The 57,671-nt window shown below is 60.6% G+C and carries 47 protein-coding genes and 1 pseudogene (1 of these 48 only partly in view); 31 read left to right on the top strand and 17 right to left on the bottom strand.

Annotation, left to right across the window (positions count from 1 at the left end):
- Positions 1 to 1,041 precede the first annotated feature (1,041 nt).
- From AC2D8U_RS18425 to AC2D8U_RS18390, 8 genes and pseudogenes are all read right to left on the bottom strand, one after another.
- Positions 1,042 to 1,542, bottom strand: a complete 501-nt coding sequence (locus AC2D8U_RS18425; protein WP_484620542.1) for a DUF3299 domain-containing protein — start codon at positions 1,540 to 1,542, stop codon at positions 1,042 to 1,044.
- Positions 1,543 to 1,551: 9 nt separating this feature from the next.
- Entirely contained in the window at positions 1,552 to 2,802 is a 1,251-nt protein-coding gene (locus tag AC2D8U_RS18420; RefSeq protein ID WP_484620541.1) for an ABC transporter permease, read from the bottom strand.
- Complete coding sequence (locus tag AC2D8U_RS18415; protein ID WP_484620540.1) at positions 2,796 to 3,485, bottom strand: ABC transporter ATP-binding protein; 690 nt, start codon at positions 3,483 to 3,485, stop codon at positions 2,796 to 2,798. Before AC2D8U_RS18415 ends, AC2D8U_RS18420 begins: the two co-directional genes overlap by 7 nt.
- A gap of 37 nt (positions 3,486 to 3,522) precedes the next feature.
- Positions 3,523 to 4,167 carry a ZrgA family zinc uptake protein gene (locus AC2D8U_RS18410; RefSeq protein WP_484620539.1) on the bottom strand — a complete coding sequence of 215 codons (645 nt, stop codon included), beginning with the start codon at positions 4,165 to 4,167 and terminating at the stop codon, positions 3,523 to 3,525.
- 38 nt (positions 4,168 to 4,205) lie between these two features.
- Positions 4,206 to 4,496 carry a hypothetical protein gene (locus tag AC2D8U_RS18405; RefSeq protein ID WP_484620538.1) on the bottom strand — a complete coding sequence of 97 codons (291 nt, stop codon included), beginning with the start codon at positions 4,494 to 4,496 and terminating at the stop codon, positions 4,206 to 4,208.
- Between the two features lie 4 nt (positions 4,497 to 4,500).
- A complete protein-coding gene (bcp, locus tag AC2D8U_RS18400; protein ID WP_484620596.1) occupies positions 4,501 to 4,950 on the bottom strand; it encodes a thioredoxin-dependent thiol peroxidase in 450 nt (149 codons plus the stop codon).
- Positions 4,939 to 5,394 (bottom strand): annotated as a pseudogene (gene bcp, locus AC2D8U_RS18395) (thioredoxin-dependent thiol peroxidase); the annotation flags it as partial. The pseudogene bcp (AC2D8U_RS18395) and the gene bcp (AC2D8U_RS18400), both read right to left, overlap by 12 nt.
- Before the next feature lie 10 nt (positions 5,395 to 5,404).
- Positions 5,405 to 5,941, bottom strand: coding sequence for a glycine cleavage system transcriptional repressor (locus tag AC2D8U_RS18390; RefSeq protein WP_484620537.1), 537 nt, complete (start codon positions 5,939 to 5,941; stop codon positions 5,405 to 5,407).
- A 183-nt stretch (positions 5,942 to 6,124) separates the two neighbouring features.
- On the opposite strand from AC2D8U_RS18390, the gene dapA reads away from it, so the two are divergent.
- The 4 genes from dapA to AC2D8U_RS18370 all read left to right on the top strand — a co-directional run bounded on the left by dapA (position 6,125) and on the right by AC2D8U_RS18370 (position 12,502).
- Positions 6,125 to 7,003 carry a 4-hydroxy-tetrahydrodipicolinate synthase gene (dapA, locus tag AC2D8U_RS18385; protein ID WP_484620536.1) on the top strand — a complete coding sequence of 293 codons (879 nt, stop codon included), beginning with the start codon at positions 6,125 to 6,127 and terminating at the stop codon, positions 7,001 to 7,003.
- Between the two features lie 9 nt (positions 7,004 to 7,012).
- A complete protein-coding gene (gene bamC / locus AC2D8U_RS18380) occupies positions 7,013 to 8,095 on the top strand; it encodes an outer membrane protein assembly factor BamC (protein ID WP_484620535.1) in 1,083 nt (360 codons plus the stop codon).
- Between the two features lie 250 nt (positions 8,096 to 8,345).
- A complete protein-coding gene (locus tag AC2D8U_RS18375; protein WP_484620534.1) occupies positions 8,346 to 9,410 on the top strand; it encodes an efflux RND transporter periplasmic adaptor subunit in 1,065 nt (354 codons plus the stop codon).
- Positions 9,410 to 12,502 (top strand): efflux RND transporter permease subunit, encoded by a 3,093-nt coding sequence (locus AC2D8U_RS18370; RefSeq protein ID WP_484620533.1) that lies wholly within the window; start codon positions 9,410 to 9,412, stop codon positions 12,500 to 12,502. Before AC2D8U_RS18375 ends, AC2D8U_RS18370 begins: the two co-directional genes overlap by 1 nt.
- An 85-nt stretch (positions 12,503 to 12,587) precedes the next feature.
- On the opposite strand, the gene AC2D8U_RS18365 is transcribed toward AC2D8U_RS18370, so the two are convergent.
- Positions 12,588 to 12,947 (bottom strand): RidA family protein, encoded by a 360-nt coding sequence (locus tag AC2D8U_RS18365; RefSeq protein ID WP_484620532.1) that lies wholly within the window; start codon positions 12,945 to 12,947, stop codon positions 12,588 to 12,590.
- 289 nt (positions 12,948 to 13,236) lie between these two features.
- Here AC2D8U_RS18365 and AC2D8U_RS18360 point away from each other — a divergent pair, with 289 nt between their 5' ends.
- From AC2D8U_RS18360 to AC2D8U_RS18345, 4 genes are all read left to right on the top strand, one after another.
- Positions 13,237 to 14,316 carry an efflux RND transporter periplasmic adaptor subunit gene (locus tag AC2D8U_RS18360; protein WP_484620531.1) on the top strand — a complete coding sequence of 360 codons (1,080 nt, stop codon included), beginning with the start codon at positions 13,237 to 13,239 and terminating at the stop codon, positions 14,314 to 14,316.
- A complete protein-coding gene (locus tag AC2D8U_RS18355) occupies positions 14,313 to 17,459 on the top strand; it encodes an efflux RND transporter permease subunit (protein WP_484620530.1) in 3,147 nt (1,048 codons plus the stop codon). Before AC2D8U_RS18360 ends, AC2D8U_RS18355 begins: the two co-directional genes overlap by 4 nt.
- 198 nt (positions 17,460 to 17,657) lie before the next feature.
- On the top strand, positions 17,658 to 18,728 hold the full coding sequence (locus AC2D8U_RS18350; protein ID WP_484620529.1) for an efflux RND transporter periplasmic adaptor subunit: 1,071 nt from the start codon (positions 17,658 to 17,660) through the stop codon (positions 18,726 to 18,728).
- On the top strand, positions 18,728 to 21,850 hold the full coding sequence (locus tag AC2D8U_RS18345) for an efflux RND transporter permease subunit (protein WP_484620528.1): 3,123 nt from the start codon (positions 18,728 to 18,730) through the stop codon (positions 21,848 to 21,850). Before AC2D8U_RS18350 ends, AC2D8U_RS18345 begins: the two co-directional genes overlap by 1 nt.
- Positions 21,851 to 21,937: 87 nt before the next feature.
- Here the strand turns inward: AC2D8U_RS18345 and AC2D8U_RS18340 are convergent, their stop codons facing one another.
- From AC2D8U_RS18340 to AC2D8U_RS18325, 4 genes are all read right to left on the bottom strand, one after another.
- Complete coding sequence (locus AC2D8U_RS18340) at positions 21,938 to 22,138, bottom strand: hypothetical protein (protein ID WP_484620527.1); 201 nt, start codon at positions 22,136 to 22,138, stop codon at positions 21,938 to 21,940.
- 153 nt (positions 22,139 to 22,291) lie between these two features.
- The gene (locus AC2D8U_RS18335; protein ID WP_484620526.1) at positions 22,292 to 22,513 is read right to left on the bottom strand and encodes a DUF2897 family protein; all 222 of its coding nucleotides are present in this window, start codon (positions 22,511 to 22,513) and stop codon (positions 22,292 to 22,294) included.
- A gap of 69 nt (positions 22,514 to 22,582) precedes the next feature.
- Positions 22,583 to 23,488, bottom strand: a complete 906-nt coding sequence (locus AC2D8U_RS18330) for an alpha/beta hydrolase (RefSeq protein ID WP_484620525.1) — start codon at positions 23,486 to 23,488, stop codon at positions 22,583 to 22,585.
- A gap of 47 nt (positions 23,489 to 23,535) precedes the next feature.
- Positions 23,536 to 23,964 (bottom strand): 4'-phosphopantetheinyl transferase family protein, encoded by a 429-nt coding sequence (locus AC2D8U_RS18325; protein ID WP_484620524.1) that lies wholly within the window; start codon positions 23,962 to 23,964, stop codon positions 23,536 to 23,538.
- Positions 23,965 to 24,247: 283 nt separating this feature from the next.
- Between AC2D8U_RS18325 and AC2D8U_RS18320 the strand changes: the two genes are divergently transcribed.
- The 19 genes from AC2D8U_RS18320 to AC2D8U_RS18230 are packed head-to-tail and all read left to right on the top strand — an operon-like array spanning position 24,248 to position 41,711.
- Positions 24,248 to 24,955: a beta-ketoacyl synthase chain length factor gene (locus tag AC2D8U_RS18320; RefSeq protein ID WP_484620523.1), complete on the top strand. Its 708-nt coding sequence runs from the start codon at positions 24,248 to 24,250 to the stop codon at positions 24,953 to 24,955.
- Positions 24,952 to 25,785 carry a lysophospholipid acyltransferase family protein gene (locus AC2D8U_RS18315; protein ID WP_484620522.1) on the top strand — a complete coding sequence of 278 codons (834 nt, stop codon included), beginning with the start codon at positions 24,952 to 24,954 and terminating at the stop codon, positions 25,783 to 25,785. The genes AC2D8U_RS18320 and AC2D8U_RS18315 overlap by 4 nt, the downstream gene beginning before the upstream one ends.
- The gene (locus AC2D8U_RS18310; RefSeq protein WP_484620521.1) at positions 25,712 to 25,978 is read left to right on the top strand and encodes a phosphopantetheine-binding protein; all 267 of its coding nucleotides are present in this window, start codon (positions 25,712 to 25,714) and stop codon (positions 25,976 to 25,978) included. The genes AC2D8U_RS18315 and AC2D8U_RS18310 overlap by 74 nt, the downstream gene beginning before the upstream one ends.
- A gap of 3 nt (positions 25,979 to 25,981) precedes the next feature.
- Positions 25,982 to 26,230, top strand: coding sequence for an acyl carrier protein (locus AC2D8U_RS18305; protein WP_484620520.1), 249 nt, complete (start codon positions 25,982 to 25,984; stop codon positions 26,228 to 26,230).
- Entirely contained in the window at positions 26,230 to 26,769 is a 540-nt protein-coding gene (locus AC2D8U_RS18300) for a COG4648 family protein (RefSeq protein ID WP_484620519.1), read from the top strand. The genes AC2D8U_RS18305 and AC2D8U_RS18300 overlap by 1 nt, the downstream gene beginning before the upstream one ends.
- 4 nt (positions 26,770 to 26,773) lie before the next feature.
- Positions 26,774 to 28,069: an AMP-binding protein gene (locus tag AC2D8U_RS18295; RefSeq protein ID WP_484620518.1), complete on the top strand. Its 1,296-nt coding sequence runs from the start codon at positions 26,774 to 26,776 to the stop codon at positions 28,067 to 28,069.
- The gene (locus AC2D8U_RS18290; RefSeq protein ID WP_484620517.1) at positions 28,062 to 28,418 is read left to right on the top strand and encodes an ApeI family dehydratase; all 357 of its coding nucleotides are present in this window, start codon (positions 28,062 to 28,064) and stop codon (positions 28,416 to 28,418) included. The genes AC2D8U_RS18295 and AC2D8U_RS18290 overlap by 8 nt, the downstream gene beginning before the upstream one ends.
- Positions 28,415 to 30,106, top strand: a complete 1,692-nt coding sequence (locus AC2D8U_RS18285) for a glycosyltransferase family 2 protein (protein WP_484620516.1) — start codon at positions 28,415 to 28,417, stop codon at positions 30,104 to 30,106. The genes AC2D8U_RS18290 and AC2D8U_RS18285 overlap by 4 nt, the downstream gene beginning before the upstream one ends.
- Positions 30,106 to 31,671: an HAL/PAL/TAL family ammonia-lyase gene (locus AC2D8U_RS18280; protein WP_484620515.1), complete on the top strand. Its 1,566-nt coding sequence runs from the start codon at positions 30,106 to 30,108 to the stop codon at positions 31,669 to 31,671. Before AC2D8U_RS18285 ends, AC2D8U_RS18280 begins: the two co-directional genes overlap by 1 nt.
- The gene (locus tag AC2D8U_RS18275) at positions 31,662 to 32,081 is read left to right on the top strand and encodes an acyl-CoA thioesterase (protein ID WP_484620514.1); all 420 of its coding nucleotides are present in this window, start codon (positions 31,662 to 31,664) and stop codon (positions 32,079 to 32,081) included. Before AC2D8U_RS18280 ends, AC2D8U_RS18275 begins: the two co-directional genes overlap by 10 nt.
- A complete protein-coding gene (locus AC2D8U_RS18270) occupies positions 32,069 to 32,680 on the top strand; it encodes an outer membrane lipoprotein carrier protein LolA (protein ID WP_484620513.1) in 612 nt (203 codons plus the stop codon). Before AC2D8U_RS18275 ends, AC2D8U_RS18270 begins: the two co-directional genes overlap by 13 nt.
- Positions 32,673 to 34,976 (top strand): MMPL family transporter, encoded by a 2,304-nt coding sequence (locus tag AC2D8U_RS18265; RefSeq protein WP_484620512.1) that lies wholly within the window; start codon positions 32,673 to 32,675, stop codon positions 34,974 to 34,976. Before AC2D8U_RS18270 ends, AC2D8U_RS18265 begins: the two co-directional genes overlap by 8 nt.
- On the top strand, positions 34,960 to 36,195 hold the full coding sequence (locus tag AC2D8U_RS18260; protein ID WP_484620511.1) for an NAD(P)/FAD-dependent oxidoreductase: 1,236 nt from the start codon (positions 34,960 to 34,962) through the stop codon (positions 36,193 to 36,195). Before AC2D8U_RS18265 ends, AC2D8U_RS18260 begins: the two co-directional genes overlap by 17 nt.
- Positions 36,183 to 36,749, top strand: a complete 567-nt coding sequence (locus tag AC2D8U_RS18255) for a DUF3261 domain-containing protein (RefSeq protein ID WP_484620510.1) — start codon at positions 36,183 to 36,185, stop codon at positions 36,747 to 36,749. Before AC2D8U_RS18260 ends, AC2D8U_RS18255 begins: the two co-directional genes overlap by 13 nt.
- Positions 36,746 to 37,939 (top strand): beta-ketoacyl-ACP synthase, encoded by a 1,194-nt coding sequence (locus tag AC2D8U_RS18250; RefSeq protein WP_484620509.1) that lies wholly within the window; start codon positions 36,746 to 36,748, stop codon positions 37,937 to 37,939. Before AC2D8U_RS18255 ends, AC2D8U_RS18250 begins: the two co-directional genes overlap by 4 nt.
- Positions 37,936 to 38,382, top strand: coding sequence for a hotdog family protein (locus AC2D8U_RS18245; RefSeq protein WP_484620508.1), 447 nt, complete (start codon positions 37,936 to 37,938; stop codon positions 38,380 to 38,382). Before AC2D8U_RS18250 ends, AC2D8U_RS18245 begins: the two co-directional genes overlap by 4 nt.
- A 2-nt stretch (positions 38,383 to 38,384) precedes the next feature.
- Positions 38,385 to 39,110: a 3-oxoacyl-ACP reductase FabG gene (gene fabG, locus AC2D8U_RS18240; protein ID WP_484620507.1), complete on the top strand. Its 726-nt coding sequence runs from the start codon at positions 38,385 to 38,387 to the stop codon at positions 39,108 to 39,110.
- Positions 39,107 to 40,339 carry a beta-ketoacyl-ACP synthase gene (locus AC2D8U_RS18235; protein ID WP_484620506.1) on the top strand — a complete coding sequence of 411 codons (1,233 nt, stop codon included), beginning with the start codon at positions 39,107 to 39,109 and terminating at the stop codon, positions 40,337 to 40,339. Before fabG ends, AC2D8U_RS18235 begins: the two co-directional genes overlap by 4 nt.
- Positions 40,340 to 40,346: 7 nt before the next feature.
- Positions 40,347 to 41,711, top strand: a complete 1,365-nt coding sequence (locus AC2D8U_RS18230; RefSeq protein ID WP_484620505.1) for a lipid biosynthesis B12-binding/radical SAM protein — start codon at positions 40,347 to 40,349, stop codon at positions 41,709 to 41,711.
- A 44-nt stretch (positions 41,712 to 41,755) separates the two neighbouring features.
- Here the strand turns inward: AC2D8U_RS18230 and AC2D8U_RS18225 are convergent, their stop codons facing one another.
- The 3 genes from AC2D8U_RS18225 to AC2D8U_RS18215 form a co-directional block, all read right to left on the bottom strand.
- On the bottom strand, positions 41,756 to 44,614 hold the full coding sequence (locus tag AC2D8U_RS18225; protein ID WP_484620504.1) for a VWA domain-containing protein: 2,859 nt from the start codon (positions 44,612 to 44,614) through the stop codon (positions 41,756 to 41,758).
- 1,083 nt (positions 44,615 to 45,697) lie between these two features.
- A complete protein-coding gene (locus AC2D8U_RS18220; RefSeq protein ID WP_484620503.1) occupies positions 45,698 to 46,129 on the bottom strand; it encodes an excinuclease ABC subunit A in 432 nt (143 codons plus the stop codon).
- A gap of 436 nt (positions 46,130 to 46,565) precedes the next feature.
- Positions 46,566 to 46,955 carry a hypothetical protein gene (locus tag AC2D8U_RS18215; RefSeq protein WP_484620502.1) on the bottom strand — a complete coding sequence of 130 codons (390 nt, stop codon included), beginning with the start codon at positions 46,953 to 46,955 and terminating at the stop codon, positions 46,566 to 46,568.
- A 276-nt stretch (positions 46,956 to 47,231) separates the two neighbouring features.
- Here AC2D8U_RS18215 and recC point away from each other — a divergent pair, with 276 nt between their 5' ends.
- The 3 genes from recC to recD are packed head-to-tail and all read left to right on the top strand — an operon-like array spanning position 47,232 to position 56,420.
- Positions 47,232 to 50,642, top strand: coding sequence for an exodeoxyribonuclease V subunit gamma (gene recC / locus AC2D8U_RS18210; RefSeq protein ID WP_484620501.1), 3,411 nt, complete (start codon positions 47,232 to 47,234; stop codon positions 50,640 to 50,642).
- 5 nt (positions 50,643 to 50,647) lie between these two features.
- Positions 50,648 to 54,382, top strand: a complete 3,735-nt coding sequence (recB, locus tag AC2D8U_RS18205) for an exodeoxyribonuclease V subunit beta (protein ID WP_484620500.1) — start codon at positions 50,648 to 50,650, stop codon at positions 54,380 to 54,382.
- The gene (gene recD / locus AC2D8U_RS18200; protein WP_484620499.1) at positions 54,372 to 56,420 is read left to right on the top strand and encodes an exodeoxyribonuclease V subunit alpha; all 2,049 of its coding nucleotides are present in this window, start codon (positions 54,372 to 54,374) and stop codon (positions 56,418 to 56,420) included. The genes recB and recD overlap by 11 nt, the downstream gene beginning before the upstream one ends.
- 1 nt (position 56,421) lies before the next feature.
- Here recD and AC2D8U_RS18195 read toward each other — a convergent pair whose 3' ends face one another.
- The gene (locus AC2D8U_RS18195) at positions 56,422 to 56,808 is read right to left on the bottom strand and encodes an MAPEG family protein (protein ID WP_484620498.1); all 387 of its coding nucleotides are present in this window, start codon (positions 56,806 to 56,808) and stop codon (positions 56,422 to 56,424) included.
- Between the two features lie 597 nt (positions 56,809 to 57,405).
- Here AC2D8U_RS18195 and AC2D8U_RS18190 point away from each other — a divergent pair.
- On the top strand, positions 57,406 to 57,671 hold the start of the coding sequence (locus tag AC2D8U_RS18190) for a polyprenyl-phosphate transporter (RefSeq protein ID WP_484620497.1). It continues 670 nt past the right edge of the window; 266 of the gene's 936 nt are visible here — the first part of the coding sequence; the start codon lies at positions 57,406 to 57,408; its stop codon lies off the right edge, out of view.

Raw genomic sequence — 57,671 nt, 5'->3', positions numbered from 1 at the left:
GAAAAAAGAGAAGGGGGATCACATCGCTCGGTAGGGCAGGCGGTGAGTGGATTGGATACATGTTTGCAACAACTGGGGGCGGTGCTGCGACGGCACATGGGACAGGTGGGTTGCAAGAATGTAAATGCGGTCAGGTGGACGGATGAACAAAGGGCAAGGCATGACCAGGGAAATTCCTCCTCTGTCGAGCGTGGAAGCCTGAGTGCCGGGAACATAGGGGGGCTGCGGAGTACTCGAAGTCAGCACCAAGGTGACTGGGATCCTGATTTTCGGTGGCCGTTTGCGGCCCAAAGGGTCCATCATTTTCTATGCAATGGATGGCTGCGACATGGCTATGAACTGGTTCCCCAACCTGGGTTGTCGCGCTGGCGACGGCAGCCAGGTTTTTTGAAGAGAGGGGGGCTTCGCCCGGCTGCGCGCTCCGCCACAATCCCCTTGGCCTTCACTGCGGCGGCGCCTGACGAGTCTTTTTATTAGATTGAGCGGTCGTCAAAAAAAGCTTGTGGTCCAACCCTCGGAGTGGGGGCCCTCCTCAAAGTCGGCGAAGAAACGGGTGGGGCAGCAGGCTCGGGGGAAGGTTTCGCCCATGCCGACTGTAGGTTGAAGTTGAGCCCAAGCGAAGCGCAACCTTGTTGAACACGCCAGCGGAGGGCTGGTTTCGCCACGGAGCAGTCATTGAGCACCTGTACGCATTACCCAGACGTAGGTTAGATTAGGCGCGCACCAAAGTGGCCAAAACGAAAAGGGGTGATCCGCCGTAATCTGACATAGCGGCATCGCTATTGGCACGGGCTCATCGGTCCGATCCGAGATCTCAATGTCAGATTACGCGAAAAGAGCGCTCGCTAATCTAACCTACCCCAAACATTGTTATTCAAGTTCAATGGCCTGTTTTGGCGCCCAACCGGCCCTTTGCTCTGGCTCTTCTTAGAACCTAGCAGCGCAGCGATCCTAGAACCTAGCTAGGGTGCCAAAGCAGCCATAGCAAAAAGCGGTGCCCCTGGGCACCGCTTTGTCTCTTCACGTTGAGTCTGAGTTGTCTCAGCCTTCGTCGTAGGGGTTCACCAGGCTGGCTTCCATGGAGTAGCCGGCGGCGAACTCCTCGACGTTAAAGGTGGCGGTGGCGACCTTGCCGGTCACCCAGACCGCGTCCCAGATGATGTCGATGGGAATGCCCTGGGGGTAGTTGACGTACACCAGCTGGTTGGTCGGTGGCGGCGGTACGTGGACGCAGGCGCCGAAGTAGGGTACCAGCAGGAACTCGGTGACCTTGGTTTCATCCCCCTCCAGCGGCACGATAAAGCCGGGTAATTTGATGATCTGACCATCCAGTTCGGGGACGACCTGGCCGATGGGCTGGACCCAGTCTGCCGGGCCGCTTTCATCGGCAAAGGGGTCGCCCATATGGGGGTTGGCCGGAGCCAACATCTGGGCCTGTTCATCGGCGGGGCGCAGATCCTCCCATTGGAGGACCCGGATCTCGGCACTGGCCATCGCCGGTAGCAGCAGGCCAATGGCCGCCAAGGTGTGTAACCACTTCATTTTCTTTCCTTACAGTCGTTGCGTCAGGCCATCGGCCAGGGTGGTGCGGTAGGCGCGCCAGGCGGGGATCACTCCGGCCAGAGAGCCGGCGATCTGAACCGAGAGCATCATCCAGGCCACGGTGCCGGTGGGCAGGCCCACCTTCAATACCAGGCCGTATTGTGCCAGTGCATAGGGGGCCAATGCCAGGATCACGCCCTGGGCCAGCAGGTAGCCCAGCAGGGTACCGATCAGGGCCAGTGCCGCCGCCTCGACCCACAGCAGCAGGAAGATATGGCGGGGACCGGCCCCCATGGCGCGGAGGATGGCCATCTCCCGTCGGCGTTCCCCCAGGCTGGCGAGCAGAGTGGTGAGCATGCCGGTCAGGCCGACGGCGACGACGAAACCGGCGACGATGGCCAGGGCCTTCTCGGCCTGATCCAGCAGGGTCCACAACTCGGCCAGGGCCATGCCGGGGAGCACGGCGGAGAGGGGTTCGCTGCGGTGGGTATTGATGGCCCGTTGGACGTTGAGCAGTTGGAACTTGCTCTCCAGTCCCAGCAGGAAGGCGGTGATGGTCTTGGGGGTGAGATCGAACTGGTCGAGTTGGTCGATGTCGACGCCATGGGTACGGGTGCCGCCCTGCCAGCCCAGGTGGATCGCCTCGATAGCCTCCAGGGAGACGTGCAGGCTGCGATCCACCGGGGTGCCGGTGGCGGCCAGGATCCCGACCACGGTGAAGGGCATATCGTCATGCTGGGAGAAGCTGGTGGAGCCACCGGCTCCGTGGGCCAGGACGATCTCCTGGCCCAACTCATAGTTCAGCTTGCGGGCGACTTCGGCCCCCAGGACCACCTCAAACAGGCCGTCGAACTCACGGCCCTCGGAGAGGGACAGTGACTGGCGCTGACCAAACTGGTAGTGACGGAAGTAGTCGTCGTTGGTGCCCACGACCCGGTAGCCCCGGTGGGAGTCCCCCAGGGCCAGCGGAATGGTCCAGGCGACGCCCCGGGCCTGGGACAGGGTGCTGTAGGTGTCGTAGCCGATGTTGTTGGTGGCGTTGCCCAGGCGAAAGACGGAGTAGAGCAGCAGGTTGATGTTGCCGCTGCGGGCGCCGACCACCAGATCGGTCCCCGAGATGGTGTTGGCAAAGCTCTGCTTGGCTTGACTGCGGACCAGCTCTACGCCGATGAAGAGGGCGACGGAGATGGCGATCACGGTCAGGGTGAGGGTGACGCTGGTGAGGCGGTTGCGCATGCTGCGCAGGATCAGGCTCAGCATGGCAGTACCTCGGTTCCCTGCTCGCCGACGTGCAGCAGGTATTCACTGTCCACCACTCGGGCCAGATCGGGATCATGGCTGACCAGCAGCAGGGCAGAGCCACTGTCCCGGCAACAGCTGGCCAGCAGATCCATAAAGCGGTCGCGGGCTTGTGGATCCAGCGCCGAGGTGGGCTCGTCCGCCAGGATCAATGCCGGTGCACCGATCAGGGCGCGGGCCACGGCGACCCGTTGTTGCTGGCCGACGGACAGTTCGGTGACGGGGCGCTCGAGCAGTTCGGCACCCAGCTCCATGGCCTCGAGCAGGCGCAGGATCTCGCCTTGGGGATCCGTTACCCGCTGGCGTCGCTGTGGGGCAAACTTGAGGGGCAGCAGGATATTGTCTCGAACGTTGAGGTAGGGCAGCAGGTTAAATTGCTGGAAGACGATCCCCATGGCGTCGGCGCGCAGGTGATCGCGCTTGGCGGCGCTGAGGCTGGACAGCTCCTGGCCCAGCAGTTGCAATGAGCCGCTGTCGGGCGCGAGCACCCCGCTGATCAGATTGAGCAGGGTGGATTTGCCGCTGCCCGAGGCGCCGCGCAGCATGGCACGCTCGCCAGCGGCCAGGGCCAGCTTGGGCACGGTGAGCGTTCGCTCACCGCCGGGCCAGCGATAGGCCAGATTATTTATGATCAGTTGTTGCATTGGTACTTGTCTGGTTACTTGCATAAAAGGGGGGCGCTTACCAGGTCATGGTGGCGCTGTTCGGGGACAGGTTGGCCCCGCCACTGCCGGTCGCCGTGAGCCGTTGGGTGCTCAGGCGATGGATCTCTGGGTAGTGCTTGAACAGATCCACTCGCAGCCGGTTGAGGGCGTCGGGGGCTTGGCATTGCCAGCGCCAGTGCGCTTCCAGCTCCATATGGCCCACATGGCCAGGCTGATCCAGGCCGTCGGGAGGCAGGATCTCGACGTCCGTTGGCTGACAAGCGGCCTGCTGGTTGAGGACAAAGAAGCGGTGGCCTGCGGTCAACTGGCCGAGGACACGGCGCACCAAGGCTTCCTCCTCGGCGTTGGCGGGGGCCCGCTCAAAGCCCCACAGGGCGTCCGTGTCCAGGGTGAGGCTGATCTGCAGAGCATCTCCGTCCTGGATCAGGGCCAGTTGACCCTCACCGTGGGCGTGGGCGCCATGGCCGGCACCCGGCTCGTGGTCATGGCCGTGGTCATGGCCGTGGTCCTGGCTCTGGGCCTGATCCGCCAGGGCGGCCGATCCGTGGGGATGAGCATGGTCATGACCATGATCGTGCGAATGGTCATGATCATGGTCATGGGGGTGGCAGCCGGCCAGCATCAGGGCGGCGGCGATGGCAAAAGCGATGGGTGATCTCATTGGGTAACTCCCGTTGTAAAAAGTAATGTCAGAATTTCTTAACAACGGGAGTGAGGGGGATCGCGATTGCCGAACTGGCGCAGGGCCACATCCGGGGCCTGGTAGGGTAGATGACTGAGTTTTGGGGCCTGTCCGGTTGGGGAGGGCAGCACCCGTTGGGTCAGGCCGGTGGCCTGGTACCAGTGCTCGATCAGTTGAGCCTGGGCGCAGGGCACCCCCTGCTCGTGTTCATGCAGTGCTTCGGCCAGGGCCAGGGTCGTCAGCATGGAGAGACCGACGGACCAGAGCAGCAGGATCAGGGCCAGGGGCCGAAGCAGGGGAAAACGCATGGGGTTAGAGCAGATCCAGCACCGCTTGGTGGTGGTCCTGTGTCTTAAATTTGGTGAGCTTATGAGCCAGGCTGCCATCTCCGTCGATGAGATAACTGAAGCGCGCAATGGCCGGAACCTCTTCGCCTTTGACCTTCTTCAGCTTCCAGGCCCCGTAGGCTTTGGCGACGGCCAGATCCGGATCGGACAACAGGTGAAAGTTGAGCTGATCCCGCTGGGTAAACTTGGCCAGACGCTCGCTCGGATCCGGGCTAATGCCCAGCACCACGACGTCCTTCTCCTCCAGTTGTTGCTGAATGTCCCGCAGCCCCTGAGCCTGCACCGTGCAGCCCGACGTCATCGCCTTGGGGTAGAAATACACAAGCACCCGCTTGCCGGTAAAGTCGCTCAGGGAGACGGTGTCGCCGTCCTGGTTGGTCAGGCTGAAGTCGGGCGCGGGTTTGATGAAGTCCATCACCACCTGGTGGTGATTTTTGGTCTGGAACTGATCAATGAAGCGCTTGATGATGCCATCCGGGCCGATCAGGAAGCTGAGGCGATGAATGCCGTCAAAGTGATTGCCGGCAAACTGCTTGGGTCCCCAGACACCAAAGGCATCGGCGACGGCATGATCCTCGTCGGACAGCAGGTGGAAGTTCAAGGCTTCCTTATCGGCAAATTTCGCCAGTTGGGCCACAGGATCCGGGCTGATCCCCAGTACTACGACGCCTTCATCATCGAGTTCGGCCTTGATGTCCCGCAAGTGTTGCGCCTGCACCGTGCAGCCGGGGGTCATCGCCTTGGGGTAGAAATACACCAGAACCCGTTTGCCGGCAAAATCGCTCAGGTGAACGGTTTCATCATGTTGGTTTTGCAGGGCAAATTCCGGTGCCTTGGCACCCGCTTGCAGGGTATCCATCATAAGGTCCTTACTCTGATTGGTTTTCCATACGTTGAATGGTGCAGTTGAGTCCCATGCTGTCGGCCAGTTCTGTCAGGCTCTTGATCAGGGCATCAAGATCGATCCCGGCGGTCACATTGATGCTGACTTCTACCTGCTGTACGCCGGTTTGCTGTTCACCTTTGTGGGCATGGGAGCGGAAACCGGCGAGATCCAGATCGCGGTCGGCCAGGAACTGGGTGATCTGGCGCATGGTGCCCCGTTTATCCTCGCCTTCAAACTCCACCACCAGGTGGCCCGAAAAGTCGGCGGCCATGTGGGTGGAGGTGCGCTTGCAGATGGTCATCAGCTCCAGGCTGGCGGCGACAACGGGTAACTCATTCTCCAACCGGGTAATGGCACCATAACTGCCCCCGACCAGCATGATCAGGGAAAACTCGTTACCAAAGATGGCCACCCGGCTGTCGAGGATGTCACAATCACAGGCGGCGGTCAGTTTCGCCAGCTCGTTGACGATGCCGGGCCGATCGGTGCCCATCGCGGTGACGGCCAGAAACTGGGTCATAGCGCTCCCTTTTTTCTTGAACGGTTTGGAGTTGGTGTGTTATTCGCCATAAGTGTTTGGCGTCGAACCGGGTTTGTCTGCTTGGGCTGCTATGCTAGCACAACTGAGGATTGATGTAGGCTCCCTTGTCATCCCAGTGTCGCGCCATTACCATAGCTGCCTCACGTCGTAAGGAAAAAACGCATGTTTCGGGGAAGTATTGTGGCGTTGGTAACGCCGATGCAGCAGGACGGGTCGGTGGACTTCGACGCCTTGAGCCGTCTGGTGGAATTTCATATTGAGCAGGGTACCGATGGTATTGTTGCGGTGGGCACGACCGGTGAATCAGCCACCTTGTCCGTTCCGGAACATATTGCCGTGGTAGAAGCTGTGGTTAAGCAAGCGGCTGGCCGCATTCCTGTGATCGCCGGCAGTGGCGCCAATTGCACTGCCGAGGCTATCGAACTGACCAAGGCGCTCGATGCCATTGGGGTTGACGGTATGCTGACCGTGGCACCCTATTACAACAAGCCGTCCCAGAATGGCATGTTGGCGCATTTCAAGGCGATTGCAGCGGCGACCGACAAGCCGCAGCTGCTCTACAATGTCCCGGGCCGTACCTGTTGTGATATTGCCAATGAGACCGTGGTGGAACTAAGCCGGGTAAAAAACATCGTAGGTATTAAGGATGCGACCGGCGATCTGTCTCGGGTAACCCCCCTGCGCCAAGCCTGTGGTGATGACTTTCTTTTGTTATCCGGTGATGACCCTACCGCCATGGCCTTTATGTTGGCTGGCGGTGATGGTGTGATCTCTGTGACCAACAATGTGCGCCCAGCGGCGTTCAAGGGCTTATGCGATGCCGCCCTGTCCGGTGAACTGACAGCGGCACGAGCGCTTGATGCCCAGCTGTGTCCGCTCTATACCGCGCTGTTTGTGGAAGCGAACCCCATCCCGGTAAAGTGGGCCATGGAAGCACTGGAACTGACGTCTCAGACTCACTATCGCCTGCCGTTGACCGGTCCGTCCGACGCAACCAAAACGATTGTTCGCGAGGCAATTGAGGCCTCTGCGGCTGCTTGAGGGAAAAGAATGAAACGGACTGTAGTGGCATTGGCGGTGTTGGCTTTGGCTGGGTGTTCGACCCCGCTGGAGCGTCGCCAGGCCAGTGGTGGCTTTGATTACCTGAACGAGCGGGAAGCTCCGATGCTGGTGGTACCAGAAAACCTGGATACGCCGAGATTCAGCACCGAGTTCAGTATCCCCGCTTTGGGTGAACAGGCTCAACGCGATGTGGTTGGCCAGCGCCTGGATGTCCGTCCACCGCTGCAGGTTTTGCCCCTGGCATCCGGCACCCGTCTGCAAGACGGTACCGACAGCGTCACCATCCTGATCGAAAGTAATGACGATGATGTGGATCTGGCGGTTGAGATCGACAAGACCCTTAAGGATTTTCTCGCCGGTCGCGAGATCACCCTGGTCGATGACGGTAACGGCGTGCTGACAACCGATTGGATTGAGACGGATGAGGTGATCGGTCGCTCCTGGTGGCGCGAGAAGGTCTACCAGGTGCGTCAGCGCTATCAGTTTGAGTCTGTCGTTAAGGATCACGGTCGCACCGGCTCGGTCAGCATCGAGCTGATCGAGCATGAAGAGGGATTGGATGGGATCGATGACTCTATCGTCCTGACGGACGCCGATCGCCGACGTTACGCCATCGATATGCTCAACGGCGCCATTGCCTATATCAACATCGAGCGTCAAAAGGCCAAGGCACTGGCTGATCTGCGCGACGGCCGCGGCTTCAAGATGGAGATGGGCCTGGATCTGGACAGTAACCCAGCTTTTATTGCTGACGCCAAATTTGATCCCGTGTGGGAGCGTATGGGACGGGTGCTTCCGGCTCTGGGTTTCGTAGTACGAGATCTGGATAAGAGCCTGGCGACCTACTACGTCGAGTACGATCCCAGTGGCAGTTTCTGGTCTGCACTCTGGGGCGGTGACGACAACCTGGCCCTGGATGAAGGCAGCTATCAGGTTCGTATCGAGGAGATGGGCGAGCGAACGGCCATTACCTTGATGGACAACGAAGCCCAACCCTTACCTGCAGAAATTGTAACTGAAGTTTACAATGACTTTGAACAGGTCATGAGAAAGGCGGTTAGCGAACTCTAACCAAGTCATTTGATGAAAAGGGCAGCCATTGGCTGCCCTTTTTTGTTACTAAAGCGAATAGGGCTTAGAAAAAAATCCCTTTAATAACAGATGGTAAAAGTTGACGCTCAGTGTCTTGTTTGGCTTCTGTTGCTATTTTGTGGTGTTTGAGTGGTAATTTCGCTCTGTTTGTCATTTGTGACAGTTTCCTACACTTTTTGTCGGCGGTTTCAGGTAGCATTGCGGCAACGAAATTGGAGTGTTGTCCCTCATGTTGAAAAAAGCTCTCTCGGTCGCCCTGCTGGGTGCAGTGGTCGGCGGTTATTTTTGGTTGCAACCTGGCGTGGAAGCCAAGCAGGAAGCCCCCCGTAACCAAACTACAGAAGTGAAAACCCGAGTGGTCGAGGCAACTCAGTTGCCCCGTAACTTGGCGTTGGTCGCGAATCTGGAAGCCTGGCAGGCCGTCACCATCGCACCGGAAGTGGCCGGTCGCTTAGCGGTGTTGGCCGTGGACAGCGGCGATCGAGTCGAGGCCGGGCAACTGCTGGCCAAGCTTGATGATCGTCAGCAGCTGGCGCAGCAGGCCGAGGCTCAGGCGGCGTTACTGGATGCCAAGCGGCAACTGTCCGAGCGCACCCGTCTGTCGCACAGTGGGGCTGTTAGCGCCTCGGATCTTGCCAGTGCAGAGGCCCAGGTGGCGATGGCTCAGGCCCGTCTGGCCATTGCCGATGCCGAGTTGGCCAAACGCACCCTGAAGGCACCGTTTGCCGGTGTTGTCGGGCTGATCAGCCATGCCGCAGGCGCCCAGATCACCGTGGGGGAGACCCTGATGAGCCTGGATCAGCTCGATACTCTGCGGATGGATCTGTCTGTCCCCCAGCGCTTCCTCGGGGCCTTGGCCCCGGGTCAACAGATAGGTATCGGGATCGACACCTATGCCAATGAGGCGTTCAGCGGCGAGTTGGTGGCCATCGACAGTCGGGTGGACAGCAAGAACATGGCGGTGAGCGTTCGTTATGCCCTGGATAACCGGGATCACCGCCTCAAGCCGGGCATGATGGCCCGGGCCGCGCTCGAGATGCCGTCGCTGGAGCGCCCCGTGGTGCCGGTCCAGGCGCTGGAATACTCGGGCTCAGATCGTTACGTCTACATCGTCGATGGCGATAACGTGGCGCACCGCACCCTGGTGCAGATCGGTGATCGCCAGGGCAACCGGGTGACCGTCGAGGCGGGACTCGAAGTCGGTGATCGCATTGTGGTTCAGGGCCTAGTGGCGATCCGTGACGGCGCAACCGTGACGGAAGTTCGTGGCGGTGGCGATGAGGTCGCACGCTAATGTTGCTGTCGGATGTTTCTGTAAAACGGCCGGTGATGGCGATCGTGCTGTCCCTGCTGATGACCCTGTTCGGCCTGGTGGCCTTTGAAAAACTGGCGGTTCGTGAACTGCCGGATGTGGATCTTCCCATCGTTACGGTGCAGGTGCGCTATGTCGGTGCGTCACCGGCGGTGATGGAGTCCCAGATCACTAAGGTGATTGAGGATCAGCTGTCGGGGATCTCGGGTATCGATGAGATCGAGTCCATGAGCCGGACCGGGGTCGCCCGCATTGTGATCAAGTTCGATCTGGACTGGGACATCATGGAGGGGCTGTCCGACGTACGGGATGCGGTGCAAAGCATTCAGTCCCGGCTGCCGGAAGATGCCGATGAGCCCATTGTGGTGAAGGCCAATGTGAGCGGCGATGCGGTGATCCGCCTCTCCTTGCGCAGCTCCGAGATGGATAATGTCGATCTGACCGACTTTGCCGAGCGGGTGCTGGTGGATCGTTTCTCCCTGGTGACTGGCGTTAGCCAGGTGGACCTGTATGGCAACCTGGAGCGGGTGATCTATCTGGAGTTGGATCCGGGGGCCATGGCCGGTCAGGGGATCACGGTTGCCATGGTGGAAACGGCACTGCGCAACCAAAACCTGGAGTTGCCAGCGGGCCAGATGCGCAGCCGGGATCAGGTGATGCCGGTGCGTCTGGAGCGGGTGATGACCAGCGTGGCGGATTTCTCCCGTATTGTGGTCCGTTACAATACCCAGGGCAGCCCTGTTTACCTTGCCGATGTGGCCAAGATCTACGACGGTGCCAAGAGTGAGACCACCTCGTTTAAGAGTAACGGCCTCAATGCCCTGGGCTTTGCCATCGGTGCCCAATCCGATGCCAACCCGGTGAACGTGGCCAAGGGCGTTACCGCCCTGGTCAATCAATTACAGCCGACGCTGCCCGCTGGCATGGAGTTGGAGGTGGCCTACGACAGTACCATCTTCATCGACCGATCCATCGCCGAGGTGTACCAGACCCTGTTTATCACCGCTGGCCTGGTGGTCCTGATCCTCTTTGTTTTCCTGGGCCAGGCGCGCGCCACCCTCATTCCTGCGGTGACTGTGCCCGTCTCCTTGATCTCCGCCTTTATGGTGGCGGCCTTCGCCGGCTTCTCCTTGAACCTGCTGACTCTGATGGCGTTGATCCTGGCCATCGGCCTGGTGGTGGATGATGCCATCGTGGTGGTGGAGAACATCTTTAAGCACCTGGAGCGGGGCGAGACGCCACTGATGGCGGCTTACGAAGGCACTCGCGAGGTGGGCTTTGCGGTGATCGCGACCACCGCCGTCCTGGTGATGATCTTCCTGCCCATCGCTTTTGCCGGTGGCATGGTGGGCCAGTTCTTTACCGAGTTTGCCGTTACCCTGTCCGTTGCGGTGATCTTCTCCTCCATCGTGGCACTGACCCTGACGCCAGTACTGAGCTCTTTCCTGCTCAAGGCCAATGTCAAACCCGGCCGCTTCACCCTCTGGATCAACGCCGGCTTTGGACGCCTGGAAGCGGCGTATAAGCGTGGCTTGCGGTCCATGCTGCGATTCGTCTGGGCCGGTCCGGTGATTATTATCGTGGCCCTGGTAGGTACCGTGGCCATGTTCCCCAACGTCAAGACGGAGATGGCGCCCAAGGAAGATCGGGGTGTGTTGTTTATCTATGTGAAGGGACAGGAGGGTACTGCCTACGATCGCATGGTGAAGAACATGGAAGCGATCGAGGCCAAGTTGCTGCCCCTGATGGAGGACGATGGGCCACTGCAGGCGATGAACTTCTCGACGCCGGCCTTTGGTAACCGGGGTGACTCCACCGGATTCTTCGTGCTTCTGCTCAAGGAGTGGGAGCAGCGGGAGCAGCATTCGGAAGAGATCCTGGCCCAGTTGCGTCGTGACATGCGCGGCTTCTCCGATGTTCGCCTGTTTATCATGGGGCCGGGTTTCCGCGGCGGCTCCGGCGATCCGGTGCAGTTTGTCCTCGGCGGGGCCGATTACCCCGAGCTGGATATGTGGGCGAAGAAGATCATCGATGCGACCCGGGATCGCCCCGAAGTGGCCGATCTGGATACCAACTACAACGAAGACACCCCGGAGCTGCTGGTGCATCCGGATCTTGATGCCGCCGCCAAGGTTGGGATCAGCCCCCGCGAGATCGCCCAGACCCTGGATGCGGTACTCGGTGGGGTGAGCCGGACCACCTATGTGGATCGGGGTGAAGAGTATGATGTGTACCTGCGCGGCGCCCTGGCCCAGTTTAACGATGCCTCGGATCTCTCCTCCATCTACCTGACGACGGCGGATGGCGAGCGGATCAGCATCGCCTCGCTGGCCAGTTTCGAGGAGGTGGGCAGCGCCAACGTCCTGCGCCGTTACCAGCGGACCAAGGCGGTGACCATTGGTGGCCAGATCGGTGAAGGCCACACCTTGGGCGAGGCACTGGAGTTGCTGGAGCAGACCGCCCGGGAGATCCTGCCACCCGGGATCACCATCGATTACTCCGGCGAGTCCAAGAGTTATCGGGAGAATCAGGCGGATACTCTGCTGGTCTTTGGCCTGGCACTGATCGTCGCTTACCTGGTACTGGCGGCGCAGTTTGAGAGTTTTATCAACCCGATGATCATCATGCTGACGGTGCCCCTGGGCATTGCCGGGGCGCTGATCGGCCTGCTGCTGACGGGGGAGAGTCTTAACATCTACTCCCAGATCGGCATGATCATGCTGATCGGCATGGTGACCAAGAACGGCATTCTCATCGTTGAGTTTGCCAACCAGCTCAGGGATAAGGGGTTGGCGTTCGAACAGGCGATCATCGAAGGGGCGGCATCGCGATTGCGTCCCATCCTGATGACGGCGTTCACCACCCTGTTTGGTTCGGTACCCCTGTTACTCGCATCCGGCGCCGGTGCCGAGAGCCGCTACGCCATCGGCGTGGTGATCTTCGCCGGTATGGCCCTGTCGACGGCGGTGACCCTCTTTGTGATCCCGGCGATGTACCGACTCATGGCGAAGAGTACCCATTCGCCCGAGTTCCGGGCCCAACAACTGGAGAAGGAGCTCGCGGCTAAGGCTTAAGTGCGCTCGTAAGAAAAACCCCCGCTTCGGTGCTCAGAAGCGGGGGTTTTTCTATGGGTTGTTAGCAGCGAATAGCTGCTAGCCGTTAGCTGCTTTTTATCACTGCGGCAACCACGGAGATCTCCACCAGCAGTGCCTCCCGGGCCATGGCGGCTTCGACGCAGGCTCGGGCCGGGGCGTGCCCTTCGGGCACCCAGGCATCCCACACGGCGTTCATGGCGGCAAAGTCGTCCATGGTTTTGACGTAGATGGTGGCGGACAGCATGTGCTGGCGATCCGATCCCGCTTCCAGCAACAGGGCATCCACCTTATCCAGCATGGTTTGAGTCTGCTCGGTGATCCCTTGGGTGGCATCGGCACAGACTTGGCCACACAGGTATACCGTGTCGTTATGTTTGACGATTCGGCTCATGCGTTGGCCGGTCTGCAGACGTTCAATGTTCATCTTTACCTCGATTGACAAATTGGGGATATAGCGTGCCTATTCTATGGCTTTTTGGGGCTAAAGCGAGGTCCTTGATACTGCCGTGGTATGGGGGAAATCTCACCTCATTCAGTGCGTTTTGTCTTCGTTTTGCATAACCTGCCGGGGAGGTTTTATGCCAGAGCGAAGGAGAGATCCCGCTTTGTGAGCTCCAGGTGCTCGTGGGCCGAGTAATCCGGCGTAAATGCGGTTGTATCGTGCCCTTTAGACAGTAAACTTGCGTGGCTGCCGTATTGAGCTTGGAAATAGAATGAGAAACAGTTTAATCACCGCACTGGTGATGCTTTTAGTCCTTTCCCTTGGGGTTTGGTACAAAGAAACCAGTGTGAAAAACCGTATTGAGCGGGAAAATCGAGACCGCACAGTCAATGTCATCATCGAAGAGGCGGGTTTCTCCTCGGTGACCCGCCAGGTGGAGGCTTTGGGGGACATTCTTTCTCGCGAGTCGGTGCAGATCTCGCCCAAGCTCACGGACACGGTCCAGGCGCTTCACTTCGAGAACGGTCAACGGGTTAAACAGGGCGATCTGCTGGTCACCCTGGAACAGGGCGTGCAGCAGGCCCGTGTCGCGGAGGCTCGAGCCAAGCTGAGGGAACAGCAGCGCGAGTATTCACGTATCGAAGAGTTGGTCCACTCCCAGACCATCGCACGCAGCCAGTTAGACCGATACGCAACGGCCATCGAAGTGGCTAAGGCCGAGGTCGCTCGCTTCGAGGCCGAGCTGGCTTCCCGATCTATCCATGCCCCCTTCGATGGCCTGCTGGGCTTTCGTGCGGTGAGCCCCGGCGCCCTGGTTACACCCAATACCGTGATCACCACCCTGGATGATCTGCAGACCGTTTACCTCGACTTCAGCATTCCAGAGCGTCATATGGCAAGCATCCGGCCCGGTAAGCCTGTGGTCGGCCAGGTGGCCGCCTACCCGGAGGATCGCTTCTTTGGGAGCGTGATCAGCGTCGATAGCCGGGTGGATCCGGCGACTCGTGCGGTGATGATCCGTGCCGAGGTCAACAACCGGGATCTTAAATTGCGGCCGGGGATGTTGATGACCATGCGTCTGATCACCGATGAGCGGGAAGGGATCGTGGTTCCGGAAGAGGCGATCACTGCTCAACGTCAGGAGCACTTTGTTTACCTGGTGGGGGACGAAAACGTGATTGAGCGTCGTCGCGTCCAACTGGGTTGGCGCAGCCGGGGTAAGGTGGAGATCATTGCCGGACTGTCGCTGGGTGAGCGCGTGGTGGTCCGAGGGATCCAGCGGATCCGGCCTGGGCAGACGGTAGTGCCCCAGATCGCCGAGCGCTTTACCCATATGGGGGCAAGCCGATGATCCTGACGGACATCTCGGTTAAACGACCGGTTTTTGCTTCGGTCCTCAGCCTGCTGTTGATCGCCTTTGGCTTGGTGGCTTTCGGAAAGCTCCCCCTGCGCGAATACCCGAGTATTGATTCACCCGTGGTCAACATCAGTGTTAACTACCGTGGCGCTTCTGCCGCAGTGGTGGACAGTCGTATCACTCAGATGGTGGAGAGCCGGGTCTCCGGGATCGAAGGGATCCGCAATATTAATGCCTACAGCCGGGACGGTCGAAGCTCGGTCAATATCGAATTCTCCGGCAACCGGGATATTGATGTGGCGGCGAATGATGTACGGGACAAGGTGTCCCGCATCGGCCTGCCCAGTGAGGCAGATTCGCCACGGGTGACCAAGGCATCGGGTAACTCCGATGTGATCATGTGGTTGAACCTGACATCCGAGGAGATGGGCAGCCTGGAGCTGACCGATTACGCTAAGCGATTCCTGGTGGATCGTTTTGCCGTGGTGGACGGGGTTGCCGAAGTGCACCTCGCCGGAGCCCGGGATTACGCCGTACGGGTGTGGATCGACAGTGAAAAATTGGCGTCCCGTGGCCTGACCGTCTCGGATATTGAGAATGCCCTGCGCAGCGAAAACGTCGAACTCCCGGCAGGTTCTCTGGAGTCTCAGCATATGCAGTATTCGCTGCGGGTCCAGCGCAGCTACCGATCGGCGGACGATTTCGCTCGAATGGTCATTGGTCAGGGGCGGGATGATTACCTGATCCGCCTGTCCGATGTCGCACGCATCGAGCTTGCGGCGGATGAGGAACGCCGCGAATTCCGTACCAACCAGCAGGATATGATTGGCCTGGGTGTGACCCGTCAGTCGACGGCATCCACCCTGGATGTGGCCGAGCGGATCAATACCCTGGTGGACCAGTTGCGCGATACCCTGCCCGAGGGGATGGCGCTGGAGACCGATTACGATTCCTCGGTCTTCATCAAGTCCTCCATCGACGAGGTGTATGAAACCTTGCTGGTGACCATGGGCCTGGTGGTCCTGGTGATCTACCTGTTCCTGGGCAGCCTGCGGGCGGTGTTGATCCCGGCGATCACGGTACCCGTCTCTTTGATCGCCTCCTTTATGGTGCTCTATGCCCTGGGCTACTCCATTAACTTGATCACCCTGCTGGCGATGATCCTGGCGATCGGCATGGTCGTGGATGACGCCATCGTGATGCTGGAAAACATTCAGCGACGCATCGAAGAGGGCGAGCCGCCTTTGATGGCGGCCTTCCTCGGCGCGCGCCAGGTGGGCTTTGCCATTGTCGCGACGACCCTGGTGCTGGTGGCGGTATTCCTGCCGACCGGCTTTATGGAAGGCGACATGGGCCGCCTGTTCCGTGAGTTCTCTGTGGCCATGAGCGCCGCGGTGATCTTTTCCAGCCTGATCGCCCTGACCCTCAGCCCCATGATGGCCTCCAAGATCCTTAAGGCCAACACCAACACCCCCTGGATGGTGCGTAAGGTGGACAACGGTTTGGAGTTCCTCAAGAGCCGTTACCGTGGCGTGCTGCTGACCTGGAGCAAACACCCGGTTCTGGTTGCCTTGCTGGTGGTAGTGGCCTGTATTGGCAGCGCCTTCTTCGCCAACATGCTGCGCAGCGAATTTGCTCCCCGTGAAGACCGCGGCTCCATAAACGTGTTCCTTAACGGGCCACAGGGAGCGACCTACGAGTATATGAAGCCCTATGTCGATGAGGTTGAGCATCGACTGTTGCCTTACCTGGAAAGCGGTGAAGTGATCAGCCTCTCCATGCGGGCGCCCCGTGGCTGGGGCCGGGTTCAGGACTTTAATAACGGGGTGGCGATCCTGCGTTTAGCGGATTGGTCCGAGCGTCGCAGTGCCTTTGAGATCGCCAATGAGATCCGTGATCTGATGCATGATATCACCGGGGTTCGGGTGCATCCCGGCATGCCCCAGCCCCTGGGCAGGGGAGAAGGGGCTCCGGTGCAGTTTGTGATCGGTGGTGGCAGCTATGAGGAGTTGGCCCAGTGGCGGGATCTGATCATCGAAGAGGCGGAAACCAACCTGGGTCTGCGCAACATTAACCACGATTACCATGAGACCAAGGCGCAGATCCGAGTGGTGATCGATCAGGAGCGAGCCAATGATCTCGGCGTCTCGATCCGGGACATAGGCCGGACCCTGGAAACCATGCTGGGCTCAAGGGTGGTGACCAGCCTTGAACAGCGGGGTGAGGAGTACGACATCATCCTCGAGGGCCTGCGTGATCGGCAGAACACCGCCGAGGATCTGGCCGGGATCTATGTCCGGTCCAGCCGCACCCGGGCCTTGATCCCGCTCTCTAACTTGGTGACCACCGAAGAGTTTGCCGATGCCAACCGCCTGAACCGCTACAAGCGGATGCGGGCAGTGACCATCAGTGCCAACTTGACTGACGGTTACAGCCTGGGCGAGGCATTGGACTATCTCAACGAGCTGGCGCGGGATCTGCTGCCGCAAGATGCGATGATCAGTTATAAGGGTCCCTCTCAGGATTACTATGAATCCGGCTCCTCGGTGTTCTTCGTGTTTGCCCTGGCCATGCTGGTGGTCTTCCTGGTGCTCGCGGGTCAGTTTGAGAGCTATATCCATCCTTTTGTGATCATGCTAACGGTACCGCTGGCGGCCTTTGGTGCCTTGATGGGGCTCTACTTTACCGATCAGAGCATCAACCTCTATTCGCAGATCGGCATGATCATGCTGATTGGTTTGGCGGCCAAAAACGGCATTTTGATCGTCGAGTTTGCCAACCAGCTGCGGGATGACGGGGTGCCATTCGATGACGCCATCATCGAGGCCTCCCTGGCACGCTTGCGGCCCATTATCATGACCGGGATCACCACAGCGGCGGGTGCGATTCCCCTGGTAATGGCCTCCGGTGCCGGGGCTGAGACCCGCTTCGTGATTGGGGTCGTGGTGCTGTTTGGTGTCGTGGTGGCCACCGCCTTTACCCTGCTGGTGATCCCTGTGGTTTATCACCTGTTGGCCAAGCACACCACCAGCCCAGAGTTTGTTTCCCGGGAGCTGGCACAACAGTTGGCCGGAGAGAAGAAGGGTGGCAAGGTTGCCAAGGCTCTGGCGCCGCTGCGGGGCAGTGACGCCGCCTAGCCTCGTCCGCTTTGCTCTCAATAACGCCCCGGCACTGCCCGGGGCGTTTTACGTTAAGGCGCCTGTTCAGCTTGATGAAGCGCACCCGGGAGCTTCGCGATCGGGTCATAGAGTAAATGTAACTTTGTGTTTTTATGGTTGTTTCATTTGTGTTGCTCGGTAGACTTGAGTCAGTCAGAGGCAAGGGATCGCATAAGCATGAAGACAGCGGGAGCATGGATAGTGGGACTACTGGTAGCGGTGGTTCTGATTGGGGCGATCCGGCAGTTGGATCAAGAGGGCGCTTCCCCATTGACGCCGGCAGAGCGGCTGACCAAGGTGGTGGTGGCCGAGGCCGGCTTGGCACAAATGGAGCAGCGGGTGGAAGCCCTGGGGACGGTGCGAGCACGGGAGTCTGTGATGGTGGCAGCCAAGATCACCGAGCGGGTGCAGGCAGTACACTTTGAAGATGGTGATCGTGCCACCCAGGGACAATTACTGATCACCCTGCGTGATGCCGAGCAACAGGCCAAGCTGCAGGCGGCTCGGGCGAACTTGACCGAGCAATTGCGTGAGCATCAAAGGATCGAGGGACTGGTTCGGGATAAGACCATCGCCAGCAATGAGCTGGATAAGCTGCTGACCGACATCGATGTGGCGAAGGCTACCGTCGCCCAGTATCAGGCCGAGCTGGATGCCCGCTATATTCGGGCCCCCTTTGCCGGGTTGCTGGGCTTTCGTCAGGTGAGCCCGGGGGCCTTGGTAACGCCAGGAACGACGCTGACCAGTTTGGATGATCTGGGCGTGGTCAAACTGGACTTTGCCATCCCTGAACGCTATCTGTCGGCCCTGGTGCCAGGCAGCGAGGTGAAGGCGTCAGCGGCGGCTTATCCGGAGCAGATCTTTACCGGTGTGGTTAAAGGGATCGACAGCCGTATCGATCCCCGTAGCCGGTCCGTGGTGGTGCGGGCCCAGTTGGCCAACCCGGATCTCAAACTGCGCCCCGGCATGCTGATGACCCTGAGCCTAAGGATGGATCGCCGTGAGGCCATCGTGGTGGCTGAGGGAGCGCTGGTGCCGAGGCAGAACAAGCAATACCTCTATCTGGTGGATCCCCAGAACCGGGTGGTGCAGCGCGAGGTGGTGCTGGGCCAACGTCGGCGGGGAGAGGTGGAGATCCTCAGCGGATTGGAACCGGGAGAGCGGGTGGTGGTACTGGGGACCCAGAGTGTTCGCCCGGGCCAGACCGTGACGGTGGAAAGTGCTGAGCGCTTTGGGGAGTCTGGCTGATGTTATTGACCGATCTCTCAGTACGCCGCCCCGTGTTTGCTTCGGTGATCAGCCTCTTGCTGATCGCCTTTGGCCTGGTGGCCTTTGATAAACTGCCTTTGCGGGAATATCCCAGCATCGATCCGCCGGTGGTGGAGATCCGGACCAACTACCGGGGCGCCTCGGCAGCGGTGGTGGAAAGCCGGATCACCCGATTGATCGAGGACAGGATCTCGGGTGTTGAGGGGATCCGTGACATCCTCTCCTCCAGCCAGGATGGGCGCTCATCGGTGACCCTGGAGTTCGATATAGGGCGCGACATCGACGCGGCCGCCAACGATGTGCGGGATCAGATCTCACGGATCCTCAATAACCTTCCGGAAGAGGCGGAGCCGCCGGAGGTGAGTAAGGCGTCCGGCAGCTCTGAGGTGATCCTCTGGTTAAACCTGGTGTCGGACCGGGTCGATAGCCTGGTGCTGACGGACTTTGCCCGGCGCTATCTGCAGGATCGCTTCTCCGTGCTTGACGGGGTGGCCAATGTTTACTTGGGCGGGGCCAGGCACTACGCGGTACGGATCTGGCTCGATCGACAAAAACTGGCGGCTCGTGGCCTGTCGGTTGGCGATGTCGAAGCGGCGCTGCGGGCCGACAACGTTGAGCTGCCGGCGGGCTACATCGAATCCCAGGACCGGGTGTTTTCAGTCCGGGTTCAGCGAAGCTTTCGCCAACCTGAGGATTTTGCCCGTCTGGTGGTGGGGGCTGGCGAAGATGGCTATCGGATCCGCTTGAGCGACGTGGCACGGGTAGAGTTGGGGGCCGATGAGGACCGACTGATGTTTCGGGGTAACACCCAGGATATGATCGGGATCGGGATCACCCGGCAATCCACCGCCAATACCCTGGAGGTGGCCAGGACGGTCAATCGCCTGGTGGATCAGATCAACCCGACCCTGCCGGACGGCATGAGGTTAGAGCGATCCTATGACTCCTCGGTCTTTATTCAGGCCTCGGTCGACGAGGTGTATAAGACCCTGTTGATCGCCTTGAGCCTGGTGATCGTGGTGATCTACCTGTTTCTGGGCAGCGTTCGGGCCATGCTTATTCCGGCCCTGACGGTACCCGTCTCTCTGATCGGAACCTTCATCCTGCTCTATGCCCTGGATTACTCCATTAACCTGTTGACCCTGCTGGCGATGATCCTGGCCATTGGCATGGTGGTGGATGACGCCATCGTGATGCTGGAAAACATCCACCGGCGCATCGAGGCGGGCGAACCTCCCCTTAAGGCGGCTTTCCTTGGGGCGCGTCAGGTGGGCTTTGCCATTGTTGCCACGACCCTGGTTTTGGTGGCGGTGTTCCTGCCCATCAGCTTCCTGGAGGGGGATCTGGGCAAGTTGTTTCGTGAGTTCTCCATCGCCATGAGCGCCGCGGTGATCCTCTCCTCCCTGGTGGCGCTGACCTTGAGCCCCATGATGGCGTCCAAGTTGCTGCGTCCCGCAGCGCAGAGCCCCTATCTGGTGCGTAAAGTCGATGCCGGGATGGAGACGCTCAAGGCCGGCTACCTGAGGGTGCTCAAGCAATGGGTACGCCGTCCCGTGATGGTGATCAGCCTGGTGATCCTGGCCTTGGCTGGCAGTGGTTATCTGGCACTGACCCTGCCCAGCGAATTCGCCCCCAGGGAGGACAGGGGCTCGCTGTTCGTTGTGGTGAATGGTCCTGAGGGGGCCAGCTATGAGTACATGCAGAAATACATGCTTGAGATCGAACGGCGGCTATTGCCTCTGGTGGAGGCCGGAGAGGTCAAGCGTCTGTTGGTCCGGGCACCGCGCTCGTTCGGTCGAACCGAGGATTTTTCCGGAGGCATGGCGATCGTCACCCTGGAAGATTGGTCGGTGCGGCGCAGCGCCTTTGAGGTGGTGGCGGATATACGAGCCCGGTTGTCGGATCTGTCCGGTGTGCGGGCCTTTCCCGTTATGCGCCAGGCATTCGGCCGGGGGGTGGGTAAGCCGGTGCAGTTTGTGATCGGGGGGGGCAGTTATGCTCAGTTGGCTCAGTGGCGGGATATCCTGCTGGAGAAGGCGGCGGACAATCCTGGCCTGCTGGCACTGGATCATGACTACAAGGAGACCAAGCCTCAGCTTCGGGTGGTGATCGATCATCAAAGGGCCGCCGATCTGGGGGTCAGCATCCGCAATATCGGTCGGACCCTGGAGTCGATGCTCGGCTCCCGTCTGGTGACCAGCTTTGCCCAACAAGGAGAGGAGTATGATGTCATCGTGGAGGGCGAGCGGGCCAGGCAGAACACCGCAGCCGACCTGCAAAGCCTCTATGTACGCTCCGAATTGACCGGAGAACTCATTCCCCTGGCGAGCCTGGTCAGGGTGGAGGAGTTTGCCGATGCTCCCCGGCTCAATCGATTTAACCGGTTGAGGGCGATCACCCTGGAGGCGAACCTTGCCTCAGGCTATACCCTGGATCAGGCGCTGGAGTTTCTCAACGGGCTGGTCGAACAGCATCTGCCGGAGGAGGTTTCCGTCAGCTATAAGGGAGCATCGCGGGATCATCAGGAGTCCGGTGCTGCCATTGGCTTTATCTTCGCCTTGGCGCTTGTGGTGGTATTCCTGGTGCTTGCTGCCCAGTTCGAAAGCTATATTCATCCCCTTGTGATCATGCTTACGGTCCCCCTGGCCACTTTTGGGGCCCTGCTGGCCTTATGGTTTACCGAGCAGACCCTCAATATCTACTCCCAGATCGGCATCATCATGTTGGTGGGACTGGCGGCCAAGAATGGCATCCTGATCGTTGAGTTTGCCAATCAACTGAGGGATCAGGGCCGATCCTTTGATGCGGCCATTCTGGAGGCCGGTCAGGCCCGTTTGCGGCCGATATTGATGACAGGGATCACGACGGCGGCAGGAGCCATTCCTCTGGTATTGGCCAGTGGCGCCGGTGCCGAGACCCGTTTTGTGATCGGGGTGGTGGTGATGGGAGGGATCCTGGTGGCGACTGCCTTCACCCTGCTGGTGATCCCGGTGATCTACCATCTGCTGGCGCGCCATACCAATAGTCCTGAGTTTGTCGGTCGACAGTTGGACAAAGAGCTGGCTGAAGGCAATACGGTGCTGTTCAAGAAACCCGGCTAAGCCCCGGTTATGAATGCGAGTGTCAGCTTCTCTGGAGACAAGAGGGCCCCGTGAAAACGGGGCCCTGCCGTTTAGGGGAAGAAAAGGCTATTTCGAGGGGAGCAGGGTGTCGCGATCATAGTCACAGTGAAGCAGTTTGCATAACTGGTGGGTACGGCCGTGGTCTTTCATGCTGTGGGTGTCGTGCAGCGGGTCGGACTCCGGGCGGCAATTGGGTTCGAATTGGGAGCCACCGGTTGGGCTTTCGATAATGGTGGCAAACATCTTGATGCGGTGCAGGCAGGTCATAGGCAATCCTTGTAAAGCAGTCGTGACGATATTCGAGGGCCTCAAATATTGATATGCAATACAAATGTAACAAAGGTGCGCTAGGGCTGCCAGTGACTGAGCCAAAAAAACCTTGTTTGTCATAAAGATGAAATAAAGCCCTGTTATGGGCGCTCACCCTTTATCATCCCAATCATCCTTGTCCCAGTCGTCTTTGTCCCACGCTTTCTGCTCCTGTTTACGCTTTTCCACCGTCTCCTTCTCCTTCGGCGTTAACTTGCTCTTGCCAAGGAAGGGGGGCAGTTTCATATGGGCCGTGTGTTTGAGCAGCATGATGTTGCTGACGATCACGCCTAGCACGACGGCGATCAGTAGCCACAGTTCCCACTTTTCCATGATGGACTCCAAAAACCTGTCTTGGGTTGAGTGTACTCCTTCACACTCGTGCCTGTCGCGTTGCGGCACTCATTGAGCGCCTTGGGATCTATCCGTGTTGCGTATTTCTGTGGTGACGGCGATCCCGTCCCCGCTTGGGTAACGATCCAACTGGCTCAGTTGCAGCAGCAGTTGGCGCTGGTGGGCGGGAAACTCGCGGGTAAAGGCGCGGGCATGATCGCAGCCGAACAGCATCCAGAAGCGTTTTGGCGTTTGGGCCGCTCGGTACAGCTCTATCCCCCTCTCCATCGGGATCAGTTGGTCATCAACACAGTGGGTGATGAGCAGAGGGAGGTGTTTGAGTCGGGCAATGTTGTCCACGGGGGCATCGTCATCGCTGATCAGGGTACGGGCCAACAGGGCAGGCAGGCTGGCCAGCCGGTGTCTGGCGATCACGGCATGGGCGAGTTCTGAGTAGCGATCGAAGGAGCTGTCGATGATCATCAGGTCGAAAGCCTCTTCCCATGCCCCGCCTTCTTGCATCAGGCCATGAAGGGCAACGGCCCCCCCCATTGAGGTGGCCATGATCAGGCGACTTTGTTGGTTGCTCAGGGGCACTGCGGCGGCAAAGGCTAGCACGCTGCTCGCATCCTGGGCCAGAGCCTCTCGACTCGGCGTACCTTCGGAGTGGCCATAGCCAGAGTAGTCGAACATCAAGACGTCATAGCCGTGCTCGGTCAGCCAGTCGACCTTTTCCCAAGTCTGGCTTAGGTTACCGGCATTGCCATGGAAATGCAGCAGCAGTCCCCGTCGGGGCAGGGAGGTGTGATGGTACTGCAGGTGCAGTCGATTGCCAGAAGCCGAGTGCAGGAACTGCTCTTCGACTCGGTGGGGAAAGCTGTGCGCGCTCCGACCGATCTGCTTACTGGGTGCATAGAAGGGGTTGGTGCATCCTGTGAGCAGGGCCAGCGTAAGCAGCACAAGGAAGACTGGCATGTCACCTCCGGGCACAATATTGGACCGTTCAGTAGTCCTTTACCGCGTCAGGAGATCCGTAGAGAGATCAGTTTAGCCACAAAATCCGGGTCAAGCCGGTCTGGGTGGCCGGCGATGGCCAGGGTTACCCCCTTGGCGGGCTGCCAGGCACACAGGTTGAGCTCTGGCTCCTGGATAAACCTTAGGGTCATCGAGTGGCGAGCACATTGGCGGCCGAGCCGGGCCAGATCCGTATTGCCCCATTTATACCAGGCCTCATACAGGCACCATCTGTGGTAAAAGTGCCCCCGCGGCCAGTGCAGTTGATCGCTCAGGCGATCCACGTCCCGCCGGGCTTTGTGCTGCTCGACATCGATGCCGATGGGATGATCCCGGCTCAGCGCCAGGGCGAGCCAGTCGCCGCTGTGACTCAGGCTGATCTGCCAAGGAGTGCCGTTGAGTCGGGGCTTTCCGTTCTCCTCACGGTCTATGCGCAAGGGCAGGTCATGCGTTTGCCTTAGCGATGTATATAACGCATTGATTGCGTTCCTTTGTTCCGCTTTGCTCCTTCTTCGGGAGGCCTTCTCCTTGTTGCTGCAGGGTTGTAATTTTTGCAATGCAATTAAGCAATTACCACTTTTTGACCGAATGATAAGGGATCCCGCCATAGAACCGGCGGAGGGCTTTGAAATTGACACGTTGAGGAGTAAACTCGCGGGCAGTTGACGATAACTTTAACATGGACGATTGAACCGTGGCTGTATACAAAGGGATGAAGTGATGTCGGCCTTGTATTCTTTCCCCGTTGCCCAATGGGTCGGCTGGGTCCCTGATACGCAGGAGCTCAGTGCGCTGCCCGCAACGCCGCAGCCTGTCGATGGCCCAATGCCAGGCCTGCCCAATGTGCCAGCGATGGCACGGCGGCGTATGACCCGCCTGTCTAAGATGGCGCTGCAGGTTACCCAGCCATTGGTCCAGGGACATGAGCTGCCAACGGTTTTTGCGTCCCGTCATGGCGAAGTGGCGGGCACGGTGGCCCTGCTTGATGCCGCACTCCAGGGGGAGCCTCTCTCGCCCACCAAGTTCAGTCACTCGGTTCACAATACCGCATCGGGGACCTATGGGATCCAGACGGGCAACCGTGCGCCCTCGACCTCGGTCTCGGCGGGGCTGGACAGCCTGCTTGCAGGCCTGATCGAGGGGCTAGCCCAGTTGACGCCCACCCAGGATGTCCTGGTGGTGTTTGTCGAAGATCCCATTCCTGAACGCTTCGCCGAGTTTGATCATGAGATCAAGGTGCCGGTCGCCTTGGCGCTGCGCCTGTCCCACTCGGCCCAGAGCCTGTTAAGGGTCGAACCCGCGGGCGAGTCCACAGAGCTGGACCCCGTTCCCCTGGCCTGGCACCTGCTCCGCCTGCTGTCCGGCCAGCTTGAAGCCTATGCTCAGCCTCGACCTCAAGGACTGTTGAGGTGGCGGTGGACACCATGATCCAATCCTTATATCAAGGCTATCGTGTCCTGGCGACCGGCCTCTGTTTCGCCCTATTTGGGATCGGCGGCTTGTTGGCAGGCCTCTTACTGTTTCCCGTCCTGGCCCTGTTGCCCGGTAAGCCGATGGCCCGGGAACGCCGGGCTCAGCGCTGTGTCCATCTGATGTTCCGTGGTTTTTTCGCCATGATGAGGGCGTTATGGGTGGCAAAGCTTGAGGTGCGTAATCCCCAGCATCTGCAGGGCCGGGAAGGGGTGATCTTCATCGCCAATCATCCCTGCCTGCTCGATGTGGTCGCCATGATTGCCCTGCTGCCCCACACCAATTGCATCGTCAAACAGGCGCTGCTGCTCAACCCCTTTATGCGCTATGTCATCAAGGCCGCAGGCTACATCAGCAATGATGAACCTGAGGCGGTGATGCAGATCTGCCAACAAAAGCTGGCAAGAGGGGACAACCTGATCGTTTTCCCCGAAGGGACGCGGACGGTGCCGGGCCAACCGCTGAAGATGCAGCGTGGCACGGCCCATATCCTGGCCCATACCCGGTGCCCTGTGGTGCCGGTATTGATCCACTGTACGCCCACCACCTTGACCAAGGGACAGCCCTGGTACAAGGTGGCACCGAGCCGGATCCATCTCACCCTGACGGTGTTGCCGCAATGGACGTATCAGATCGAAGACGGGCCCGGTGCCCGTCAAGTAAGGCAGCTGACGCGTCAGCTGGAGTCAAAATTTATACAAGAGCTTGAGCACTATGAGCCAACAACTGGAAAACGAACTGAAACAACTGATTGTCAGCACTCTGGAGCTGGAAGACATTCAGCCTGAGGAGATTGAGACCGATGCACCACTGTTTGTGGACGGCCTGGGTCTGGACTCCATTGATGCCCTGGAGCTGGGCGTGGCCATCAAGAAGCGTTACGGCGTAAAGCTGGACGCCAACTCCGAAGAGACCCGGGCGCATTTTGCCTCGGTCAGTGCCCTGGCACGTTTTGTTGAATCCCACAAAGAGGAGGCCTGAGCCATGTCCCGTCGTGATGAATTGTTGCAGCAGTTGACCGAGATCATGGTGGAGGAGTTCGAACTGGACGCCGCCGATATCCAACCGGAAGCCAAGTTGTATGAGGAGCTCGATCTGGACAGCATCGATGCGGTGGATCTGGTGATCCGCCTGCAGCAGATCACCGGCGTCAAGATCAAGCCCGAAGAGTTCAAGTCTGTGCGCACGGTCAGCGATGTGCTGGATGCGCTGGAAAACCTGATCCCAGCCTGATGAAACGCTTGCTGACGCCCCTGTGCTCAGCGCTGTTGCTGATCTACCCATTAGTGGTCTATTTCGGCCTGCAGCATGAGGCCAAGGGGGGGGTGGCTTTGCTGCTTGGCATCCTGCTGGCGGTACGGGTGATCACGAGTCAGGGCGCCTCCCGTTGGGGGGCGGCCCTGGGTTTGGTGCTGGTGGGCCTGTTCGCCCTGACCCGGGAGCCGCGCTTCTTGCAATGGTATCCCGTGGTGATGAGCCTCACCTTCCTGAGCCTCTTTGGCTGGAGCCTGCGCTTTGGCCCCTGCATGATCGAGCGTTTCGCCCGGCTGCGCCACCCGGATCTGCCCCCAGAGGCCAGCCACTATCTTCAGCGGATCACCCAGGTCTGGTGTGGTTTCTTCGTGATCAACGCCCTGATCGCCACGGCGACCGTGTGGCATGGTGATATGGCACTCTGGACCCTCTACAACGGCCTGATCTCCTATGGCCTGATGGGGACTCTGCTGCTGGGCGAGATGGCGCTGCGTCCCTGGTTAACCCGCCGATACTGATATCATGCTAAAAACAAAACTATTTCAAGATGATACCGGGCAGATCTGCCTGGGCCGGGACGCCACCTTGAGCCGGGACCGGTTGCAGCAGGAGGTGGCCCTGTGCCAGGCGACATTGCGCCACAGCGGTCAGCGGATCCTGCTGCACAGTCAGCGCAGTGACCGGTTTTTGATCCGCCTGCTCGCCCTGATGGGCCTGGGGAAGACCATCTTGCTGCCCGGTAATGGCCAGGAAGACACCCTGGCTCAGTGTGGCCAGTCGGCGGACTTGATTTTGCTCGATGATTGGCACCCCGATGCGCCCGCCGGGACACCCGAACCGATCCAGTGGTGTGGGCAGTGCGAGTTGGTGCTCTATACCTCAGGCAGCAGTGGCCAGGCTAAGCCGGTCTGTAAGTCACTTAACCAGCTTGAAGCGGAGCTTGAGGTGCTTGAGGGGCTGTTTGGCCCCCGCCTGGGGCAGGTGCCGGTGCGTGCCTGTGTCTCACACCAGCATATCTATGGCCTGCTGTTTCGCGTGCTGTGGCCCTTCGCCGCCGGGCGGCCATTCGAGGTTGAAACCCTGAACTACCCGGAGCAGATCGATGCGGCACTGGCACAGGGGCCCTGCGTGCTGGTGGCCAGCCCCGCTCAACTGGAGCGCTACAGCCCTGATCCGGCTCATCAGCCGGTGCTGGCATTCAGCTCCGGTGGTCCGTTGGGGCGCGAAGCGGCGGCAGAGTATGCCAAGCAGTGGGGGGCCGGGATCTGCGAGATCTTTGGCAGTACCGAAACCGGTGGGATCGCCTTTCGTCAAAGCTCGATTGAGCAGAGGGATCCCCCATGGCAGGCGCTGCCCAGGGTGCTGCTGGATCAGCAAGAGGGCTGCCTGACGCTGCGCTCTCCGTTCTTGCCCGATCAAGACTGGTATCGCACAGAGGATCGGGTGAGATTCGATGCCGATGGCGGCTTCGTGCTGTTGGGGCGGGCGGATCGCATCATTAAGTTGGCGGAGAAACGCCTGTCCCTGCCGCAGATGGAGCAGTGGTTGGTTGAAATGGCCCAGGTCGAAAAAGCGGCCCTGGTGCTGTTACCCGGACGGCGGCCGACCCTGGGGGCGGTATTGCAACTCTCCCCCAAGGGCGATGATGAACGCCAAGCCCTGGGCAATTTTGCCTTCAGTCAGCGGATCAAGGCTCATCTATTGCGTCGTTTTGAGCGAGTGACTCTGCCCAGGCGCTGGCGTTTTCCGGCCCAGCTGCCTTACACGACCCAGGGAAAACTGCCCCAAGAGGAATTAAGGAAACAGTTTGATGTTTGAACATACCGAGCCCCAGTGGCTGGATCATCAGGCACTGGAGCAGGGCCACCGCTTGTCCCTGCGTGCGCCCCAGGAGCTGGATTACTTTCGCGGCCACTTCCCCGGCTTGCCGGTGCTGCCCGGGGTCGTGCAGATCCACTGGGCAGTGCGCAAGGCCCAGGCCCTGTACGGTCTGGGCGAGTGCATCCACCGCCTGGAGGTGGTGAAATTTCAGCAGTTGTGGCGGCCGGAGATGGTGGTCACCCTGGAGCTCAACCGACTGGATGAGCAAAGGATCAGCTTCTGTTACAGCCAGGGCGAGAAACGCTTCGCCAGTGGCCGGATCCTGTTCGAGGCGCCCGCCCCATGAAGCCGGTGATCCTGATCCCCCACTACAACCATGCCGAACAACTGCCCAAGGTGCTTGGCGGTCTTGCACCCTACCAGTTGCCCGTGGTGATCGTGGACGACGGCTCCGAATCCGGCCAACGGGCCCAGTTGCAGACGCTGCTGGAACAGTACGCAGATGTGACCCTGGTGCGCCGACCACAAAACGGTGGCAAGGGCGCGGCGGTCAAGAGCGGCCTGCAGTGGGCAACTGCTGAGGGGTATAGCCATGCCATTCAGGTGGATGCCGACGGTCAGCACGATCTGGCGGCACTCCCTGAGTTGCTGGCGCGCGCCCGTAGCAATCCGCTGGCGCTGATCACCGGGATCCCCGAATACGATGCCTCCGTGCCACGTCATCGATACATCGCCCGCTACTTGACCCATTTCTGGGTCTGGGTGGAGACCCTGAGCCTGGCGATCAAGGACACCATGTGCGGTTTTCGCGTCTATCCGCTGGCGGCCACCAAGGCGCTGCTTGCCAGCGCCCGGGTGGGGGATCGTATGGACTTTGATACCGAGATCCTGGTGCGCCTCTACTGGCAGGGCGTGCCGGTAGAGCAGGTACCGATCCGGGTGCACTACCCGGAGGATGGTCGCTCCCATTTTCGCCTGTGGGAGGACAATGTGTTGATCACTAAGATGCATACCCGGCTGGTGTTTGGCATGCTGGCGCGTGCCCCCAGGCTATTGCTGCGCCGTCGCCCACGCCATTGGAGCCGGGCCAGCGAGCGCGGTGCCATGGGGGGCATGAAGCTGATGCTCTGGCTCTATCGCCACGGCGGGCGGCCCCTGTGTCGCGCCCTGCTGCCACTGATCATCGGCTATTTCTATCTGACCGGTGGCAACGCGCGTCGCGCCTCCCAGCAGTTCCTGCAACGGGTCGCCGATCGGGTGCCGGATCATCCTGCCTTCGCCGACACCGAGGGTAAGCCGGGCCATCGACATAGCTTTCGCCAGTTCCTGAATTTTGGTCAGGCCTCCCTGGCCAAGTTGGACGCCTGGAGCGGCCAGCTGGATCTGAGTCCTTCGGATTTCCCCAACCGGCAACTGCTGGTCGATCAGCTCGAGAGCGGTCAGGGGGCGGTGCTGTTTACTGCCCACCTGGGTAATGTGGAGATCTTCCGCGCCGTCATGGAGAACCGTTACCGACGTCGGATCAATGTCCTGGTGCTGACCAAGAACGCGGTCAAGTTCAACAGCCTGCTCAGTGAACTCAACCCGGACTCTCAGGTGGAGCTGCTGCAGGTGGATGAGATGGGGCCCGATCTGGCCATCGTCTTGCAGCAGCGTGTGGAGGAGGGGGAACTGGTGATCATCGCCGGCGATCGCACCTCCGCCGGTCGCGCAGGTCGGGTGCAGTATTGCGATTTTCTTGGTACCCCCGCCCCCTTTGCCATCGGTCCCCATGTGTTGGCATCCCTGCTGGGCTGCCCGGTCTACCTGCTGCTGGGCTTGCCCGGTGAGCCCAGGCCCAGCCTTCATGTGGAGAAGCTGACCGACGGGATCCAGGGGAGTCGCAGCGAGCGTAAGGCGCAGATGGCCCAGTTGGTCGAACACTATGCCGAACGCCTGGCCCACTTTGCCCAGAAGCACCCGCAGTACTGGTTCAATTTTTATGATTTCTGGCTGTCCGACGGCGGCCAACAGAACAAGAAGGAGCCATCATAGTGGCCGAACAACTGCTCGAAACTCCCCAGACTCAATGCCAAGGGTTGGCCCTGGGTCATGCACCGCTCACCATTGAGCAGATCAACGCCATCGCCGCCGGTGCTCCCGTCGCGCTGTCCGACGAACCCAAGGTGCGCAGCCGGATCCAGGCCAGCGCCGATCTGCTGGACAAGGTGCTGCGCGAGGATGGCGAGATCTACGGCGTCACCACGGGCTATGGCGACTCCTGCACCGTGTCCATCCCTCGTGATCTCGTGGATGAGCTGCCCCTGCACCTGACCCGTTTCCACGGCTGCGGTCTGGGTCGCTACCTGGATGTGCGCCAGGGTCGCGCCGTGCTGGCGGTACGCCTGGCTTCCCTGGTAATTGGCCGTTCCGGGGTCTCGCTGGGCCTGATCGAGCGGATGATCGAGCTGCTCAACCACAATATCATCCCGCGCATTCCCGAGGAGGGATCGGTGGGCGCCTCCGGCGATCTCACCCCGCTCTCCTACATTGGCGCGGTACTGGTGGGAGAGCGACAGGTCTATTACAAGGGGGAGGTAAGGGATACCCAGGATGTCTACGCCGAGCTGGGCTGGCAGCCGCTGCGCCTGCGCCCCAAGGAGGGCTTGGCACTGATGAACGGCACCGCGGTGATGACCGCGCTGGCCTGTGAAGCGTATGCCCGTGCCGAATATCTGGCGGCCCTGTCGACCCGTTTGACCGCCGTTTGCTCCCTGGTGCTCGATGGCAACCCCTACCACTATGATGAGCGCCTGTTTGCCGCCAAACCGCACCCGGGCCAGGCCCAGATCGCCGCCTGGATCTACCAGGATCTCGGTGGTAACGATGCGGCCCGCAACCCGGATCGTCTGCAGGATCGTTACTCCCTACGCTGTGCTCCCCATGTGATCGGCGTCTTGGCCGATGCGCTGCCGTTTCTGCGTCAGACCATTGAAACCGAGCTCAACAGCGCCAATGACAACCCCATCGTCGATGGCGAGGTGGGTCGTATTCTGCACGGTGGGCACTTCTACGGCGGTCATATCGCCTTTGCCATGGACAGCCTGAAGAATACGGTTGCCAACCTGGCGGATCTGATGGATCGCCAGATGGCCCATATTGTCGACAACAAGTTCAACAACGGCCTGCCGCGTAACTTGTCTGCCGCCACCGGTCCTCGTGCCGCCATCAACCACGGTTTCAAGGCGGTGCAGATCGGTGTGTCGGCCTGGACCGCCGAAGCGCTAAAGAACACCATGCCGGCCTCCGTGTTCAGTCGCTCTACCGAGTGTCACAACCAGGACAAGGTGAGCATGGGCACCATCGCCGCCCGCGATGCCCTGCGGGTGCTGACCCTGACCGAGCAGGTGGCGTCGGCCCTGCTGCTGGCGGGTTATCAGGGGGTGCAGCTGCGCAGTCGCCTGCAGAGCGTGACACCAACCGAGGGGATCAACGAACTGTTTGAACAGGTTGCTGAACAGTTTGATCTGTTGATCGAGGATCGTCCACTGGAGATGACCCTGCGCGATACCTGTGAGCGGATCCGTGCACGTCACTGGGCGGTGCCCCAATGGCCGTGATCGTCAGCGCCAGCGCTCAAGTCGAGGTGCCGTTTCATGACTGTGATCCCATGGGGGTCACCTGGCACGGCAACTACCTGCGTTACTTCGAGGTGGCCCGTTGCGCCCTGCTGGACCGGTTTGATTACAACTACCGTCAAATGGAAGCCTCGGGTTATGTCTGGCCCATCATCGATGTGAAGATCCGCTACCCGGCGCCCAGCACCTTCGAGCAGAAGCTGACGGTGACCGCCGAGTTGCTCGAGTGGGAGCAGCGCATGCGGATCCGTTACCAGGTGCGGGATGCCGAAACCGGACAGCGCCTGGTCAAGGGTGAAACGATCCAGGTGGCGGTGGAGAAGGCCAGTGGCGAGATGCAACTGGTGTCGCCGTCCATCCTCAAGGAGAAGCTGGCGCCATGGATCGATTGATCGCCGTGCTGGGGCTTTGTTTCGGCCTGCTGATGGCGCCGCTCCCGGCGTTCGCTGAGCGCCAGGACGCCGAGCCTTTGACGGCCCAGGTGTTGACCGAACTGTTGGCCAGCGATGAGCCGGTGCGGGGCGCCTTCGTCCAGCGCAAGGCTTTGCCCTTCCTCAGCCAGCCCATGGAGAGTACGGGCCACTACCTGGTGGCCCCGGGCCTGGGCTTCTGGTGGTCGCAACAGACCCCCTGGGCCCAGGAGACGCTGATCCACGATGGCGAGATCAGCCAGGATGGTCAGGTGCTCTCATTGCTGGATCAGGGGGAGGGCTTTGCCCCCGTTTTTGCGGCGCTGTTTGGCGGCGATCTTGCCTTGTTGGCCCAGCACTTTACCCTGGATCTCAGTGGCAGTGCCGAGCACTGGACGTTGGGCCTCACGCCACAAGACGCGCAACTGGCCCGCCTGTTCGCTCGCATTGAGCTGGCAGGATCCCAGGACCGGATCGCCCATGTGCAGCTGCTCGATCCCAGTGACGCCAAAACCGAGATCGCCTTTGTTGATCCCATGGTGGGCCCCTTGAGCGATCAGGAGCGTGCCCGCTTTGACTGAGCGATCGCCTGCGTCCTTCAAGCTTCGCCCCCTTTGGTGGGGGGCACTGGTGTTGATCCTGCTGGCGGCCGTGTGGCGCGCCAGTGTGGCACCTGTGCTCTCGTCGGATCTCAATGCCTTGTTGCCCGAAGGGGAGAGCAGTGCGCTGGTGAAAGAGCTGGCCCAGCGCAACGGCAATCGCCTGTTACTGCTGCTGGAGGGGGAGGACCCAGATACGGTGAGTCTGACGGCCCAGGCCCTGCATGGGGCGCTGCTTGAGGTCGGACTGCAGTGGGAGCCACCGGGGGGGAGTGATCCCGAGGCTTTGGGCCGGGCCCTTTTTCCCTACCGCTTTGGCCTGTTGACCGAGACACAGCGCCACGCCCTGGCTCACGACAGCGGCGAGCGCCTGGCGCAGCAGACCCTGCGTGCCCTGTCGATGCCCGGGGCCACGCCCATGGCCGGGTTGATCGGCGAGGATCCCCTGCTGCTGTTTCCTCAGCTACTGAGCGCCCTGGGGGGCGATCTGGCTCAGGTTCGGCCGTTGGAACATGGGCTGGCGCTGGAGCCGGCAGGCAAAGCCCTGCTGATGCAATGGCGTTTTGACGGCAACCCCTTTGAACCGGCAACCCAGACGATGGTGCTTGAGCCCTTGGAGCAGGCACTGAGTGAGGCGATGCCGGCCGCGGTATCGGTGGCGCGGATCGGGTTGATCTTCCATGCCGCCAGCGCCACAGAGCAGGCCAAGGGCGAGATCGCCTGGCTCGGTGGCTTGTCGCTGGGGTTGATCCTCTTTTTGGTGCTGGCCGTGCTGCGTCGCCTTTCGCCTTTGGGCTGGATCGCCTTGGTGATCACCAGCTCGCTGGCCGTCGGGGCTGCGGCATGCGTACTGATCCTGGGGCAGTTGCATGGCTTGACCCTGGTGTTTGGCACCACCTTGATCGGCATTGCGGTGGATTACACCCTGCACCTGTGTTGCCACGGGGAGAACAAGGGTCGCACGGCCGCAGCGATGCTGCGCCGACCTATGTTACTGGCCCTGGCCAGCTCGGTGCTGGCGTACGGTGTGATGTTTATCCTGCCGTTTCCCGGGCTGTGGCAGATGGCGATCTTTTCCATCGCCGGGCTGGCCTGGGCGTTTATCACGGTTCAGAGCCTGCCGGCTTTGGGCATGACGAAGCGAGCCCCCGCTCCGGCGGCGCTGGGCCTGGCCCGGTTGGGCCTGATGGCCTGGCAACGGGTGGCGAGCCCTGGCTGGCTCCTGCCGCTGGCGGCGTTGGCCCTGGGTACCCTTTGGCTGACCCATGACGATGATATTCGCCATCTCCAGGGCGGCGATGAGAGCCTGTTGGCCCAGCAGGCTCGGCTTGACCACTACCTGCATCTGCCGGACGAAGGCCGGGTATTCTTGCTTGAGGCTGAAAGTGCCGAGACCCTGTTGCAGCGGGAAGAAGCACTGCGAGTGGAGCTGGATCCCCTCATTGCGCAAGGGGTCTTGTCCGGTTATCGGGCCAGTAGCCAGAGCCTGCCCTCGGTGGAAATGCAGCAGACGAACCGTGCCTTGCTGCAACAGCGTTACCGGGATCCAAGCCTGTTGGCCCAGTTTGCAGCCATCGGTTTTGATACGAAGCGCTTCGACGAGCTGGCGTCGCAACTCGATACGGCGGCGCCGCTCATGCCGGCGCTATGGTTAGCAGAGCCAGCGCTTGAGCCGCTAACCCTTGGGTGGCTGGGCGAACGAGAGGGGCGCTGGCAGTCGGTGATCCTGCTGCAGGGGGTGCAGTCGCCCCAGGCTTTGGCCGACTTGGCCGGGGCCCATCCCGGGGTGGAGCTGATCGATCAGGTTGCCGATCTGTCCAGCATGATGGGTCAGTACCGACAGGGCCTGGCCCTGCTCTTGGCCTGTGCGGTGTTGGCCAGCCTGGCCCTGCTGTCCTGGAGCCTGGATCTGCGCCGGGCGGTGTGGGTGGTGTTACCGCCTTCACTGGCCATCGTGCTGGTGCTGGGGATCCTCGGCTGGGCCGGGATCCCGCTGCACCTGTTCCACCTGCTGGGGCTGCTGCTGATGTATGGGATAGCCCTGGATCAGACGGTATTCCTAGCCAGCAGTGAGGAGCCGGGACACTGCTTCCTGGCGATCCTGCTCAGTGCCGCCTCCACCCTGGCGGCCTTCGGTATGTTGAGCCTGTCCGCCACCCCGGCGCTGGCTGGCTTCGGTTTGAGTTTGACCCTGGGCTTGGCCTGCGCCCTGTTGCTGGCGCCCCTGTCCCGGGTAGAGAGGACAAGGAACAAGGAGAGTCATGTTGTCGCAAATTAATGTGGAGCGTCGTACCGTCGTGGTGATCGGCGCGGGCCCCTCTGGTGCGTTGGCCTCGGCCCTGCTCAAGCAGGCACACACCGATGTGTTGGTGCTGGAGAAGGCGCATTTTCCCCGCTTTTCCATCGGTGAAAGCCTGCTGCCCCAATGTATGAGTTTCCTGCAGCAGGGGGGCATGCTGGCCGCAGTCGAAAATGCCGGTTTCCAGTTTAAGAACGGCGCTGCCTTCCAGTATGGGGAGCAGCGTGTCGATTTTGATTTTACCGATAAGTTCAGTCCGGGCCCGGGCACTACCTTCCAGGTGCAGCGGGCAAAGTTTGATCAGATCCTGGCGGATGAGGCGGCCCGGCAGGGCGTCGAGATCCGCTTCGGCCATGGCATCGAGAAGGTCGAACTGCTCGAGCAAGGGGCGGTGTTGACGGTCCGCCCGGAGCAGGGGACCCCCTACCGGGTTCATTGTGACTTTCTCCTCGATGCCAGCGGTTTTGGCCGGGTGCTGCCACGTCTGCTTGAACTGGAGAGTCCGTCTGATTTTCCCCAGCGGCGGGCTGTCTTTACCCATATCACCGATGGCATCGCTTCGGAGAACTTCGATCGCAATAAAATTTTGGTGACCGTACACCCAGAGCAGCGGGATGTCTGGTTCTGGTTGATCCCCTTTGCCGATGGACGTTGTTCGCTGGGGGTGGTGGCCGAGGACCATTGCTTCGATGACCGGCCGTTTGAACAGCAACTCGAGGACTGGATCGCGTCCACGCCGACCTTGGCTGAGCTGCTGATCAATGCCAGCTTCGACACTCAGGTGAACAGCCTGGTGGGCTATGCCGCCGATGTTCAGACCCTGGCGGATCCCCGTTTTGCGCTACTGGGCAACGCGGGAGAGTTTCTCGATCCGGTCTTTTCCTCCGGGGTAACCATCGCCATGCAGTCGGCGGTGATGGCGGTGCCGGTGGTGCTGCGCCAGTTGGCGGGTGAGCCGGTGGATTGGCTGACCGAATACGAGCAGCCCCTGCGCCAAGGGATCCAGGCCTTTAAGACCTATGTCAGTGCCTGGTATGACGGACGCTTCCAGTCGGTGATCTTCTACGAGCAACCCAACGCCCAGATCAAGCAGATGATCTGTGCGATCCTGGCGGGTTACGCCTGGGATCAGGATAACCCCTTTGTCCGTGACAGTGAGCGCCGGCTCAATGCCCTGGTGGCCCTATGCGAAAGCTGATGCGGGGCGGGAGTTTGCTGGTGCTGCTCGTCGGCCTGAGCGGTTGTGCCGCTCTCTGGCCCGCTGCCGACTGCACCTATTTGGCGCCGGGTGTGCGCTACTGCCTGCAGGAGGAACCCATTGAGCAGTTACCGATGCGCCGCATCGAACGGATTGGACTGACGGCCGGCGGGCAGTCCTTTACCCTGCAGGGGGTTCAGGAACTGATACCTGGCGCTCGTGTATTGGCGGCCACCGGCCCGCTGGGCCAGCCCAGCCTGGTGCTCAAGTGGCAGCAGGGAGCGTTGCATCAGGTGCTCTCCGGCCTGCCGTCAGAGTTTGACGGTCTGTGGCTGATGGCTTTGGTGCAGCTGATGGAGCTGGAGCCCGATGCGGTTCGTAGCGGACTGAGCGGGGGGCAATGGCAAGGGGGAACGCAGCCGGGACAATGGCAGTTACTGCGTCGGGGAAGCCCCATTCTTACGCTGCAAAAGAGCGAGGCCGGTCGGCAGCTTGAAATGCCGGAATTTGATATCACCTTACGTGTCGACATCGTGTCAAAGGAGGCACTATGAGTACCCACAGACTGGGTCTGCCCGGGGTGATCACCCCGCTTGGCGACGATCTCCAGTCCATGACCGCGCGCCTGCTGGCGCAGGATCCCGATGGCATGCGGTGGCTCGAAGGGCTTCGGCCGGAAGGCCCGACCCTGGCGGGAACCTGCCGGGAAGCGTTGCCGCCACTGCCCGAGTCGATGGCTCAGTGGGAGTGTCGCAACAATCGCATGTTGGCCCATTGCTGTCGGCAGATCGCCGATCAGCTGTCGCCGCTAAAGTCCCGCTTTGGTGGGGCGCGGATCGCCGTGGTGCTGGGCACCTCTACTTCCGGGATCGCCGAGTGCGAAGCCGCCCTCAAGGTGTGGCATGAAACCGGGGCATATCCTGAGGACTACCACTACCGTAAGCAAGAGCTGGGCACCGGCGCCCAGTTCATCGCCGAGTATTTCGGCCTGTCGGGCCCGGCCTATACCCTGTCCACCGCCTGCTCTTCGTCGGCCAAGGCGTTGGCCTCGGCGGCGCGGTTGCTGGATGCAGATCTGGCCGATGCGGTGATCTGCGGCGGCAGCGATACCCTGAGTTATTTGACGCTTAATGGCTTCACCGCCCTGGAGTCCTATTCCTCGGGACGCTGTCAGCCCCTGTGCCAGGGACGGGACGGGATCAACATCGGTGAGGCGGCGGCCCTGTTCGTGATGAGTCGCGATCAGGGGGCGTTTGTCCTCAAGGGCGCCGGGGAGGCCTCCGATGCCTATCATCCGTCGGCCCCACACCCGGAGGGGTTGGGGGCCGAGCGTGCCATGCGCGCTGCGCTGGAGATGGCTGAGATGGCCCCGGAGCAGGTGGATTATCTTAACTTGCACGGTACCGGTACGCCGCTCAACGACGCCATGGAGTGCGCCGCGGTGCACCGGATCTTCGGTGATACGGTGCCGGTCAGCTCCACCAAGTGCCTGACCGGCCATACCCTGGGTGCCGCCGGTGGCCTGGAAGCCGCGATGGCCATTGGTCTGCTCAGCGAGGCCAATCCCGAGCGCCGCTTGCCGGTTCAGTGGTTGGTGGGGCAGCGGGATCCGGCCTTGCCGCCGGTATCCTTAGTCGATAAGGAGCATCGTCTGCCAGCCAGCGGCGGCGCCATCATGAGCAACTCCTTTGCCTTTGGTGGCAGTAATATCAGCATAATTTTGGCTCTGGAGGAGCCCCAATGAGTCATCCATTAAGTGGCCTGGTCCCGCACGAGGCCCCGATGATCCTGATCGATGAGATCGTCAGTTCCAGTGACGATCGTTTGGTCAGTATGCTCACCATCCGTGAGTCATCTCCCTTTTTCGATCCCGCCACGGGCCGCGTGCCCGAGTGGGTAGGGATCGAGTATATGGCGCAGACCATCGCCGCCCTGGCCGGGGTGGAAGCCCGGGCCGAGGGGCGGGATATCGCCATCGGTTTCCTGTTGGGCAGCCGCCGCTACGAGGTGCTTGCCCCGGCGTTTATGCTGGGCCTCAGCTACCAGGTGGAGGTTACCCGCCTGTTTCAGGATGAGGAGGGGATGGCCGCGTTCGAGTGCCAGATCCGCCAGCAGGAAACCCAGATCGCCAAGGCGCGGCTGAATGTGTTCCAGCCCGCCGACACAGCACAATATACAGAGATATAAGTATGACAAAACGGATCCTAATTACCGGCGCCAGCCGGGGAATTGGTCGGGCGATCGCCCTTCGCCTGGCCCAGCCCGGTGTGGAGCTGGTACTCCACTACCACAGCAATGAGACGGCGGCGAACGCCGTGGCTGAGGCGGTGATCGCCAAGGGGGCTCAGGCCCGGATCATGGCGTTCGATCTGGCCGATGGCGACGATTGCCAGGCCAAGATCAACGCGGATATCGAGGCCCATGGTGCCTATTACGGTGTGATCTGCAATGCCGGGATCAGCGATGACGGTGCCTTCCCGGCCATGACCGAAGAGAGCTGGGATCGGGTGCTGCGCACTAACCTGGATGGCTTCTACCATGTGGTGCACCCCTGTGTGATGCCCATGGTTCAGGCGCGCCAGGGCGGACGGATCATCACCCTCTCCTCCCTCTCCGGCCAGGCCGGTAACCGAGGCCAGGTCAACTACAGCGCCGCCAAGGCGGGGATCATCGGTGCCACGAAGGCGCTGGCGATGGAGCTGGCCAAACGCAAGATCACCGTCAACTGCGTGGCCCCCGGGCTGATCGAAACCGATATGACCGACGAACTGCCGGTGGATATGCTCAAGGGGCAGATCCCACTGCGTCGCTTTGGTAAGCCGGAGGAGGTCGCGGGGACCGTGGCCTTCCTGTTGTCCGATGAAGCGGGCTACATCACCCGTCAGGTGATCGGCGTCAATGGAGGCATGCTATGAGCCGGGAGATGAAACGCGTGGTGGTGACCGGCATGGCGGGGATCTCGCCCCTGGGCCAGGATTGGGAGTCCACCCGGGCGCGCCTGCAGGCCGGGGAAAATGCGGTAGTGACCATGCCCGAGTGGGACATGTTTGAGGGCCTCAACACCCGCCTGGCGGCACCGGTTCAAGACTTCGAGCGTCCCAGCCACTACAGCCGCAAGGCGGTCCGCGCCATGGGGCGGGTGTCCTTGATGGCCACCCGAGCCTCCGAGCTGGCACTGGAAGATGCCGGTCTGCTGGGCGATCCCCTGGTAAAAAGTGGTCGGATGGGCGTGGCCTACGGCTCCTCCACCGGCTCGACCGGGCCGATCCGGGCGTTTGGCAAGATGCTGGATACCGGCGTGATGGCCGGGGTGACCGCCACCAGCTACATCCAGATGATGGCCCATACCACGGCGGTGAATGTCGGGGTGTTCTTTGGCCTTAAGGGGCGGATCTACACCACCTCCAGCGCCTGTACCTCCGGCAGCCAGGCGATCGGCTACGCCTTTGAGGCGATCCGCAGCGGCAGCCAGGTGGCCATGGTGGCCGGTGGCGCGGAGGAGCTGTGCCCCTCGGAAGCCGCGGTGTTTGATACCCTGTTTGCCACCAGTACCCGTAACGACGATCCCAAATCCAGCCCGCGTCCCTTCGATGGCGGACGTGACGGCCTGGTGATCGGCGAAGGGGCCGGGACCCTGATCCTGGAGGAGCGGGAGCACGCCCTCGCCCGGGGTGCCAAGATCTACGCCGAAGTGCTCGGCTATGGCACCAACAGCGATGGGGCCCACGTGACTCAGCCCAATGCCGAGACCATGGCCATCGCCATGGAGCTGGCGCTGGCGGATGCCCAGATCGATGCCGAGCAGATCGGCTATGTCTGTGCCCACGGCACCTCGACCGATCGCGGCGACGTGGCGGAAACCCAGGCGACGGCCAAGGTGCTGGGTCAGAAACCGATCAGCTCGCTCAAGAGCTACGTCGGCCATACCTTGGGCGCCTGTGGCGCGCTGGAAGCCTGGTGGAGCATTGAGATGATGCGCGAAGGCTGGTTTGCCCCAACCCTGAACCTCACCGAGGTTGATGAAGACTGTGGCGATCTCGACTATCTGCGCGGTGAAGGACGCCATATCGACACGGATATCGTGATGAGCAATAACTTTGCCTTTGGCGGGATCAACACCTCACTGATCTTCAAGCGGGTCTGAGGCTGTCATGGGAGAGAAAGCGGTACCCCATTTGCTGATCCTGTCGGCCAATCGCCACACCAGTCCCTATCCGGTCTATCCGTTGGCGCTCAGTTACTTGAAGAGCTACCTGGCGGATGCCTGGCCTGAGCTGAAGATCAGCCTGCTGGATCTGAATCTGGCGGATGACAGCCGTTGGCCAGAACAACTGGCGGCATTGGATCCGGACTTTGTCGCCGTGTCACTGCGTAACGTCGATGACGTCAACTATCAGAAACAAAATGGCTTTATCGAGGGCTATGGCAAGATCATCTCGATGATCAAGGCGCGCAGTGCCGCGCCGGTGATCCTCGGTGGTGCCGGGTACTCCCTGTTTGCCGAGCGCTTGCTGGTTGAGCTTGGCGGTGACTATGGTCTGGTGGGGGAGGGGGAGGAGAGCCTGCTGGAACTGCTGCAGATCCTCCATCGTGGCGAGCAACCGTTGAGCCTGCCCGGTCTGGTGCATCGTCTTGATGGGGAGGTGTGTTATTTGCCCCGTCAGACCCATGTGTCCGAGCCCAAGCTGTGTTTCGAGCCCGAATTGGTCGAGCACTACTGGCGGGATGCGGGCATGCTCAATATTCAGACCAAGCGGGGGTGCCCCTACCGTTGTGTCTATTGCAGCTATCCGCTGATCGATGGCCGCAGCGTGCGCACCCTGAGCATCGAGCAGATCGTCGCTACGCTGCGCACGGCTTGGGAGCAGCATGGCATCGACTACGTGTTTTTCACCGACTCGGTGTTTAACCTGGATAAGGATTTCAACGACGCCTTGGCCGATGCCTTGATCAAAGCTGGGCTACCCACCAAGTGGGGGGCCTACTTCTCGCCCCATCGTCTGAGCCATCAACAGTTGGCCAAATACCAGCAGGCGGGCCTGACCCACCTGGAGTTTGGCACCGAGGCACTGTCCGACATCACCCTGAAGAGTTACAACAAACCGTTTCGCTTCAAGCATGTGCAAAAAACCTCGGAGATCGCCGCCGATCTGGGGATCAACCAGGCCCATTTCCTGATCTTGGGCGGCTGGGGGGAAACGTCCCAGAGCTTGGCTGAGACCTTTGAGAACGGGGACAAGCTGCCACCCGGGGTGATCTTCCCCTACTACGGCATGCGGGTGTACCCGGATACGGATCTGGCCGAGCAGATGATCGCCGCAGGCAAGTTGTGCCCCAACAAGGATCTGTTGCCGCCACATTACTACATGAGTCCAGACTTCGATGCGGATCGCATGGCCGAATGGACTCGGCCGCTCAAACAGCGCTGGGTGCTGCCCGACGAGGACTTCTCCGAGGACATCGCCCTGATGCGCAAGTTCGGCAAGACCGGACCGCTGTGGGAGTATCTGCTTTAAGTTAAAAGCCACCCGTCGGGTGGCTTTTACTTTATGTTGTAATGTTAATGGCGACGCCGGGTGAGCCCCACAAAGCCAAGCAGTATTAGCCAGTACGAGAAAGCCCCGCCTGAACTGGACTTGGTCGCGGACTTGGCCGAGATCTTGACTTCGACACCAGCTAAAGTGAACGCACGTCCATCTGAGAGTTCAATGTCGAAATACTCATAGGTTGACGTCCCTGGCTCAAGGCCATGATCGGCGGCGGTGTATTGAATGGTATTGTCCTCGTTGAGCTTGACGGTCCCTTGGATATTGTCACTGAGGATAGCGGTGATACTAACGCTATCTCCATCAGGATCGGTGGCCTGCAGTAAAGGCTTAATGACGATGGTTTCATGCTCTTTTACCGATACGTTGGTCTGGTCCGCGATTGGTGCCTGGTTCGGTGGAATATCACTCGTGATTGCCGGTCCTGTGCTGATGCTATAGCCTCCGATCTGTGCTGCGCTGTCCGTGTGCTCTACCAAAATGTGCAGGGGGAGCGTAACTTGAGCTGGAGACAAAGTGATGTACAGGTAGCCGGTATCCGATAGATGGCTCTCCAAAGTCGCTTCACTGACAAGCTCAGTGGTTTGATCAGAAGCAAAAATCGTCACTTTAGGTTGCATCGATAACGTTAGATTACTGAGTCTGACGGTTAACGGGCTGCTGCTTTCGTGGTCCCGCAATACGTAGAAATCCTGATCGCCGGCGAAGTCGATCATGCCGGGGACCTCACTATTGTCGGGTGTCAGTTCGATGGCTTGATACCAGCTATCGTTGTTGTCCCCCCAGTAGGGGACGCTGTCGACCACGAGGCTGATCTTTCCTACCCTTTGGAAATCTTCCCCAACAGGCTGGGCGGCGCCGCCGTCATCACCACCATCCTGCGTTGGCGAGCGGGTAAATAAGCCTTGCGATGAGTAGAAGGCATTGTTTTCACTGTTATCGACTTTGACGGCAACTTGGTGAATTCCATTACTATCGTAGGGCAGGACTGCCGAGAACACACCATCGTTAGCCTTGCTGTCACCATCGATACCTTTGTCATTGAGTTCAACAGTATAAGGAGTTGCGTTCGGTGGTGTGACTTCGGCAATAACCCGGGCGCCACTGATTGGAAGATCTCGGATCAGGGAGGCGGTGAGTACCATGGGATTTGGGTAGGAAACCGCATTGCCTCCGAGACCCGCCACACTTAGGGCGTAAGTGCCCAATTGATTTGGGGCGATCAGTGCATTGAGTGCAAGCGTCCGTTCCGAGTTCGCCAGGTTGTGTGCTTGCAGTGTCCAGTCCCCGGTGTGCTCAAGCTCTGCTTGAGATAATTTGAGCTGACAGTGGGTGCCATTACTTGTTGCTTCACAAGGCACCGACGGAGTGTTGGCGCCTGTACCGTTAGGGCCAATCAGTTGCAGTTCAATTTCATCCACGGTGCCGTTGTGATTAAGAAATAGCACTAGCTCGTTGACACCGTCATCGATACTCAAGGGGAATTCTTGTCGGCCTGAGGCTGGTAAGGTGCCTTGCTCACTCAACAGGTTTTGTTGATTGGTGGCTGCGGCGTTGGCTTGCAGGAAGGCGTCTGTGATAGCGGCTAGGCCAATCGGTGATGAAAAGTATTGGCCGCCTGTAGCATTAGCCATGGAGAGCAGAGTTCCCGTAGGGGAAGCTGAGCCGTAACCAAAGCTAAAAATGGGGACTCCAGCTTGCTGGTAGGCCGTGATCACGTCGCTTTCTCGGTTACTGGAGCTGTTATCACCGCCGTCGGATAATACGAGCACGACTTGTGGGGCATTGGTGCTATTGCTTTGCTGGTACTGCTGAAGTTGGGTAAGCGCAAACCGTGTTCCGTCGTACAGCGCCGTCCCCCCTGATGCGTACAGTCCGTCGATGCTAGCTTTTAGCTGAGCTTTTATCTGGTCACCGGGAACTGGGATAGTTTGCAGCGGAGCATCTTGGCGATAATTGCTGGCAAATGAGACCAAGCCCAAGGTTGACTCGCCATCAGTACTGGCATCAACCAGGAGTTTCGCGGCTTGTTGGGTATTTCTCATTGCAGCACCGCTCATGGAGCCGGAACGGTCGATGACGATCTGCATCTGGATATCTTGCGTCATCCATTGGATAGCCAATTCAGAGCGACAGGTTCCTTGTTGAGCCGGTAACTGGAGTTTAAGCCACTGATCTGAGGCTTGAGGCTGTACTAGTTTCAGATCCGGAAATTGTCGCCTTTTGGGTTGTGCGGCTTGGTGCCCATACTTGGGATCTTCTTGCAGGGGTTGGACCAGTATTTCCCAAGCACTTTTTCCGTAAACTCGCCCTTGCGCTGTCCGGCGAGGGTCTCCCATATTTCCCAAAGTGGAAAAATTCAACCAAGAGAAATCACCGCGAGTGGCTTCCCACTGGTTTGCCATGATGGAGGGTGAGGTGGGTATATCGGTTAGTTGAGGATACTGCACACCGGGTCGTGCGCTGCCATTGGCACGATATTCATCAAACAACCCATAGGCATAGTGGCCCCATTCATGGCCCAGAGTATATCCAGCAGCCTTGGGGTGATCGAGCATGTTGAGATCGCTTCCTTCTCCCATTCCCCCCGGGAAGGTGTCTCCAAATAGGATCCGCATGCCGTTATAGCCTAATCCTGCGACGTTGGCTCTGGGATGTTCAGCTTTATTCCAGACAATATCCGCTTTTGCTTGATGTTGGCGATCCGTAAAAAGATGAACTTTACCCAGCTTGTGTGCCCCATTACTCATTTCACAGATAGCATCTGCAAAGTAACGGAAAACTTCTTCGTATCTTGCTTGCTCATCTCCGCCAGTCGAGGGATCGGCATCGCCCTGGGGATTGTTATAGAGGGAAACGCTGATGTCGAACACCGTTGGTTGACCATTGCTCTGTGAGCCTTGTGTTGCCGATGTAACATAGTGTTTGGGTAACTGGTAACTTAGGGCGGGGCGCGTCTGACCTCCTTGATGTACCTGTGTCAACCAACTGCTGGCCCCATAGGCTTGTATTGAGAGACCCGAAGTTAGTGCAATTAGTATCAGCTTATGTAGTCTGTAATGACGAAATATATTTTCCACAGTTTCTCCTTTAATCAGTGGAAAGGCGGTATTGAGTCAAGAGCCAGAGTTGGCCATATAGGCGAATGATCGCAGGCTCTCCCGGGAATAAGTCTGTATGTGACGGGAGTAAGATAAATGCTGAAGGCAGCGGTTCGATTAGATATTGCTTGAGCCATGCCGGACTTTCATATGTAGTTGGCAAAGTCCCTTGATATTGTTCGAATAGCCAGATCACTTCCGGGCTTGGCTTTGGCTGTTGGGTCAGCGCATGATGGTAAGTGTTGGTCATCTCCTGACTGAGTAGACAGTCAGTTCTTCCTTTTTTTAGATATTGCTTGAGTTGGGGGGGATAGTATTCGCTAAGAAGACTATCGCTGCTTGGAGATTGGCACGGTGTGTGTGTTGATAACGGCAGGTGAGAGTGCCAGGCCCCTAGGATCTTCCCTTGGCTATTTAGCATCCAGGCAGGGGTTCCTTTTGACGTTCTTTCCCCGACCACCAATTGCCTAAACGCTTTTCCACCGACGTGTGCAAACAATAATTGGGCTTGTAACGGCACCATCTCAACAGGCTTGCTGGGGGGCTGCGGGGCCTCTAAGTGGACCTGTGACCATAAAATAAGAAGGAGAGCCGTGCAGCAAGGCATATCGAAGGAGCACCACAACAGAAAACGACCAGTGACCATTGTTGCACGCAGTGGTGTGGGATTTTGCCTGGTTGTGGCGTCAGTGTTTCCTGGATGTTTTGCGTGATGTGATTTGGCTCTTGAAGGGCGTTATTGAGCTCAAGGAGAATAATGGTTAGTCGATTATTCTTGGGGACAGGTGATGCATTTTGGAAATCCATCACCAGGGAGGGCTTGTGCAGCGACTTCCCTGGTGCTGAAGCAGAGGATCAGAGTTTCACCACATCCCCTTTCAGTGCCACACCGGCAATCACATTACCTGCACCGCACTGGAACTCCTTCTCCGAGCTGAACTCGTTGTGCTCATAGTTGGAGCGAATATTGATGACGGCGTTGGCCCCCTCTTTTTCGGCACGTTGTTGCAGGGTCTTGATGGCCGACAGGAAAGCCCAGTTACAGGCGGTCTGATCGGACTTGCCGAAGGCATTGGTTTTCTTACTGGTGCTGAACTCGCCGATGCGCTTGCTGGCCTTGGGGCCATTCTCACCGAAGTGAAGCTGGATACTGTCGTTGACGACGCCCTTGTGTCGGCCGTGCTCTAGGGCCGTGGCGATATCAAACTGGCCGATATCTTCCCGGGCCTGGGCGGGGGCGGCGGCCAGCAGGGCGGTGGCGAGCAACAGGGGGAGGGAGTGTTTCATCATGCATTCCTTTGGGGTTGTGTTCAATTCGTTGAACCGTGTCGTCTTCTTTCAACACCACGGTCCGTTTTTTGGCCTCAACACGCTTGTCTGGCCCATGGCTAAGCAGCCAGCGGGTCTGGACGACCTTCGCTGTGGCAATCCGTGTGCAGTGCTCATCCCTGCATCCTTGTATCCGGCGAGCGCCTACCCGGGCTGACGTGCGATTCGAACGGAGCCCGGGAGAGCTCCGCTCCGTGTCAGGAGTCGGTATACCACTCTCGATGTGCCGAGCAGTAGGACCTGGCGGTTGAGCGATGAGGAGCCGGCAAATATGAATAAATTTCATGTTATTCATTGCCTTAAGCTTGCCGCCTTGTTAACAGTAAGACAACATAAAGAGTGGGGGAGCGAAAAGCAAGGAGGAGGGCTCGCCAAAAGGAGAGCCCGGAAAGCGCTACAGGCGGCCCAGCTCCTGATCGATGGTCTTTTGCAGGTTGGCGATCCAGCGGTTGTAGTTTCGGTGGATCTTGCCGTTACGGTAATCCAGCGCCTTACTGTCCACATACTGGATGCTGTAGCGGGTGGCATCGTAGTGGATGGCAATGGTGGCCTGGTGGCTACGGACCTGTAGTCGAGCGTCGATCCGGCCCGGAGTCGAGACGTCACTTTGCCACTTGCGACGTGACAGTGCCGTCAGGATCGCTTTTTCCACCTGAGTCACTTCCAGTGTCTGCTCCCCTAGGGGCTGAGGGACTGCGTCATCAACGATATTCAGCACGGGCCGACTGGTACAGCCGGTTAGCAAGGCAACGAAAAGCAGGGTCAGCCATTTCTTGGTATTCATCGCAGAGTTTTCCTTTTAGAACGCTTTGGCCTGTTTATAGGTCCATTAAAACAATTGGTTACACCGAATCTTGGCAAATTTTAACCCTGGGTGATGAACGGATCCAGTTGCCCGATTGGACGGTCTGATTCAAAAGGCGACAGTCGACGGGCCTAAGCCTCGGCTGCGATAGCCAGGACTCGGGAACCAAGGGTATGATGCAAAGCATTGTTTCCCAATCGTCCCTTGCTCATGTCCCCCGACTCTTTCCCATCGCCCGACTTAACGCCCGGCCTGATGATGCTGCACAGCAACCGCATGGAAGACTTGCGTGAGCTGGTGGTGCAGTGGCTCAAACGCTACCCCCTGGCACCACTGGAGGAGGAGATCTTCCTGGTGCAGTCCAACGGCATGGCCCAGTGGCTCAAACTGGCCATGGCCGCCGATGAGGGGCTGGGGATCGCCGCCGGGTTGTCGCTGCAGATGCCGTCGCGGTTCATCTGGCAGATCTACCGCAGCGTGCTGGGCGAGGACGCGGTGCCCAAGGATTCGCCGTTTGATAAGCCGCAGCTGCGTTGGCGTTTGCTGCGGCTGTTGCCGGATCTGCTGGACGACGCCGATTTTGCCCCGCTGCAGCGGTTTTTGAGCGACGATGCCGACTTGCGCAAGCGGGATCAGCTGTGCGAGCAATTGGCGGATCTGCTGGATCAATACCAGGTGTACCGGGCCGACTGGCTGATGGCCTGGAGCGAGGGGCGCGATGTGGTGCTCAGTGCCACGGGGTTTGAGGTCGACGTGCCCGCCGAGCAGGCGTGGCAACCTAAGCTGTGGCGCGCCATTTTGGCGGATCTGGATGAAGTGGATAGGATCAACAGCCGCGCCACCCTGCATCAGCGCTTCCTCGAGCGGATCGCCAGTGGCGAAGCGCCGCAGGATCTCGCCAGGCACCTGCCGCGGCGACTGGTGGTGTTTGGCCTCAGCGCCCTGCCACAGCAGAGCATCGAAGTGCTGGCGGCATTGGCCCCCTATTGCCAGGTCTTGCTGTGCGTGCAAAACCCCTGTCCTCACTACTGGGGGGATATCATCGAAGACAAGGAGCTGTTGCGCCAGAGCCTGCTGGCGCCGCGCCACCGGCGCAAACCCGGCTTGCCGGAGCAGTTGGATCCCGCCCTGCAACACAACCTGGTGAACCCCTTATTGGCGGCCTGGGGCAAGCAGGGCAGGGACTACATCGGCATGCTCTATGAGTACGATCAGCCCGAGCTGTACCAGGGCCGCTTCGATCGCATCGATCTGTTTGCCTCGCCGCTGGAGGATCTGGACGGTGATGCGGTCGAACCAACTCTGCTGCGCCAGTTGCAGGTGGGGATCTTCGAGCTGGAGCCCGTGCCTTCGCCCCCCTGTGCCATCGCCCCGAAGGATGACTCGGTGCAGTTTGCCCTGGCCCACAGCCGTCAGCGCGAGGTGGAGGCGCTGCAGGATGCACTGCTCAAGCGCTTTTGCGCCGATCCCGGCCTGCGGCCTACGGATGTGATCGTGATGATGCCGGACGTCAGCGCCTACGCGCCCCATATCCAGGCGGTGTTTGGCCAAGTGTCGCGGGATGATCCCCGTTTCCTGCCGTTCTCCATCGCCGATCTGCCCGAGCGCGGCTTTGACGTGCTGGTGCTGGCGCTGGAGGCGCTGCTTAACCTCACCGACTCCCGCTTCGCCGTCTCCGAGTTGCTGGATCTGCTGGCGGTACCGGCGCTGCGTGCCCGTTTTGCCATCGACGAGGCCCAGTTGCCGTTGTTGCAGCGCTGGGTCGAGCAGGCCGGGGTCCGCTGGGGCCTCGACGCCGAGCAGCGTCGCAGCCTGGCGCTGCCCGATGACTTAAGTCAGAACACCTGGCACTTTGGCCTGCAGCGCATGCTGCTGGGTTACGCCGTCGGCCGGGGCGAGCCCTGGTCCGGGATCGAGCCGTTTGATGAGATCGGTGGGCTGGACGCGGCGCTGGTGGGCAGCCTGTCCCGACTGCTCGCCGAGCTGGGGGCGCTGTGGCAGGGGCTGCAACAACCCCGCTTGCCCCATGAGTGGGTCAGCCTGTTGCGCGATGCCACCGGCCGCCTGTTTGCTCCCCAGGACGAACATGAGCAGCAACTGTTGCTGCGCCTGGAGGAGGCCTTGATCCAGTGGCAGGAACGCTGCGAGCAGTCCCAACTGGATGAGCCCCTGCCGCTGACCGTGGTTAAGCCGGTGTGCCTGGCGCCCTTTAGTGATGGCGGCGTCAGCCAGAAGTTCCTCGCCGGACGCATCAACTTCTGCACCCTGATGCCGATGCGGGCGATCCCGTTCCGTCAGGTGTGTCTGCTGGGAATGAATGACGAGGATTACCCCCGCAGTCGGCCGCCGATGGATTTCGATCTGATGGCGGATCGCACCCTGGGCGTGGCTGCACGGCCCGGGGATCGCTCCCGCCGCGAAGACGATCGCTACCTCTTCCTCGAAGCCCTGCTGGCGGCCCGCGACGCTCTCTACATCAGCTACCTGGGCCGTAATGCCCGGGACAATGGTGAGCGCACCCCCTCGGTGCTGCTGGGTCAGTTGCAGGATCACATCAAGCAGGGCTATCGGTTGGCGGGCGACGAGCAGAGCGCGGATGCTCTGCTGGCTCACCTCACGGTGATCCATCCGCTGCAGCCCTTCAGTCGTCGTTATTTCGACGGCAAAGATCCGCAGCTCACCACCTTTTCCCGAGAATGGCGGGCCGTACACGAGGGGCATACGGTCAGTGAGCCAGCGTCCCTGTCGCCCTGGCAGCCCGAAGCCGCCATCGGCCTGGCGGAGCTGGCGGCGCTGTTTAAGGATCCCGTCCGCCTATTGCTGACCCGGCGACTGGGCATTTGGCTGCAGAGTGACACCGACACCGCCGACGATCTCGAGCCCTTCGCCCTGGATGGGCTGGAGGCGTACCACATTCGCAATGAGCTGATGGCGACCCTCAGTGGCGCAGCGAGCCAGGAGGAGGATGAGCGGCAGGCACGGTTGCAGATCCAGATCGACCGGCTGCGCGGACGGGGCCAGCTGCCCATGGGCGCCTTTGCCGACTTGGCCAGCGAGGGCCTGGCCAAGCCGGCCCTGGCGGCGTTTGAGCGGGCCCAGGCTCAGCTGCAGGGCAGTGAGCCGGTGGAGGCGCTGGAGTGTTACCACAAGACCGGGGCGCTGGAGCTGGCGGCCTGGTTGACGGATCTGCGGCAAAACCGCGACGGCCTGTTGCGACTGGAGTGCGAGCCCAAGGCCCTGAGCGACGCGAAGGGCGAGCTGAAAAATCCCCTGGCGCTGATCGGCCTCTATCTGGCTCATATCGCTGCCTGCAGCGAAGATAAGGCGCTTACCAGTTTCTACGCAGGCAGTGACAGCCTGTGGCGGATCGAGCCGGTGGAGGGCACCGAAGCCCGTGCGCGGCTGGATCGCTACCTGGCCCTGTACCAGCAGGCGATGGATGCGCCGCTGCCCCTGGGTCCGCGGGCCGCCTTGGCCCTGCTCGGCGGCAAGGAGCCGCAACCGGCCTTCGAAGGGGGCGGATTTGTTATGGGGGACCGGGATAAAAGCCCCTATATCGCCCGTCAGTTTGCCGATTTCTCCGAGCTGGATGAGGCCCGTTTCGCCGAGCTGGCGGAAGATCTGTACGGCCACCTGCTGGCCACCCTGAAGCGCGTCGAGGAGTGAGTCCGATGACCCACAGCGAAACCCATACCCAAACGGATCTCAGCACCGGCGCCGCCCCTGAGATCCTACAGCCGCTGCGCTTTCCACTGGTTGGCACCCGCTTGATCGAGGCCAGTGCCGGCACCGGCAAGACCTTTACCATCGCCGCCCTCTATCTGCGCCTGGTACTGGGCCACAGCCATGAAAAAGGCGGCAATGACGAGCCGCGTCCCCTGAGCCCGGAGGAGATCCTGGTGGTGACCTTCACCAAGGCCGCCACCGAGGAGCTTAAGGATCGCATTCGTCAGCGCCTGGTGGAGGGGGCCGCCTGTTTCCGTGGCCTGTCCGAGGGCGACGACTATCTGCAGTCCCTCAAAGCCGAGTTTGAGCCCGCCGAGCACCCGCGCTGCGCCCTGTTGCTGGATCTGGCCGCCCAGTTGATGGACAACGCCGCCATCCACACCATCCACGGCTGGTGTCAGCGCATGCTCCGTGAGCACGCCTTCGACTCCGGCGCCCTGTTCGAGACCGAGATGGAGACGGACAGCAGTGCCCTGCTGGAGCAGGCGGTGCAGGATTACTGGCGCAGCCAGTTCTACCCGCAAAACCGTGAGAATTTGGTGGCGGTGCGCGAGCTGTATGGCTCCCCCGAGGCGCTGCAAAAGGCGGTGCGTCCGCTGCTGGGGCTGGCAGCGGGCGGTGGTCTCAAGCGGGAGGCCGATCCCTTTGAGCTGGTGGCCAAGCGCAACGCTGCCGTGGCCCGTTGTAAGGATCTCTGGCGCATCGAGTGGCCGCAGTTTTGCGAGCTGTTTGAGCAGTCGCTGGCCCAGGGCTGGGTCAAGAAGAACATGGTCAAGCCGGAGCAGTTGGGCCGCTTAGAGACCTGGCTCGATGGCGACGGAGCGCTGCCGCTGGATGGCCGTGGCAATCTGCTGACGCGCTACACCCCGGCCGAGATGGAGAAGGCGTTGTCGGCGGCGGGCAAGAAGCAGGAGCGCTCGTTGGCCGAGTCGCCCCTGCTGTCGGCGCTGGAGAACCTGATCCGCGAGCTGGACAAGTGGGATCTGAAACCGGCCCTGCTGATCGACGCGGCAGTCTGGATCCAGCAGCGGATCGAGGCGGCCAAGCAGCGCCTGGCCCAGCTGGATTTTGACGATCTGATCCAGCACCTGGGCCGGGCCTTGCAGCAACCAGAGCAGGGCGACCGCTTGGCCCAGCTGATCCGTCGCCAGTTCCCGGTGGCCCTGATCGACGAGTTCCAGGATACGGATCCCACCCAGTATGGGATCTTCCAGAAGCTCTACCTCGAGCAGCCAAATAAGGCGCTGCTGATGATCGGCGATCCCAAGCAGGCGATCTACGCCTTCCGCGGCGCCGACATTCACACTTACCTGCAGGCCCGCCGTGACACGGCCGGGCGCCACTACACGCTGGACACCAACTACCGCTCCACTAAGGCGATGGTGGCCAGTGCCAATGCGCTGTTTGAGCTGGGCCATCGCCACCCCCGCAACACCTTCCTCTATGGCGAGGAGATCCCCTTCGAGCCGGTGAAGGCCAAGGGCAAGGGCAAGAGCCTGCAGTTTGAGGGTGAGGTGCATCCGGCGCTGACCCTGTGGTGGGACGAGAACCCGGATAATGTCTGGAATAAACAGATGTATCTGGCGCGCCAGGCCAAGGGCTGTGCCGATCGGATCACCGCCATGCTCAATGGCGCCCAAAGCGGCACCACGGGCTTTGCCGAGGGGGAGGTGCTGACACCGCTCAAGGAGTCCGACATCGCTATCCTGGTGCGGGACTTTACCGAGGCGCGGGCGGTGCGCTCGGCGCTGGCGGCCAATGGCGTGCGCTCGGTCTACCTGTCGGACAAGGATTCGGTGTTTGCCAGTGAGCAGGCGCAGGATCTGATCTTCATCCTCGAGGCGGTGGCCCACCCGGAGCGGGAAAGCGGCGTCAGGGCGGCGCTGGCGACCCGCACCCTGGGCTGGGACTGGGCCCAGATCGACGCCCTCAATGACGATGAACTGGCCTGGGAGTCGTTGCTGGAGCAGTTTCGCAACCTTCGCCTGTGCTGGCAGGGGCAGGGGATCTTGCCGATGATCCGCCAGGTGCTGGAGCGGTTCAATGTGGCGATCCGGGCGCTGAGCGATCCCCGCTCCGGCGAGCGCAGCCTGACCAACCTGCTGCATCTGGCGGAGCTGCTGCAATCCGTGTCCGGCCGCTTCGATGGCGAGCTGGCGCTGATCCGCTACCTGACCGAGCAGTGCGAGTCCGGCGGTGAGCTGGGGGACGATCAGATCCTGCGGCTGGAAAGCGACGCCGAGCTGGTTAAGGTGGTGACCATCCATAAATCCAAGGGACTGGAATACCCTGTGGTGTTCCTACCCTTTATCCTCGGCTACCGCCAGGCCAGCGATCAGAATGGCTTGCTGTTCTATCGTGACAATAACAACGAAAAGCAGCTGACCTTCAACGCCGATGATGAGGCGCTGGAGCGGGCGGACTTCGAGCGATTGGCGGAGGACATTCGTCTGCTCTATGTGGCCATGACCCGGCCCAGCTTCGCCTGCTACCTGGGGCTGGGGCCGCTGAAACTGGGCCAGCGCGGCAAGCGCGGTGAGCCCAATACCCACCTGGGGGCCTTGGGTTGTCTGCTCGGAGCCGGGGCGGCCCAGAGCAGTGAGCAGTTGCTTACCGAGCTGCAGGCGTTGGCCGGAACTGAGAACGATGGGACGGATGCTGGCAACGGCATCGTATTGCAGCCGCTGCCCGATCCTAAGTTTGATCGCTATATCGGTGCGGCGCAGGAGGGCACATTAGCCCCGGCGCTCACTCCGCCGAGCCGCGCGCCCCGGGCCTGGTGGATCGCCTCCTATTCCGCGATGCTCAAGGGGATGAGCCATGGTAGCGAGGCGGGGCCGGATCCACGCAGCGAGCAGCTGCTGGAGATCGCCGATGAGGCACAGTTGATGGCGCCCAGCGCCGAGCTTTTGCCTGCCGAGGGCAGTATCCACGCCTTCCCAAAAGGGGCGGCGCCGGGCACCTTCCTGCACGATCTGTTCGAGTGGGCCGCAGGCGAGGGACAGGCCACGCAGGGCAGGGGCTTTGCCGGGATCGATCCCCAGGCCTTGACCCGGGAGATCGATCAGCGCTGTGAGCGCCATGGCTATGCCGGGCAGGAGAGCATGCTGGTGCCCTGGTTCGAACGGGCCCTGACCGTGCCCATCCCGCTGCCCACCGGCCAGGCGCCCAGCCTGCTGGAGCTGGAGCAGGTGCAGGCGGAGCTGGAGTTCTGGATCGCCACGGCCCGGGTGGATACCGAGCAGATCGACCGTCTGGTGACCGAGGCGATCTGGCCCGGTGAGGCCCGTCCGGCGCTGCAGGGGGTGACCCTTAACGGCATGCTCAAGGGCTTTATCGATCTGACCTTCTGCTACCAGGGCCAGTTCTTCGTGGCGGACTACAAGTCCAACTACCTGGGGCCGGATGAGAGTGCCTACACGCCCCAGGCGATGCGTCAGGCGATGTTGGCGCACCGCTATGATCTGCAGGCGGCCCTGTATGGCCTGGCCCTGCACCGGTTGCTGGCGTCACGCCTGCCGGATTACGATTTTGACCACCATATGGGAGGTGCCGTGTACCTGTTTCTTCGCGGGCTGGATCCGGACCGTCCGGGTAACGGGGCCCTGACCCTGGCACCGGACAAAACGCTGATCTTGGCATTGGACACGCTGTTTCGCGAGGTGAGCCATGTTGCCTGATCTGCACTCGTCCATCGGCACCCTGTCCGCCCCTGTGCTGCCGCAGCTGGACGCCTACGTTGAACTGCGCTGGTTGCGGGCGCTGGATCTGGCCTTCGCCCGCCTGCTGGCGGCCGAAGCGCCGGACACCCCCGAGCCGGTACTGTTGTGTGCCGCGCTGGCCAGCCATCAGCTGGGCCGGGGCCATATCTGCCTGGATCTGACCGGCCTGCTCGCCGCGCCACAGGCCTTGCTCTCCCTGCCACCGGAGGGCCGGGAGTGGGAGGCACAAAGTCGGCCGGGCCAGTGGCTGGCCGATTGGCAGCTCGACACCCTCAAGGCGCAGCTGCTGGCCTCGGATGTGGTGGATGGCGATGAGCAGGGCAATGCGCCTTTGGTGCTGTCCGGCGACCGCCTCTATCTGCGCCGCTATTTCGAGTACGAGTGCCGCATCGCCGGTGTATTGAAGGCCAAAGTGGCCCAGCGTTTTGCGCTGCCGGATGATCTGCCCAAGCGGCTGGCGACCCTGTTTGATCCCCTTAAGGACAGCGCCGAGTTGGCGGGCGAGACACCCCATTGGCAGAGCATTGCCGCGGCACTGGCGGCCCGGGGCGGCGTAACGGTGATCTCCGGTGGGCCGGGCACGGGCAAAACCACGACCGTGGTGCGTCTGCTGGCCCTGCTGCAGTCCCTGGCACTGGAGGCCGCCGCGCGCGGCGAGGGCAGTGAACGCGGCCTGCGCATCGAGTTGGCCGCGCCCACCGGTAAGGCGGCGGCCCGTCTGTCGGAGTCGCTGGCGGCAACCCTGTCGGGCATTCGTGCTGGCACGGTGGCGGAGATCCCGCCAGAAGTGGGTGCGCTCATTCCCGCAGAAGCGGGCACCCTGCACCGCTTGCTGGGCGCCCGGCCGGATACGCGGCATTTCAAGCATCATGCCGGCAATCCGCTGCACCTGGATCTGCTGGTGGTGGATGAGGCCTCCATGGTGGATCTGGAGATGATGGCGGCGCTGCTCGACGCGGTCCCGCCCCATGCCCGGCTCATTCTGCTGGGGGATAAGGATCAACTCGCCTCGGTGGAAGCCGGTGCCGTGTTGGGGGATCTCTGCCTGCACGCAGGCACCGCGCGCTATCAGGCCGACACCCGGGGCTTTGTCTATCGGGCCACCGGGTTCGATCTGGAGGCCTGGCAGGGGCCGGGCGGGGCACTGGAGCAGCAGATCGTCATGCTGGCCAAGAGTCACCGCTTCGATGCAAAGTCGGGGATTGGCCAGCTGGCCTTTGCGGTTAACGATGGCGACATGGGCCGGGTGCGCCAGGTATGGCGCCAGGGCTTTGGCGATATCGGCTGGCTGCAGCCCAAGGAGGGGCGGGATCCGGCCCTCAAGGCGCTGGTGTTGGCGGGGGAACATGCCCACCTGCACCCCAAGGGGGAGAGCCGTCCGTGTGGCTATCGCCATTACCTGGAGGTGATCCAGGAGGGCAGAGGCCAGGACAGCGAAGCCTGGTGCCGCAAGGTGTTAACGGCCTTTGGTCGCTTCCAGCTATTGTGCGCGGTGCGCGACGGCGATTGGGGCGTCGAGGGACTCAATAAACAGGTGGCCCAGTGGCTGGCCCAGGCGGGCCTCATTACCAGCACCGAAGGCTGGTATGCCGGCCGGCCGGTGATGATGACACGCAACGACTACAGCTTGGGGCTGATGAACGGTGATATCGGGATCTGCCTGCCCTTTGAACAGGAGGGCGAGACGCTGCTGCGAGTGGTGTTCCCTCTGGCCAATGGCTCCCTCAAGCGGGTGCTGCCATCACGCCTCAACTCGGTGGAGACGGTGTACGCCATGACGGTACACAAATCCCAGGGCAGTGAGTTTCAGCATACGGCCATGGTAATGCCGGAGCGGGGCAGTCCGGTGCTGACCCGGGAGCTGGTGTACACCGGCATTACCCGAGCGCGGGACTGGTTCACCCTGGTGGCGCCCCAGCCGGCCTTATTGGCGCAGGCGGTGGCGTTGCGCACCCGGCGCGCCAGTGGGCTCGCTGCGCAGTTGGGGATGATCTGAGTCAGCCCGCCCAGAGCGCCAGGTAGATCCCGCAGCCCAGGCCGAGCACGACGACGCTGGAGCGTGCCGGCGGGAGATCTCCGATGTAGAACATGGGGTGGAGCAGGCGGGTGATCAGAAACAGCAGCCCGGGAAGAAACAGGCTGTGGGGATCGGCGCCCCGCAGCGTGGCGGCCAGCAGGCAGGCGCAGAAGAAGCCCAGCGCCTCCCAGGCATTGCGCTGTGCGGCAGCAATTCGGTGGGCCTTGTCACTGAGCCCCGCGTCCTGAAGGCGCGGGTGGTGCATGTCGATGCCCCCCTGAGTGCGCCATTTGAAATAGCCGTTGTAGGCGGCCAGCAGATAGGGCAGCAGGGCGAGCACCAGCAGGATGAGGACGATGGTGGGCATAGTACACTCCGTCGATTAACGTGCGCTAAGTGTAGGATGCGGATGGAAAAAAAGGTTTGCTTTGGATAGAAAAATGCCGCCGCGATCGAGACCGCAGCGGCAATAAACGCTTCGCCTTTAATTTTGGTTAGAGTGTGTCTTTCCCCTAAAAGGCACACTGGGTGGCGAATAGCGTCAGAATATCCAACCCGGCGTCGAAAGTCTGACAAAACTGCGCTGCGATTGTGAATTTGTGGAGAAGTTCACTCTGAGTGCTTAGTTGTGTGACGCAAGTCGCACCGGTCCGGATTTTGGGTAAGAAAAAGCCGCTGCAAAGTCCTTGCAGCGGCGTAATGTACTTTCGCCTAGTTGTTGATTATGTCGGTCCCTTCCCCTAAAGGTTCCGGCGTGGGCGAATGGATACAGAATAACCAGATGGTGGCAAATTGCTCGAACTATTGCTAATGAATGAACAAAAGTGAGGTGTGGCGCATGTTGCCGAGGTGGTGCTGTGACCTGTGTCACGTCGAGGGGTGCTGTCAAAGCAAATGGTAAGGAGGTGCCTGGGGAAGAAAATGGATATACTCGTCGACACCAAAAAGTATTATTTTCATCTTCATGAACATTGATTTTAGAACGTTTTTTAAAGGTATGGCCATGGGGGCGGCGGACGTCGTACCGGGCGTTTCCGGTGGTACCATCGCTTTCATCAGTGGGATCTATGATCGACTGCTGGAGAGTATCCGTCGGATCAATCCTAGCCTTTGGCGGCACTTTCGAACACAGGGCATGGTGGCGACCTGGCAGCATATCAGTGGCAGTTTCCTGTTGACCCTGTTTTTGGGGATAGGCACCAGTATCCTGTCGCTTGCCCGGTTGATTTC

Source organism: Ferrimonas sp. YIN67 (assembly GCF_057219095.1).
This window is presented reverse-complemented; position numbering and strand designations above follow the sequence as displayed.

Coding starts and splice junctions, on each gene's coding strand:
- AC2D8U_RS18425 (WP_484620542.1), bottom strand. CDS start 1,542: ATGAAGTGGTTACACACCTTGGCGGCCATTGGCCTGCTGCTACCGGCG.
- AC2D8U_RS18420 (WP_484620541.1), bottom strand. CDS start 2,802: ATGCTGAGCCTGATCCTGCGCAGCATGCGCAACCGCCTCACCAGCGTC.
- AC2D8U_RS18415 (WP_484620540.1), bottom strand. CDS start 3,485: ATGCAACAACTGATCATAAATAATCTGGCCTATCGCTGGCCCGGCGGT.
- AC2D8U_RS18410 (WP_484620539.1), bottom strand. CDS start 4,167: ATGAGATCACCCATCGCTTTTGCCATCGCCGCCGCCCTGATGCTGGCC.
- AC2D8U_RS18405 (WP_484620538.1), bottom strand. CDS start 4,496: ATGCGTTTTCCCCTGCTTCGGCCCCTGGCCCTGATCCTGCTGCTCTGG.
- bcp (WP_484620596.1), bottom strand. CDS start 4,950: ATGGACTTCATCAAACCCGCGCCCGACTTCAGCCTGACCAACCAGGAC.
- AC2D8U_RS18390 (WP_484620537.1), bottom strand. CDS start 5,941: ATGACCCAGTTTCTGGCCGTCACCGCGATGGGCACCGATCGGCCCGGC.
- dapA (WP_484620536.1), top strand. CDS start 6,125: ATGTTTCGGGGAAGTATTGTGGCGTTGGTAACGCCGATGCAGCAGGAC.
- bamC (WP_484620535.1), top strand. CDS start 7,013: ATGAAACGGACTGTAGTGGCATTGGCGGTGTTGGCTTTGGCTGGGTGT.
- AC2D8U_RS18375 (WP_484620534.1), top strand. CDS start 8,346: ATGTTGAAAAAAGCTCTCTCGGTCGCCCTGCTGGGTGCAGTGGTCGGC.
- AC2D8U_RS18370 (WP_484620533.1), top strand. CDS start 9,410: ATGTTGCTGTCGGATGTTTCTGTAAAACGGCCGGTGATGGCGATCGTG.
- AC2D8U_RS18365 (WP_484620532.1), bottom strand. CDS start 12,947: ATGAACATTGAACGTCTGCAGACCGGCCAACGCATGAGCCGAATCGTC.
- AC2D8U_RS18360 (WP_484620531.1), top strand. CDS start 13,237: ATGAGAAACAGTTTAATCACCGCACTGGTGATGCTTTTAGTCCTTTCC.
- AC2D8U_RS18355 (WP_484620530.1), top strand. CDS start 14,313: ATGATCCTGACGGACATCTCGGTTAAACGACCGGTTTTTGCTTCGGTC.
- AC2D8U_RS18350 (WP_484620529.1), top strand. CDS start 17,658: ATGAAGACAGCGGGAGCATGGATAGTGGGACTACTGGTAGCGGTGGTT.
- AC2D8U_RS18345 (WP_484620528.1), top strand. CDS start 18,728: ATGTTATTGACCGATCTCTCAGTACGCCGCCCCGTGTTTGCTTCGGTG.
- AC2D8U_RS18340 (WP_484620527.1), bottom strand. CDS start 22,138: ATGACCTGCCTGCACCGCATCAAGATGTTTGCCACCATTATCGAAAGC.
- AC2D8U_RS18335 (WP_484620526.1), bottom strand. CDS start 22,513: ATGGAAAAGTGGGAACTGTGGCTACTGATCGCCGTCGTGCTAGGCGTG.
- AC2D8U_RS18330 (WP_484620525.1), bottom strand. CDS start 23,488: ATGCCAGTCTTCCTTGTGCTGCTTACGCTGGCCCTGCTCACAGGATGC.
- AC2D8U_RS18320 (WP_484620523.1), top strand. CDS start 24,248: ATGTCGGCCTTGTATTCTTTCCCCGTTGCCCAATGGGTCGGCTGGGTC.
- AC2D8U_RS18315 (WP_484620522.1), top strand. CDS start 24,952: ATGATCCAATCCTTATATCAAGGCTATCGTGTCCTGGCGACCGGCCTC.
- AC2D8U_RS18310 (WP_484620521.1), top strand. CDS start 25,712: ATGAGCCAACAACTGGAAAACGAACTGAAACAACTGATTGTCAGCACT.
- AC2D8U_RS18305 (WP_484620520.1), top strand. CDS start 25,982: ATGTCCCGTCGTGATGAATTGTTGCAGCAGTTGACCGAGATCATGGTG.
- AC2D8U_RS18300 (WP_484620519.1), top strand. CDS start 26,230: ATGAAACGCTTGCTGACGCCCCTGTGCTCAGCGCTGTTGCTGATCTAC.
- AC2D8U_RS18295 (WP_484620518.1), top strand. CDS start 26,774: ATGCTAAAAACAAAACTATTTCAAGATGATACCGGGCAGATCTGCCTG.
- AC2D8U_RS18290 (WP_484620517.1), top strand. CDS start 28,062: ATGTTTGAACATACCGAGCCCCAGTGGCTGGATCATCAGGCACTGGAG.
- AC2D8U_RS18285 (WP_484620516.1), top strand. CDS start 28,415: ATGAAGCCGGTGATCCTGATCCCCCACTACAACCATGCCGAACAACTG.
- AC2D8U_RS18275 (WP_484620514.1), top strand. CDS start 31,662: ATGGCCGTGATCGTCAGCGCCAGCGCTCAAGTCGAGGTGCCGTTTCAT.
- AC2D8U_RS18270 (WP_484620513.1), top strand. CDS start 32,069: ATGGATCGATTGATCGCCGTGCTGGGGCTTTGTTTCGGCCTGCTGATG.
- AC2D8U_RS18260 (WP_484620511.1), top strand. CDS start 34,960: ATGTTGTCGCAAATTAATGTGGAGCGTCGTACCGTCGTGGTGATCGGC.
- AC2D8U_RS18255 (WP_484620510.1), top strand. CDS start 36,183: ATGCGAAAGCTGATGCGGGGCGGGAGTTTGCTGGTGCTGCTCGTCGGC.
- AC2D8U_RS18250 (WP_484620509.1), top strand. CDS start 36,746: ATGAGTACCCACAGACTGGGTCTGCCCGGGGTGATCACCCCGCTTGGC.
- AC2D8U_RS18245 (WP_484620508.1), top strand. CDS start 37,936: ATGAGTCATCCATTAAGTGGCCTGGTCCCGCACGAGGCCCCGATGATC.
- fabG (WP_484620507.1), top strand. CDS start 38,385: ATGACAAAACGGATCCTAATTACCGGCGCCAGCCGGGGAATTGGTCGG.
- AC2D8U_RS18235 (WP_484620506.1), top strand. CDS start 39,107: ATGAGCCGGGAGATGAAACGCGTGGTGGTGACCGGCATGGCGGGGATC.
- AC2D8U_RS18230 (WP_484620505.1), top strand. CDS start 40,347: ATGGGAGAGAAAGCGGTACCCCATTTGCTGATCCTGTCGGCCAATCGC.
- AC2D8U_RS18220 (WP_484620503.1), bottom strand. CDS start 46,129: ATGAAACACTCCCTCCCCCTGTTGCTCGCCACCGCCCTGCTGGCCGCC.
- AC2D8U_RS18215 (WP_484620502.1), bottom strand. CDS start 46,955: ATGAATACCAAGAAATGGCTGACCCTGCTTTTCGTTGCCTTGCTAACC.
- recC (WP_484620501.1), top strand. CDS start 47,232: ATGATGCTGCACAGCAACCGCATGGAAGACTTGCGTGAGCTGGTGGTG.
- recB (WP_484620500.1), top strand. CDS start 50,648: ATGACCCACAGCGAAACCCATACCCAAACGGATCTCAGCACCGGCGCC.
- recD (WP_484620499.1), top strand. CDS start 54,372: ATGTTGCCTGATCTGCACTCGTCCATCGGCACCCTGTCCGCCCCTGTG.
- AC2D8U_RS18195 (WP_484620498.1), bottom strand. CDS start 56,808: ATGCCCACCATCGTCCTCATCCTGCTGGTGCTCGCCCTGCTGCCCTAT.